This is a genomic window from Marinovum sp. 2_MG-2023 (assembly GCF_030548265.1).
GTDB lineage: Bacteria > Pseudomonadota > Alphaproteobacteria > Rhodobacterales > Rhodobacteraceae > Marinovum.
Genome location: NZ_JAUOSD010000005.1, coordinates 170,940 through 228,321 on the forward strand (window position 1 = coordinate 170,940; position 57,382 = coordinate 228,321).

53 protein-coding genes, 2 tRNA genes and 1 pseudogene (2 of these 56 only partly in view) are annotated in these 57,382 nt (G+C 60.2%); 27 read left to right on the top strand and 29 right to left on the bottom strand.

Annotated elements, in window-relative coordinates:
* The 9 genes from acnA to Q4577_RS08330 form a co-directional block, all read right to left on the bottom strand.
* Window positions 1-262 carry the 5' portion of an aconitate hydratase AcnA gene (gene acnA / locus Q4577_RS08290; protein WP_303469269.1) on the bottom strand. Its footprint begins 2,351 nt before the window's first position, so the window shows 262 of its 2,613 coding nt (coding positions 1-262); the start codon lies at window positions 260-262; its stop codon lies beyond the left edge, outside the window.
* Window positions 259-1,302 (bottom strand): AbrB family transcriptional regulator, encoded by a 1,044-nt coding sequence (locus Q4577_RS08295; protein WP_303469270.1) that lies wholly within the window; start codon window positions 1,300-1,302, stop codon window positions 259-261. Before Q4577_RS08295 ends, acnA begins: the two co-directional genes overlap by 4 nt.
* A gap of 5 nt (window positions 1,303-1,307) precedes the next feature.
* A complete protein-coding gene (gene otnC / locus Q4577_RS08300; protein WP_303469271.1) occupies window positions 1,308-1,949 on the bottom strand; it encodes a 3-oxo-tetronate 4-phosphate decarboxylase in 642 nt (213 codons plus the stop codon).
* Complete coding sequence (otnK, locus tag Q4577_RS08305; RefSeq protein ID WP_303469272.1) at window positions 1,946-3,220, bottom strand: 3-oxo-tetronate kinase; 1,275 nt, start codon at window positions 3,218-3,220, stop codon at window positions 1,946-1,948. The genes otnC and otnK overlap by 4 nt, the downstream gene beginning before the upstream one ends.
* Window positions 3,214-3,894, bottom strand: coding sequence for a hypothetical protein (locus Q4577_RS08310; RefSeq protein ID WP_303469273.1), 681 nt, complete (start codon window positions 3,892-3,894; stop codon window positions 3,214-3,216). Before Q4577_RS08310 ends, otnK begins: the two co-directional genes overlap by 7 nt.
* A 69-nt stretch (window positions 3,895-3,963) precedes the next feature.
* Complete coding sequence (locus Q4577_RS08315) at window positions 3,964-5,046, bottom strand: isocitrate/isopropylmalate dehydrogenase family protein (RefSeq protein WP_244688280.1); 1,083 nt, start codon at window positions 5,044-5,046, stop codon at window positions 3,964-3,966.
* Window positions 5,047-5,145: 99 nt separating this feature from the next.
* Window positions 5,146-6,690 (bottom strand): tripartite tricarboxylate transporter permease, encoded by a 1,545-nt coding sequence (locus Q4577_RS08320; RefSeq protein ID WP_244688282.1) that lies wholly within the window; start codon window positions 6,688-6,690, stop codon window positions 5,146-5,148.
* A gap of 12 nt (window positions 6,691-6,702) precedes the next feature.
* The gene (locus Q4577_RS08325) at window positions 6,703-7,134 is read right to left on the bottom strand and encodes a tripartite tricarboxylate transporter TctB family protein (RefSeq protein ID WP_244688284.1); all 432 of its coding nucleotides are present in this window, start codon (window positions 7,132-7,134) and stop codon (window positions 6,703-6,705) included.
* A 66-nt stretch (window positions 7,135-7,200) separates the two neighbouring features.
* On the bottom strand, window positions 7,201-8,190 hold the full coding sequence (locus Q4577_RS08330; RefSeq protein ID WP_303469274.1) for a tripartite tricarboxylate transporter substrate binding protein: 990 nt from the start codon (window positions 8,188-8,190) through the stop codon (window positions 7,201-7,203).
* A gap of 60 nt (window positions 8,191-8,250) precedes the next feature.
* Here Q4577_RS08330 and Q4577_RS08335 point away from each other — a divergent pair, with 60 nt between their 5' ends.
* On the top strand, window positions 8,251-8,511 hold the full coding sequence (locus tag Q4577_RS08335) for a hypothetical protein (RefSeq protein WP_303469275.1): 261 nt from the start codon (window positions 8,251-8,253) through the stop codon (window positions 8,509-8,511).
* Window positions 8,508-9,431, top strand: coding sequence for a GntR family transcriptional regulator (locus Q4577_RS08340; RefSeq protein WP_244688288.1), 924 nt, complete (start codon window positions 8,508-8,510; stop codon window positions 9,429-9,431). The genes Q4577_RS08335 and Q4577_RS08340 overlap by 4 nt, the downstream gene beginning before the upstream one ends.
* A 66-nt stretch (window positions 9,432-9,497) precedes the next feature.
* Here the strand turns inward: Q4577_RS08340 and Q4577_RS08345 are convergent, their stop codons facing one another.
* Complete coding sequence (locus Q4577_RS08345) at window positions 9,498-10,352, bottom strand: amidohydrolase (protein WP_303469276.1); 855 nt, start codon at window positions 10,350-10,352, stop codon at window positions 9,498-9,500.
* Window positions 10,353-10,544: 192 nt separating this feature from the next.
* Window positions 10,545-11,273 (bottom strand): transporter substrate-binding domain-containing protein, encoded by a 729-nt coding sequence (locus Q4577_RS08350; RefSeq protein ID WP_303469278.1) that lies wholly within the window; start codon window positions 11,271-11,273, stop codon window positions 10,545-10,547.
* A gap of 482 nt (window positions 11,274-11,755) precedes the next feature.
* On the opposite strand from Q4577_RS08350, the gene Q4577_RS08355 reads away from it, so the two are divergent.
* The 16 genes from Q4577_RS08355 (at window position 11,756) to Q4577_RS08430 (ending at window position 29,843) form a co-directional block, all read left to right on the top strand.
* Window positions 11,756-12,835 carry a LacI family DNA-binding transcriptional regulator gene (locus Q4577_RS08355; protein ID WP_303469280.1) on the top strand — a complete coding sequence of 360 codons (1,080 nt, stop codon included), beginning with the start codon at window positions 11,756-11,758 and terminating at the stop codon, window positions 12,833-12,835.
* Window positions 12,832-14,094: an extracellular solute-binding protein gene (locus Q4577_RS08360; RefSeq protein ID WP_303469282.1), complete on the top strand. Its 1,263-nt coding sequence runs from the start codon at window positions 12,832-12,834 to the stop codon at window positions 14,092-14,094. The genes Q4577_RS08355 and Q4577_RS08360 overlap by 4 nt, the downstream gene beginning before the upstream one ends.
* A 54-nt stretch (window positions 14,095-14,148) precedes the next feature.
* Window positions 14,149-15,219, top strand: coding sequence for a carbohydrate ABC transporter permease (locus Q4577_RS08365; RefSeq protein ID WP_303469283.1), 1,071 nt, complete (start codon window positions 14,149-14,151; stop codon window positions 15,217-15,219).
* A complete protein-coding gene (locus tag Q4577_RS08370; RefSeq protein ID WP_303469285.1) occupies window positions 15,219-16,100 on the top strand; it encodes a carbohydrate ABC transporter permease in 882 nt (293 codons plus the stop codon). Before Q4577_RS08365 ends, Q4577_RS08370 begins: the two co-directional genes overlap by 1 nt.
* Before the next feature lie 9 nt (window positions 16,101-16,109).
* The gene (locus Q4577_RS08375; RefSeq protein WP_303469286.1) at window positions 16,110-17,102 is read left to right on the top strand and encodes a levansucrase; all 993 of its coding nucleotides are present in this window, start codon (window positions 16,110-16,112) and stop codon (window positions 17,100-17,102) included.
* A 5-nt stretch (window positions 17,103-17,107) separates the two neighbouring features.
* Complete coding sequence (locus Q4577_RS08380) at window positions 17,108-18,193, top strand: ABC transporter ATP-binding protein (protein WP_303469288.1); 1,086 nt, start codon at window positions 17,108-17,110, stop codon at window positions 18,191-18,193.
* Window positions 18,194-18,404: 211 nt separating this feature from the next.
* Window positions 18,405-19,322, top strand: coding sequence for a LysR family transcriptional regulator (locus Q4577_RS08385; protein WP_303469289.1), 918 nt, complete (start codon window positions 18,405-18,407; stop codon window positions 19,320-19,322).
* Between the two features lie 102 nt (window positions 19,323-19,424).
* Window positions 19,425-21,005 (top strand): ABC transporter substrate-binding protein, encoded by a 1,581-nt coding sequence (locus Q4577_RS08390; RefSeq protein ID WP_303469290.1) that lies wholly within the window; start codon window positions 19,425-19,427, stop codon window positions 21,003-21,005.
* A 63-nt stretch (window positions 21,006-21,068) separates the two neighbouring features.
* Window positions 21,069-22,037, top strand: a complete 969-nt coding sequence (locus tag Q4577_RS08395) for an ABC transporter permease (protein ID WP_303469291.1) — start codon at window positions 21,069-21,071, stop codon at window positions 22,035-22,037.
* A gap of 1 nt (window position 22,038) precedes the next feature.
* Window positions 22,039-22,941, top strand: coding sequence for an ABC transporter permease (locus Q4577_RS08400; protein ID WP_303469292.1), 903 nt, complete (start codon window positions 22,039-22,041; stop codon window positions 22,939-22,941).
* The gene (locus tag Q4577_RS08405; protein ID WP_303469293.1) at window positions 22,938-24,641 is read left to right on the top strand and encodes an ABC transporter ATP-binding protein; all 1,704 of its coding nucleotides are present in this window, start codon (window positions 22,938-22,940) and stop codon (window positions 24,639-24,641) included. The genes Q4577_RS08400 and Q4577_RS08405 overlap by 4 nt, the downstream gene beginning before the upstream one ends.
* Window positions 24,638-25,492, top strand: a complete 855-nt coding sequence (locus Q4577_RS08410; RefSeq protein WP_303469294.1) for an NAD(P)-dependent oxidoreductase — start codon at window positions 24,638-24,640, stop codon at window positions 25,490-25,492. The genes Q4577_RS08405 and Q4577_RS08410 overlap by 4 nt, the downstream gene beginning before the upstream one ends.
* A complete protein-coding gene (locus Q4577_RS08415; protein WP_303469296.1) occupies window positions 25,485-26,993 on the top strand; it encodes an aldehyde dehydrogenase family protein in 1,509 nt (502 codons plus the stop codon). The genes Q4577_RS08410 and Q4577_RS08415 overlap by 8 nt, the downstream gene beginning before the upstream one ends.
* A 58-nt stretch (window positions 26,994-27,051) precedes the next feature.
* Window positions 27,052-28,212, top strand: a complete 1,161-nt coding sequence (locus tag Q4577_RS08420) for a M20 aminoacylase family protein (RefSeq protein WP_303469298.1) — start codon at window positions 27,052-27,054, stop codon at window positions 28,210-28,212.
* Between the two features lie 22 nt (window positions 28,213-28,234).
* On the top strand, window positions 28,235-28,957 hold the full coding sequence (locus tag Q4577_RS08425; protein WP_303469299.1) for a serine O-acetyltransferase: 723 nt from the start codon (window positions 28,235-28,237) through the stop codon (window positions 28,955-28,957).
* A gap of 4 nt (window positions 28,958-28,961) precedes the next feature.
* Complete coding sequence (locus Q4577_RS08430) at window positions 28,962-29,843, top strand: VOC family protein (RefSeq protein WP_303469300.1); 882 nt, start codon at window positions 28,962-28,964, stop codon at window positions 29,841-29,843.
* Between the two features lie 214 nt (window positions 29,844-30,057).
* On the opposite strand, the gene Q4577_RS08435 is transcribed toward Q4577_RS08430, so the two are convergent.
* Window positions 30,058-30,693 (bottom strand): TetR/AcrR family transcriptional regulator, encoded by a 636-nt coding sequence (locus tag Q4577_RS08435; protein ID WP_303469301.1) that lies wholly within the window; start codon window positions 30,691-30,693, stop codon window positions 30,058-30,060.
* A 36-nt stretch (window positions 30,694-30,729) separates the two neighbouring features.
* Between Q4577_RS08435 and Q4577_RS08440 the strand changes: the two genes are divergently transcribed.
* The 4 genes from Q4577_RS08440 (at window position 30,730) to Q4577_RS08455 (ending at window position 34,288) form a co-directional block, all read left to right on the top strand.
* Window positions 30,730-31,410 (top strand): cupin domain-containing protein, encoded by a 681-nt coding sequence (locus tag Q4577_RS08440; protein WP_303469302.1) that lies wholly within the window; start codon window positions 30,730-30,732, stop codon window positions 31,408-31,410.
* A 1-nt stretch (window position 31,411) separates the two neighbouring features.
* Complete coding sequence (locus tag Q4577_RS08445; RefSeq protein WP_303469303.1) at window positions 31,412-32,089, top strand: SDR family NAD(P)-dependent oxidoreductase; 678 nt, start codon at window positions 31,412-31,414, stop codon at window positions 32,087-32,089.
* Complete coding sequence (locus Q4577_RS08450) at window positions 32,089-33,174, top strand: FAD-dependent oxidoreductase (protein WP_303469304.1); 1,086 nt, start codon at window positions 32,089-32,091, stop codon at window positions 33,172-33,174. The genes Q4577_RS08445 and Q4577_RS08450 overlap by 1 nt, the downstream gene beginning before the upstream one ends.
* A 100-nt stretch (window positions 33,175-33,274) precedes the next feature.
* A complete protein-coding gene (locus tag Q4577_RS08455) occupies window positions 33,275-34,288 on the top strand; it encodes an MFS transporter (protein WP_303469305.1) in 1,014 nt (337 codons plus the stop codon).
* Here Q4577_RS08455 and Q4577_RS08460 read toward each other — a convergent pair.
* The 11 genes and pseudogenes from Q4577_RS08460 to Q4577_RS08510 form a co-directional block, all read right to left on the bottom strand.
* Window positions 34,243-34,353: pseudogene (locus Q4577_RS08460) on the bottom strand (IS5/IS1182 family transposase); the annotation flags it as partial. The gene Q4577_RS08455 and the pseudogene Q4577_RS08460 overlap by 46 nt on opposite strands.
* A gap of 372 nt (window positions 34,354-34,725) precedes the next feature.
* Window positions 34,726-34,800 (bottom strand) — tRNA-Phe (locus tag Q4577_RS08465).
* Window positions 34,801-34,903: 103 nt separating this feature from the next.
* Window positions 34,904-35,905: an alginate lyase family protein gene (locus Q4577_RS08470; protein ID WP_303469306.1), complete on the bottom strand. Its 1,002-nt coding sequence runs from the start codon at window positions 35,903-35,905 to the stop codon at window positions 34,904-34,906.
* 14 nt (window positions 35,906-35,919) lie between these two features.
* Window positions 35,920-38,652 (bottom strand): hypothetical protein, encoded by a 2,733-nt coding sequence (locus tag Q4577_RS08475; protein WP_303469307.1) that lies wholly within the window; start codon window positions 38,650-38,652, stop codon window positions 35,920-35,922.
* Window positions 38,640-39,926, bottom strand: coding sequence for a hypothetical protein (locus Q4577_RS08480; RefSeq protein WP_244688306.1), 1,287 nt, complete (start codon window positions 39,924-39,926; stop codon window positions 38,640-38,642). Before Q4577_RS08480 ends, Q4577_RS08475 begins: the two co-directional genes overlap by 13 nt.
* 15 nt (window positions 39,927-39,941) lie before the next feature.
* Window positions 39,942-40,682 (bottom strand): hypothetical protein, encoded by a 741-nt coding sequence (locus Q4577_RS08485; protein WP_244688308.1) that lies wholly within the window; start codon window positions 40,680-40,682, stop codon window positions 39,942-39,944.
* Between the two features lie 28 nt (window positions 40,683-40,710).
* Complete coding sequence (locus tag Q4577_RS08490) at window positions 40,711-42,240, bottom strand: right-handed parallel beta-helix repeat-containing protein (protein WP_303469310.1); 1,530 nt, start codon at window positions 42,238-42,240, stop codon at window positions 40,711-40,713.
* A complete protein-coding gene (locus Q4577_RS08495) occupies window positions 42,230-43,633 on the bottom strand; it encodes a sugar phosphate nucleotidyltransferase (RefSeq protein WP_244688312.1) in 1,404 nt (467 codons plus the stop codon). The genes Q4577_RS08490 and Q4577_RS08495 overlap by 11 nt, the downstream gene beginning before the upstream one ends.
* 2 nt (window positions 43,634-43,635) lie before the next feature.
* Window positions 43,636-44,724, bottom strand: coding sequence for a hypothetical protein (locus Q4577_RS08500; protein WP_303469312.1), 1,089 nt, complete (start codon window positions 44,722-44,724; stop codon window positions 43,636-43,638).
* A 9-nt stretch (window positions 44,725-44,733) separates the two neighbouring features.
* Entirely contained in the window at window positions 44,734-46,212 is a 1,479-nt protein-coding gene (locus Q4577_RS08505) for a glycosyltransferase (RefSeq protein WP_244688317.1), read from the bottom strand.
* Window positions 46,213-46,217: 5 nt separating this feature from the next.
* Window positions 46,218-47,537, bottom strand: a complete 1,320-nt coding sequence (locus tag Q4577_RS08510) for a nucleotide sugar dehydrogenase (RefSeq protein ID WP_244688319.1) — start codon at window positions 47,535-47,537, stop codon at window positions 46,218-46,220.
* A 464-nt stretch (window positions 47,538-48,001) separates the two neighbouring features.
* On the opposite strand from Q4577_RS08510, the gene Q4577_RS08515 reads away from it, so the two are divergent.
* On the top strand, window positions 48,002-48,883 hold the full coding sequence (locus tag Q4577_RS08515; RefSeq protein WP_303469314.1) for an MBL fold metallo-hydrolase: 882 nt from the start codon (window positions 48,002-48,004) through the stop codon (window positions 48,881-48,883).
* A 12-nt stretch (window positions 48,884-48,895) separates the two neighbouring features.
* On the opposite strand, the gene Q4577_RS08520 is transcribed toward Q4577_RS08515, so the two are convergent.
* The 3 genes from Q4577_RS08520 to modA are packed head-to-tail and all read right to left on the bottom strand — an operon-like array spanning window position 48,896 to window position 51,470.
* Window positions 48,896-49,975, bottom strand: coding sequence for a molybdenum ABC transporter ATP-binding protein (locus Q4577_RS08520; protein ID WP_303469315.1), 1,080 nt, complete (start codon window positions 49,973-49,975; stop codon window positions 48,896-48,898).
* A complete protein-coding gene (gene modB, locus Q4577_RS08525; RefSeq protein ID WP_303469317.1) occupies window positions 49,975-50,643 on the bottom strand; it encodes a molybdate ABC transporter permease subunit in 669 nt (222 codons plus the stop codon). Before modB ends, Q4577_RS08520 begins: the two co-directional genes overlap by 1 nt.
* Window positions 50,643-51,470 carry a molybdate ABC transporter substrate-binding protein gene (modA, locus tag Q4577_RS08530; protein WP_303469319.1) on the bottom strand — a complete coding sequence of 276 codons (828 nt, stop codon included), beginning with the start codon at window positions 51,468-51,470 and terminating at the stop codon, window positions 50,643-50,645. Before modA ends, modB begins: the two co-directional genes overlap by 1 nt.
* 129 nt (window positions 51,471-51,599) lie before the next feature.
* On the opposite strand from modA, the gene Q4577_RS08535 reads away from it, so the two are divergent.
* From Q4577_RS08535 to arsJ, 3 genes are all read left to right on the top strand, one after another.
* Complete coding sequence (locus Q4577_RS08535; RefSeq protein ID WP_303469320.1) at window positions 51,600-52,463, top strand: helix-turn-helix domain-containing protein; 864 nt, start codon at window positions 51,600-51,602, stop codon at window positions 52,461-52,463.
* Window positions 52,460-53,458, top strand: a complete 999-nt coding sequence (locus tag Q4577_RS08540) for an ArsJ-associated glyceraldehyde-3-phosphate dehydrogenase (protein ID WP_303469322.1) — start codon at window positions 52,460-52,462, stop codon at window positions 53,456-53,458. Before Q4577_RS08535 ends, Q4577_RS08540 begins: the two co-directional genes overlap by 4 nt.
* Window positions 53,459-53,537: 79 nt before the next feature.
* Complete coding sequence (gene arsJ / locus Q4577_RS08545) at window positions 53,538-54,821, top strand: organoarsenical effux MFS transporter ArsJ (protein WP_303469323.1); 1,284 nt, start codon at window positions 53,538-53,540, stop codon at window positions 54,819-54,821.
* Here arsJ and Q4577_RS08550 read toward each other — a convergent pair.
* The 3 genes from Q4577_RS08550 to Q4577_RS08560 form a co-directional block, all read right to left on the bottom strand.
* Window positions 54,816-55,907, bottom strand: a complete 1,092-nt coding sequence (locus Q4577_RS08550) for a tyrosine-type recombinase/integrase (RefSeq protein WP_303469324.1) — start codon at window positions 55,905-55,907, stop codon at window positions 54,816-54,818. The two genes, arsJ and Q4577_RS08550, sit on opposite strands and share 6 nt — an antisense overlap.
* A gap of 195 nt (window positions 55,908-56,102) precedes the next feature.
* Window positions 56,103-56,178: transfer RNA gene (locus Q4577_RS08555), tRNA-Ala, on the bottom strand.
* 114 nt (window positions 56,179-56,292) lie between these two features.
* Complete coding sequence (locus Q4577_RS08560) at window positions 56,293-56,625, bottom strand: TIGR02300 family protein (protein ID WP_244688338.1); 333 nt, start codon at window positions 56,623-56,625, stop codon at window positions 56,293-56,295.
* Between the two features lie 131 nt (window positions 56,626-56,756).
* Between Q4577_RS08560 and Q4577_RS08565 the strand changes: the two genes are divergently transcribed.
* Window positions 56,757-57,382 carry the 5' portion of a M48 family metallopeptidase gene (locus Q4577_RS08565; protein ID WP_244688340.1) on the top strand. Its footprint extends 70 nt past the window's final position, so the window shows 626 of its 696 coding nt (coding positions 1-626); the start codon lies at window positions 56,757-56,759; its stop codon lies off the right edge, out of view.

Consider the following 57,382-nt stretch of genomic DNA (forward strand, 5'->3'; position numbering starts at 1 on the left):
CGGCAATCGCCGGGGTGCAGGTCGTGTCGTGCATCAAGATGCGGTTGGGGCGAAACGAGAATTCGAAACCTGTGGGCCGCTTCGCAAGCCAGTCGTCGAGGGCGGCGATCAGCGGGGCAGGTGCTTGTGTCTCGCGCAGGTGGTTCTCGCTCAGCAGTCGCAAGACATGTGGCAGCTTTGCCAGCCGCGCGCCGAGGATCGTTTTGAGATCGACAACACGCATGGTTTGATCGTGGTGGTGCACATCGGTGTGAAGTGTCATTGCGACCTCTTGGACAAAAGTGAGACCAGCGTCGGTGCGGCAAAGAGTGCGAACAGCACGCGCAGGATGTGGTGACAGGCGACAAGCGCGACTTCGCGCCCCATGGTTACGGCGATCAATGACATCTCTGCCAAGCCGCCCGGCGCGAAGGCCAGGGTCAAGGCCAGCCCGTCCCAGCCGCCCTGTTTGGCCATGATGACAGCTGCAAGAATGGCGATGCCAATCTGGATTGCGACGACGGCCATCGCGGACAGGGCAAACCCCGCCAGCGTCGACAGTGAGACACCCAGAAACCGCGCGCCGACATTGATGCCGATGGCCACCTGAATGGCGATCGAGACCTCTGACGGGACATGAAACGCCGAGACCTGTGTCAGGTGCAGCGCGGCGCTGACCAGCATCGGGACAAGGATGAGTGCCGCCGGAATGCGTAGCCATCTGTCGGCCGCGACGCCGGCGGCGATACAGGCCAGGAACCAGCCCCAATCGGGCAGGGTCATCTGATGTGATACGGCGTTTGTGGTGCTTTCCACCGAAACGCCAAAGGCCAGCCCGGCAAGCACGGGAATAAGCAGGATAGAGAGCGCGATGCGCAGCGCATGAACAATTGCAACCCGCCGCTGATCCGCGCCGGCATGCTCGCCGATCAGGATCATTTCGGAAATCCCGCCGGGCATGGAGCACAACAGCGCGTCAATTTTCGGGAACCCGAACAGACGCTGGAGACCGTTGTAATTTATCGCACCGCCAATAATCAAAATGGCGAACATCATGGTCAGCGACGGCCACCATGCGACGGCCAGCTCAACGATATTGGACGGGATCGCCGCGCCCAGCATCGTGCCGACAGCAGCCTTTACATAGGGCATCAACAGCGTGGGTTGCACCACGGGCAGCTGAAGCAATGACGCCACCACAATCAAGAGCATCGCGCCAATCAACCACCCAAGCGGCAGCCCCGTCGTCGAAAGCGCCCACCCCGCAGCGATCGCCGCGACAAGGGTGAGCAGAGCGCGGGGGAGGGGCGTCAAACTGGGCAATTGGGTTATATCCTGCCGAAAGTTGTGTTCAGTTCCGCGACGTCCTGGGGCGTCAACACCTGTGTGTTCATGCCGCGCAGCGCCACGATCAGCCGTGCGGTTTCTTCAAGCTCTTCCGCTGCGGCAACGGTCGAGAACAGGTTTTTGCCACTGACCACGGGGCCGTGGTTGGCCAATAGAACCGCCGCATATTTGCCCTGCAAATCGCGGATCATGTCGCCCATGGTTGGATCGCCGGGTTTGACATAGGGCACCCGTTTCACCGTCCCGACGCGCATCACGACATAAGGCGTGAGCGGCGGCACACAATCGTCGGGGTTGATATCTGCAAGGCAGGACAGGGCCGTGGCCCATGTCGAATGCAAATGAACCACCGCACCTGCTTCTGGGCGCGTGTCGTAAAACGCCTGATGCAGGAACACTTCTTTGGTGGGTTTGTCACCGGCGATATGGCGGCCTTCAAAATCCAGCTTCGAGATGCGCTTCGGATCGAGATCACCGAGCCGCACATTGGTGGGGGTCATCAAAATACCATCCGACAGCCGCACGGACACATTGCCGGCGGTGCCAACGGAAAAGCCACGGTCAAAGAGCGAGCGGCACAGATGTGCCATTTCTTCCCGTGCTTTGCCCTCTTCGTCGGTCATGCGCCGGTCTCCATCATGCGCAGCGCCTTTTCAAAGAAGTCGGGGGTGCCGAAATTGCCGGATTTCAGTGCGACCAGAACGGGGGCGTCGCCGAGGCTGAGAATGGGAACACCGGGGTCAATTTCGGGGCCGATGCGCATGGCGTTGACGTCAAGCGTGGTACAGACCGCCTGTGCCACCGCGCCAGAGGTTTCGCCCCCCGCGACCACGATGCGACGATAGCCGCGCTCGACCAGCGCCCGTGCTGTGTCGGCGAACAAGGCGTCGAGCTTGGCGGCGGTGGCCTCGCGGCCATATTCCTGCTGGACCGCGCGCACATCCTCTGGCGTGCCAGAGGAGTAGACCAGCGGCGCGTCGCCCTGATGCGCGACGATGAAGGCCGTAAGGTCGTCGACCGTGACGGTCCCCTGCATGACGCCGGGCACATCAATGGCAAGCGTCGGGTGGCGGGCGGCGTGATAATCTACCTGACCGCGTGTGGCGCCAGAACACGACCCGGCAAGGATCGCTTCGGGGCCGGTGGCGGGGGTGAACGGCACGTCGCCGCCCTGGGCACGCGCGGCGCGAATGAAATTGCGTGGCAATCCAAGCGCAATCCCGGAACCGCCAGTAACCAGCGCCGCGCCATCGACAGCATCCCCGATGGTCAGAAGCGCCTCATCCGAGATCGCATCAACCACGGCAAAGCGTTCGGGCATGGAACACAGGGCGTCGCGCACAGGATCAGCGCCAGCCGCGACAACAGTGTGCGGTATGAGGCCGACACTCTCATCCGTTTGTGCGCGCAAGACACGGCGCAGGTCGGGATCGGTCATCGGCGTCAACGGGTGGTTCTGCATCCCGGATTCATTCAGCAGACGATCAAAAACAAACAGATGCCCCTGAAAGACCGTGCGCCCCGCTGTCGGAAAGGCGGGACAGACGACAACACCGCGACAGTCCAGGGCACGTGCGAGGGCTTCGGAGACCGGGCCGATGTTGCCGTCATTCGTTGAGTCAAAGGTCGAACAGTATTTGAAAACGATCTGCTCGCAGCCTTGCTCACTTAACCATTCCAGCGCCGCCAGAGATTGCGCGACCGCCTGTTCAACCGATGTCGAGCGGCTCTTGAGAGAGATGACGCCTGCCTCGATCTCTGGCGCGGCTTTTTGCGTTGGTACGCCCGCATATTGCGCTGTGATCAATCCACCTTCCGGGGCGACGCCCTTGGCCAGCGTATTTGCAATATCGCTCCCGCCGGTAAAGTCGTCGGCGATCACACCTATCAGCATTCCAAGGTTCCTTTTGCGTTTGCGGGGGCTAAAATCCGCTTCAATTTGTCAATCGCGGCGTCGGGGCTGGTCAGCACGGGAATATCCGTGCAGGCCCGCACCGCGTCGGCGGCGCGGCTCATCGAAAAATGCGCCAGCACTATGGCGTCGGCATTGCGTACATTGGCGGCGGCCTGCGCGATCAGTTGGTCATGTGTCTTGCCATCACCCGCCTTGAGCGCGGCGAGGGCATCGGGGACCGCGACGGAGGTCAGCGTCGCATCTGCGTCGCTGCGTGCCGTCTCTTCGGTGAACTCCAATTCCATTCCCGCCACAGCAGGGGGGAAGGTATAGAGCATGGTGGCATTTCCACCGCTTGCGACGGCCGCTTCGAACATGGCTTCGTTCGGCTTGAGGACCGGAATATCCAGCCGCGCGGCGGCGGTTTCAATGCCCGCCCCAAAGGCAGAACAGGTATAGAGAATGGCGTCGGGCGCGAGATCCATCGCATAATCCGCCAGCACGTTGATGCGGCGATCAAGCTCGGTTGCATCGACACGCCCGGACGCTGCATCGGCCGAGAGACCTTCCTCGAGGATCGAGATGGTTTCGGCATCCGGCCAGAGCCGTTTGAAGGCGTCGTCGATCGGGGCCATTGCGACCCGGGTGGCGTGGATCAATACGATACGTGTCATGTCGAGTTCCCGAATGCAGAGAGGGGGTGACGGGCAGGGGGGAGGTACCTGCCCGTCGAGCGGACCAACCTAGGCCGGAACTTTGCCTGCGACGGCATCGGCGACGAAGGTGCCGAATTGGTCGGTGTTGACCGAACCGCCAAGGTCGCGCGTGCGCTTGGCCGGATCGTCAATGACCGCATCCACGGCCTCGGTGATCGCTGTGCCTGCATCCAGAAGCTTTTGCACGCCGCGTTGCTCGCCGAGCCACGACAGCATCATTGCCGCCGACAAGATCAAAGAGGTCGGGTTGGCGACGTTCTTGCCCTGGATGTCCGGGGCAGAGCCGTGTTGAGCCTGGGCACAGCACAGGCCTGTTTCGGCATTGGCGTTGATCGACCCTGCAAGACCCAGGGACCCCGAAAGCTCGGAGGCGAGATCGGAGAGGATGTCACCGTAGAAGTTGGTCGCGACGACAACGTCATAGATCTCTGGCTGACGCACCAGCAGGGCGGCAAAGGCGTCAACGATCTTGTCGTCTGTCTCGACCTCGGGGAATTCCTTGGCCACTTCGCGGAAGCATTCAAGAAACAGCCCGTCCGTCATGAGAAAGCTGTTCGCCTTGTGAATTGCGACAACCTTCTTGTTGCGCTGCATCGCCAGTTTGAACGCTTCGCGACAGATGCGCATCGAGCCGTGACGGGTGATCTTGCGGACCGACAGGGCCATGTTCGGGTCGGGCATCATTTCACCGACGCCTTTGTACATGTTGCGGTCGGGGTAAAATCCTTCGGTCGCTTCGCGCATGATCACAAGATCCATGCCCGGCGCTTTGTTCGGGATGAAATCGCGGCTCCGTGCGGGGCGCACGTTGGCATAGAGGTCCAGACCGATGCGGAACCCGGCCGAGACATTGCGACCGCCTTCGACAACGGGGGGATAGTCCATGTGCGACTGCGTGCCGAGGATCACGCCGTCAAATTCGGTCCGTGCGCGGTCAAGCACCTCTTCACGCAGGGTGGTGCCGTATTTCTTGAGCGAGTCGAAGCCGGATTCTGCCTTTTCGAACGTCAGACCGAGGTCGAAGCGTTCATTCGCGGCCTCGACCACCTTGAGGGTTTCGGCCGTGATTTCCGGCCCGATACCGTCGCAGGGCAAGTACATGATACGCATTATGGTTCTCCTTGATAATTTCGACGGATTGTTCCGCTGAGAGAGATTGAGAGGGGGGTACGGGGGGCGACGTGGGCGCCCCCCATGTTTGAAAGGGGATCAGTCGCCTGCTGCGATTTCCTCAGAGGGGCGCGCGGCCTCCATGTTCCGTTTGACGCGACGCGACAGGAAGATCGGAAGGACGAAGCCGATGATCGCCACGGCCCACAAGATCAACACCAAGGGGCTGCCGACCAGAATGCCCCAGTCACCGTCAGAGATCGTCAGAGCCCGACGCAGGTTCACTTCCATCTCGTTGCCCAACAGGATGCCAAGGATGATCGGCACCAATGGCACGTCCAACTTGCGCAGCACCCAGCCCAGGATGCCGAAACCAACCATCAGCATGACGTCAAACGTCGATCCGGTGATGGAATAGATCCCGACAAAAGAGACCATCGCGACCACGGGCATCAAGATCCGTGTTGGCACCAGCAAGACGCGGGTGAACAGGCCAACCAATGGGATGTTGAGCGCCAGCAGCATGAAGTTCGCGATGAACAAGGCAGCAATCAGGCCCCAGACCACATCCGGGTTCTTTTGGAACAGCAGCGGGCCGGGGGTGATGTTCAACTGCAAGAGCACCGCCAGAAGCACCGCCGTTGTCCCCGATCCCGGCACGCCGAGGGCGAGCATCGGCACAAGCGCGCCGCCCGATGCGGCATTGTTGCCGACCTCAGGTGCAACCACACCGCGCGGATCGCCCTTGCCGAAGGTCTTGCCTTCGCGGTCCACGGTCTGTTTCTCAAGCGAGTAGCTGAGGAACGAGCCAAGCGATGCACCCGCTCCGGGCAGAACGCCGGAGATGAAGCCAATGACGCTGGAACGTCCCATTGTGGGGATGCAACGTTTGAGCACGGACAGGTTGGGCAGGAGGCGACCAATCTTCATGTCGCCACTGTGACCGACGCTGCCGCCACGGTGTTTCTCAAGGAAGATGAACACCTCGCTCAATGCGAACAGGCCGACGATGGCGATCAGGAAATCAATTCCGTCGAACAGGTGGATTTCGTCAAAGGTAAAGCGCTGCGAACCTGTTTGGCTGTCGCTGCCGATCATCGCAATCCCAAGGCCGAAAGCCGCCGCAAACGCCGACTTTGCCTGATTGGTCGAGGAAATCCCGCCCAAGGTGGCAAAGGCCAAGGTGAACAGCACGAAGTATTCCGCAGGACCGAACAGCAGCGCGATCTTGACCAGTTGCGGCGCCAAAAGCACCAGGCCGCAGGTGGCAAAGAATGCCCCAACAAAGGACGCAATGCCGGACAGGGACAAAGCTTCGCCCGCCTTGCCCTGCTGTGCCATGGGATAGCCGTCGAGACAGGTCATCATCGCAGGCTCGTCGCCCGGAATATTAAGGAGAATGGATGAAATCCGCCCCCCGTACATCGCGCCGTAATAAACCGACGTCAAAAGGATCAGCGAAGGCGTCGGGCCAAGCCCGAGCGAAAAGGCGATCGGTATGAGAATGGCCACGCCATTGGCCGGCCCAAGGCCGGGCAGAGCGCCCATCAACGTGCCGAGAAAGCAGCCCAGCAGCGCAAGCAGCAAGTTTTCGAAGGTCAGGGCGATGGCAAAGCCATCCGCAAGTGAACTCAGAGTTTCCATGATATTTGCTCCTCAGAAACCCAGCGGGCCCTTGGCAAGCGACAAGCCAAGGATCAGATGGAACACGACATAGATACCGACCGATGTCGCAAGACCCGTCACCAGCGAGGCGAGGGGCTTCGTGCCCAGTCGCCATGTCAGGTATGCCGTTGCGAAAATGGTTGAGATCACGAAGCCCAATTCGGGCAGCACCCAGCCGTACAGGAACATCACGGCTGCGGCGAAGGCGATTTCGCTCAACTCACGTACAGCAGGCCATTCAGGCTCGCCCGAGGGGCGAAAGATGAATATCAACGAGCTCAGCGCCATGATGGTGCCAACGATATAGGGGAAGGTGCGCGGGCCGATCACGTCGACCATGAAACTGTTGGGGATTATCGAGGCGGCCCATATGTAGAATGCGGCCAGCGCAAGACCGACCGCACCGAAAATTCGGTCACTCATCTTGGTCTCCAGATTTGCAGGGTTGTACAAGCGGCTGCCCCGAGCGGTCGGGGCAGCCGTGGTGCATCACTTGATGATGCCGATTTCTTTCGACAGCTTGGTCACGTCGTCGATTGTACCTTGCACAAAGGCGTTCATGTCGTCGCCAAAGTTGTTGAAGGGTTCAATCGCAGCGGCCTCGAGTGCGGCTTTGAAATCGTCGCTTTCGGCCATCGTCATGATCGCCTGCTTCCAGAACTCCTTGGCCTCGTCAGACGCGCCCTGTGGCATGTAGAGACCGCGCCAGTTCGCGCCAATCACGTCATAGCCCTGCTCTTTCGCGGTCGCGATGTCCGGGAATTTTTTCAAACGCTCCGGCGCGAGAATGCCGATGATGCGGATGTCGCCGGATTCAACAAAGCCAAGCATTTCCGAGAAGTCACCCGAAACGGCCTGAACCGAGCCGGACAAAAGGCCGGTCATCGCTTCGCCGCCACCGGAATAGGAGACGTATTTAACCTGTGTGACGTCTTCCATCCCTGCGGCCTGAGCCAGCAACATGGGTTTGATGTGGTCATAGCTGCCCACCGAGGAGCCGCCGGCGATGCCCACGGATTTCGGGTTTTCCAAAATCGCATCCATCATGTCGTTGAGCGTTTGGAACTCGGAATCTGCGGCGACGGCAATCGCGCCATATTCCGCGCCGAACGTGGCCAGCCAATGCACATCGTCAAAGCTTGCGCCTTTGTAGATGCCTTGCGCGATCCGGGCGCTGGTGGACATGGAGGCCGCAACAATCAGGTTGTTGTCATCGTTGCGTTCCTTGGTGACATGGGCAAAGGCCACGCCGCCGCCGCCGCCGGTCATGTTTGTGACCTGCATCGTGTCATCCATGACGCCAAGGTCGAACAGGAAGCGCGCGGTGGTGCGGCAGATGAAATCCCAGCCGCCACCGGGGTTGGATGGGGCGATGCACTGTGGGTTTTCAGGCTCAAAGTCCTGGGCCAGGCCCACGCTTGGTGCAAACGAGGCGATGGCCAGAGCCGCTGCTGCGACGAGGTTGTGTTTGAATTGCATTTTTTCCTCCCAAATGCGTTTTCGTTAGGTGCAGTGTAGTCGGGCTTCAGATTGCACTTAATGACCAAAAAAGCCAATAGCCAATTTTTGCGACGCGAAAATTTTGGCGAAGATGGCGGTAATTGCTTGAAAAATAACGAATTGATTGCCAAATGCAGGAGGCCCATTGAAGGGTGTGAGATTGCATTGCGGCAGAATCGGCTCTTGATTTTAGCATTTTGGTCGCCAAAAATGCCTTCTATCGGTGGGGAGGTGCTGCGAATCTGGATCGCGCGCGTCCAAGGGCAAAACGTGATCGACCAACAAGGACCAATAAAATGAGCAGCAGCGACCTCGCGACACGCATCTCCAACCGTCTTGCCAAGGATATTCTTACCGGCACGATTGAGCCGGGGACGCATGTGGCCACGCAGCAGATTGCAGACCGGTATCAGGTGTCCCGCACGCCGGTTCGTGATGCGCTGGTCGCGTTGTCTGACAAGGGGTTGCTGGAGCATCAGGCCAATCGCGGGTATTTCGTGCCCGAAGAAATCCCCGAGGGGCTCGCCCAGGAAATCGCGGCGCAGGATTCTGAGGAATCCGATGTATATCAAACCTTTGCCGAAGATTGGCTCAAAAATCGCCTGACCGAGATTGTCACAGAACAGAGCTTGCGGCAGCGGTATTCCCTTACCAAATCACGGCTCAACGACATGATGGCGCGCGCGGCGCGCGAGGGGTGGGCAGAGCGCAAAGAAGGCTATGGCTGGCGGTTGCTGCCGGTGGCGAAAACCTCAGAGGCCTTCGATCAAATCTATCGGTTCCGCCTCGCGATCGAGCCGGTGGCGTTGCTTGAACCGAGTTTTGAGCTCGACCGCAAGGTGCTCGCAGAGCATCGCCGAATTCAGGAGTGGATGTTGGAAGTCGATGTGGCCAGAACGCCGCCGGAACAGCTGCTCGCCAATGGGGCAGCCTTTCACGAGGCCCTGATCGCAATGTCAAATAATCCGTTTTTTGCCAGTGCCTTGGAGCGTGTGAACCGCATGCGTCGTCTGATGGAATACCGTGCGCGCGTGGATCAGGAGCGGTTGCAAGTGCAATGTAGCGACCACATTGAAATCATCGACCTGTTGGAGCGGGGCGAAGTGGTGGAGGCGTCGTACTTCATGCGTCGGCACCTGTCGGGCGCGCTGCGTCGCAAAAGCCCGATTGCACGGAATTGGTCAGAGGAGATGGAGGCCGAGGCGCATTCCCAGGCGTAATTGTGCCTCAGGATTGAATATTTCCGTCAATTAATCCAAACGACGCGCGGTCCGTTGCCCGCGCGTCTACTGGCCGTCGAACAGGCGCGCGGGATTGTGACACATGATGTTTTGGATCTGTTCGGGCGTCACCCCACAGACCGAAAACAGCTTCGGAATGGCGTGAGAGTCGACATTCCGAAACGGCTCGATCTCGCCAAATGCGCGTGTCTTGCGTTCCGGGCCACCGCTGGTGTGCGGCCAATCTGAGCCCCAAATGATATGGTCGGGCCGCAGAGCGACGCATGTGCGGATCAGGGATTTTGCCTGGGTTTGCGCGCTCTCTGGGGTGGGGCCAAGTTTGTAGTCCGCCGACATTTTTATCCAAACAGGCTCGGAATCACATCTTTGGAGCAGGTCGATCAGGCTGCTTTCGGGGGCCTGTGCGCCGATGCCCGCGAAATGGTCCAGAACGACGGGCACACCCGCGTGTGTGATGAGTTCGACGTGCCGCAGCACGGCGTCGATTGGCGCGTAGATCTGAAGGAACATGCCGCTGCCCGCGAGGGCGGAGGCCATCGCCTGAACCGCGTGCGCGCCCGCATCGGCCTCGGCCCCGCTGACCAGATTGACACGAAAGCCGCGCACGCCGCTGGCGCGCATTTCGGCGATCGTGGCATGGTCGAGGGTCGAAGGGTCGGCTACCGCCACGCCACGCGCACGGTCGCCAAGGGTATCGAGCGCCTTTAACAAACAGGCGTTGTCGCTGCCATAGACGCTTGGTTGCACCACCACGGCGCGATCAATGTTCCCCGCCGCCATGATCCCAAGGAGGTCAGGCACACTGGCGTCGCCGGGCGTGTAGCTTCGCTGGTGCGCGAAGGGGAAGACGCGCGGATAGAACAGGTGAACATGCGTGTCCCAGGTGGCATTTTGCGTCATGTCAGATGTTCCAAAATGTGGGCACGCGCCGCCGTTGGCAGTGACGATCTGCCGAAGGTTTCTTGACCCTGTTGCACCACGGCCTCTGTGCCGCATTTCTGAAGCATGGAAGAAGGCAGGGATTCAAGCTCGCGCGCATAAGATGACAATGGGATGTCCTTGTTTTGGGCCGTGCGGCAAAGGCGCGAAGTCTCAGGCGGGGTCGGGGGCAATTGCGCTGTCGCGGCTGACGCCGTGGGCTTCAAGGATGTCACCGACCCGACCGCTGCGCGCCAATTCGGCGAGGAAATGACGCAGGTGCGCGGCCGCTTTGGGGCGACCTTTCACAATGGCCATCGCCTGTAGAATTTCCATGAATGGCGGTTGCAGCGTGCGTGCCCCCGGGCGCAGTTTGGCCTCGGTCTCCATCACCGCGCCAATGCCTGCAACCGCATGGAGTTCGCCTGCGTCCAGCGCCGCAAGCATGGCGTGAATGTCGGGAAAGGTCACCAGATTCTCGGCGCCGGGTTTGCGCGCAAGGGTGAGCGTATAGGCCGACCCCTCAACCGTGCCGACGGGCGCGCCAGATGTCACCAATGCGTCAGCGGTTTCCGCGGTGCAACCCGCCCCCGCGAGGTAACGCCCCTCGATCCGAATATAGGGATCGGTAAAGTCGATGGTCTGCGCGCGCTTTGGATCGACGGCAAGGAAGCAAACATCCCATAGGTCATCCTCGGCAGAGTTCGAGACGTCAACCGCGCGATCGAATTCGACGAATGTGAGGTCAACGCCGAGGTCGCTGGCCAGTGCTTTTGCAAGGTCGACCGAGATGCCCTTGGGTGTCCCGTCGGTGTTCCGCCCCACGAGGATGCGGTTCCCGTGATTAAGCGCGACGCGCAATGTGCCTGTCGGAGCAAATTCGGCTACGATATCTGTGGTCAATGGCGTCTCCTTGCATGGTACGGATGAAAATCTGGGGCTATTTGGGAGTGATTGGCTTATTTTCCGTTAAAATGCAATGAGTAAGTGATTTTGCGCCTGCATTTTGGACTTTGGTGGTTATCGACCATGTTCGCACGGCGCAATTTGCCCTGATCCGCTTCACCGTTCTCTGCCGTTGTGGGCGTCTGGTTGGGGTCTTCGGTCGCGGCCTCTGGGCGCCGTATGCCTTCCTAGGCTAGGGGCTATCTCGAAACAGGGCTGACCCTCTTTCTCCTCAGTCAGGGATGCAGAATTTCCCCCGCGCGGCATGCGCGATGTGTCTGTGCAAAGCCCTCTGTCCGCGACGATGTCGGTTGCACTGAACCTGTGGTGCCATCGGAGCGAGTTGACATGAGCCGGCGGAATCGCATATGACACCGGTGTCATGACATCGGTGTCATGCGCCAATGTCATATGGTGCATGGCAAGTGGAGGGGAGAGAAATGGCAACCATTTACGATGTTGCAAAACTGGCGGGCGTGTCCCCCAAGACCGTGTCACGCGTTCTTAACGGGGACGCGCCGGTCAACGCCAAGACCAAGGAAGCAGTCACCAAGGCCATCAATGCTCTCGGCTATGTGCCATCGCAGGCGGCGCGGATGATGCGGTCGAGCCGGTCGGGGATTATCGGCCTGATCACCGGTGCGATCTCGCAAGCGCCGGAGCCTGCAACCCCGTCGGGTCTGCCCGATCTGCATATCGTGCAGGGTGTTCAGCGCGAGATGGCGGCCAACGGCAAGATCCTGATGATCGCCGACACCGGCGGTGCGCCGGATGCAGCGCCGATCTTGGCGCGCACCTTTGCGCAGCACCGCGTCGAGGGGCTGATCTATGTGGCGGACCACCATAGCGAGGTGGACGTCGATCTTGGCAATGCCGATTGCCCGGTCGTTCTGTTGAACTGCTACGACAAGGCCGCCACCCCTTGCGTGCTGCCTGATGACGTGACCGGGGGAACCGAACTTGTTGCCCGGCTAATTCAGAGCGGCCACAGACGCATCGGATTTTTGACCCTCGACCCCGAAATGCCTGCGGCGCGGCTGCGTCTGAATGGCTATATGGCCGCACATGTGGCGGCGGGAATTACGCCCGATCCGACGCTTGTGGCACAGGGCTATCAAGGCGGTGCAGACAAGACCGGGGTCATGCTGGCGAAGTCGCTTGAGCGTTTGCTGTCTCTGGATGTGCCGCCAACGGTGATCTGTTGTGGCAACGACGAGATGGCGATGCGGGTGTACGGCCTGCTGCGCAGCCGCGGTCTTCGGGTGCCCGAGGATATCTCGGTCGCGGGCTACGACGATCACCGCTCGATTTCGGAAATGCTGTATCCGCAACTAACCACCGTAGACCTGCCCTACAGAGAGATGGGGCAGAAAGCGGCAAAATACATTCTGGAAATGATCGCGGGGACTGCTCCTGCATCACAGGGTCCGACGCTTGTGCGCGGGCCTGTCGTCTGGCGGTCCTCTGTGACCGATCTCACCACTGTCAAAAACACATCTCATGGGAGGAAACCATCGTGACCCTGACAAGAACCATCCTCGGCGCACTTGCTGCAACCACCGCATTGGCCGGCGCGGCCAACGCACAGAGCGAGCTGACCCTGTGGTATCACGGCGCGGGCAACGACGTCGAAAGCGGACTGCTGAACACCGTCATCGAAGAGTTCAATGCCGCGCAGTCCGATTGGGCTGTCACGGTCGAAAGCTTTCCGCAGCAGAGCTATAACGAGTCTGTCGTGGCCTCGGCGCTGGCCGGAAACCTGCCCTGCATTCTTGATGTCGATGGCCCCGTCATGCCGAACTGGGCCTGGGCCGGATACCTCCAGCCGCTGCCGATCAGCGATGCGGCCATCGACGGCCATCTGGACGCCACCATCGGTCGCTATAATGGCGAAGTGTACTCGGTGGGCCTCTGGGATGCCGCCGTGGCGCTTTATGCCCGCCAGTCGACGCTGGACGCGCTTGGCCTGCGCACGCCGACGCTGGACGAACCATGGAGCCGCGACGAGTTCATGGCGGCGCTCGACGCGGCCAAGGCCTCGGGCAACTACGACTATGCGCTTGATCTTGGCACCGCATGGACCGGCGAGTGGTATCCTTATGCCTTCTCGCCCTTCCTGCAGAGCTTTGGCGGCGATATCGTGGACCGCTCGACCTATGCCAGCGCCGAAGGCGTGCTGAACAGCGACGAAGCAATCGAGTTCGGTGAATGGTGGCAATCGCTGTTCGCGGACGGCTATGCCCCCGGCACCAGCCAGGATCCGGCAGATCGCGATGTCGGCTTCAACGAAGGCAAATATGCGTTTTCCTGGAACGGCAACTGGGCTGCGGCGGCGACGCTGGACGCCGGCGTCGACGATGTGCGCTTTCTGCCTGCGCCTGACTTTGGCAATGGTTCCAAGATCGGCGCCGCCTCGTGGCAGTTCGGTGTTTCCAGTGCCTGCGCGCATCCAGAGGGTGCGGCGGCCTTCGTCGAACATGCGCTGCAAGACAAGTACATGGCGGCCTTCTCTGATGGTATTGGCCTGATCCCCGCCTCCAAGGAAGCGGCGCAGATGACCGAGAAATACGCCGACGGTGGCCCGCTGGCGGTGTTCTTTGATCTGTCCGCAGAGCAGGCGATGGTGCGTCCGGTCACCCCTGGCTATGTGGTCGCCGCCAAGGTCTTTGAAAAAGCGCTGGCCGATATCGCCAATGGCGCCGATGTCGCCGACACCCTTGATGCCGCGGTCGACGAGATCGACAAAGACATCGAGAGCAATCAGGGCTACGGCCACTAAGCGCAGACGGCGGGCCGCCCATCGCGGCGGCCCCCGAATTGCCGAGGAAATCACATGTCCAGTAAATTGACCCGATCCAACCGGGCAGGGTGGCTGTTTGCCCTGCCGGGGTTCTCACTCCTGTTTCTGTTTATCATTGTGCCGTTCTTCTTCGCGTTCTGGTTGTCCCTGACCAACCAGCGGCTGGTTTCGCCCAACGAGGCGGAATTTGTCGGGCTGAAAAACTACAGCGAACTCCTGGGGTTGGCGGTGGTGACGCTTGAGCCGGAACGCGATGACGCCGGCCAGATTCTCCGCGATGCGGAGCGTGAGGTTGAATATCCCCGCGTGCGCACCATCACCCGCAACAAGGACTTTCCGCAGTACAAGGGCATGGGCGAGTGGTTTCGCTGGCAGTGGGGTGACAATGCTAAGGTGGTGATCGCCTCGGATGTGCTATTCATGAAGGCGCTGGTCAATACGCTGATGTTCGCGTTGTTCATCGTGCCGGTGCAGGGGGGCGGGGCGCTGTTGCTGGCGCTGCTGATCAACCAGAAACTACGCGGGATCAATGTCTTCCGGACGGTCTATTTCATGCCGGTGGTGATATCGATCGTGGTGATTTCGCTGCTGTGGCGGTTCATCTATTCCGGCAACGACGGCCTTTTGAACAACATCATTGAGGTGCTGACCTTCGGCGCTTTCACACCGATCGACTGGCTGGGGCGCACCGACACCGCGCTTGGCTCGATCATCGCCATGTCGGCCTGGCAGGGCATGGGCTTTCACATGGTGATCTGGCTCGCCGGGCTGCAGGCGATCTCGCCCACGCTCTACGAGGCCGCCGCGATTGAGGGCGCCAGCAAGTGGCAGACCTTCCGCTACGTGACCTGGCCGGGGCTGCGCAACACCGCTGTGCTGGTGCTGATCGTGATCACCATGCAGAGCTTCGCGGTCTTTGCCCAGGTCGACGTGATGACCAATGGCGGCCCGCTCGACTCGACGCAGACGCTGGTCTTCCAGACCGTCGAACGCGGCTATGGCAAGCAGGATATCTCGGGCGGTGCGACCATCTCGGTCATCCTGTTCCTCATGGTCCTGACCATCTCGGCCGTCCAAGGCTATCTGACACGGGAGCGCAAATAATGGCCGCCGTTACATCCGACAACCGTGGGCTGCGGCTCGCGACGCGCTATGCCGTCCTTGTTCTGGTGGGGTTCGTCTTCCTGTTCCCGCTGGTGTTCATGGTGGTCTCCAGCCTCAAGCCCGACCAGCAACTGCTGGCCGACACCTCGAGCATCCGGGCCTTCCTGCCGGTGGGCGACATCAGCCTCGATAACTACGTCAAGGCGTTCGAGCGCGCGCCCATCGGGCGGTTCATGCTGAACTCGGTCTTCGTCACGGTTGTCACCGTGTCCGCGTCGATCCTGCTCTGCTCGCTGGCTGCTTTCAGCTTCGTGTTCCTTGAGTGGAAAGGCCGGGGCGTGCTGCTCTCGGTGATCGTGGCGACGCTGATCATCCCGTTTGAGACCATCGCGGTGCCGCTCCTGCTCTTCGTCTCAAAACTTCCCTGGATCGGGCTCGAAGGGCTGGAGATCGGCTGGCTCAACACCTATCGGGTGCAGATTATCCCGTGGATGGTGGACGCGCTGACGATTTTCCTCTTCGTGCAGTTCTTCAAAGACCTGCCACGCGAATTGATCGAGGCGGCGCGCGTCGAAGGCGCCAGCTGGTTGCTGGTCTATCGCAAGATCGTCATGCCGCTGTCCGGCCCGGTGATCGCCACCGCCGCGATCCTGAAATCGCTGACCATGTACAACAACCAATATCTCTGGCCGCTGATCGTGGTGCAGGACGAGGCGCACCGTCCGGTGATGGTCGGCCTCGGCTACTTCTTCCAACTGCAAATCGCCTGGGGCGAGGTCATGGCCTATCTGACGCTGATCTCGGTCCCGGTCATTGCCTTCTATCTTGTTCTGCAACGCGCCTTCATCTCGTCGATTGCGTCGACCGGCGTGAAGGGCTGAGGAAACATCATGACACTGAAACTCGAAAACGACTGGATCTGGGACAGCTGGTACGCCCATGACGGAGACCGCTGGCACGGGTATTTCCTGAAAGCGCCGAAAAGCCTCGGTGATCCCGACCTGCGCCACTTTAACGTGACACAGGGCCACGCGGTCAGCGACGACCTGGTGAACTGGGAACATCTGGGCACCTGCCTTGCGCCCGCCGAGGGCCCGGCCTTTGACGATTACACCACTTGGACCGGCTCTGTGGTGCAGGATGATGGCGGCCTCTGGCACCTGTTTTACACCGGCACCTCGCATGCCGAGAAGGGGATGTACCAACGCATCGGCCACGCCACCTCGACCGATATGCACAATTGGGAGCGTGTGGGCGATGGGCTTTGCCTTGATCTCACCGGGCCGACTGCGGACCTTTATGAAAAGGACCACGCAAAGGGGTTTTGGCACGACCGCGCGATGCGCGATCCTTGGGTGATGCGCGACCCGGAGGGCACCGGCTGGCTGATGTATTTTACCGCGCGCGTCCCCGGTGAGGCCGAAGCAAACAACGGCGGCGCAGTCGGCTTTGCGACCTCACCGGATCTGGCCACCTGGACGCTGCAACCGCCGGTGTTTTCTGGCGGATATGGCCAGCTTGAGGTGCCGCAGGTTTTCGAACACGACGGCCAGTGGTATTGCCTGTTCTGCACCGCAGACGAGCATTTCTCCGAGGCGCAGGCCGCGGCCACGCCCGGCGGACCGGTCACCGGCAACCACTACCTGATCGGCGATGGCCCGCGCGGGCCCTGGCGGATCGCGTCCGGCTTCCTTGATGGCGCAAATCCCTGCCTGCGCTACGCCGCGCGGATTGTGCCGACCGACGACGGGCTGGTCATCCTGGGATTCAACCACACCGCACCGGATGGAAGTTTCGGCGGGTTCGTCATGGACCCCGAACCTGTGGTGCAACAGCAAGATGGGCTGCTCAAGGTCGAGCGCCCCTCGCTGGCAGCGGAGTAAGAGCAATGGCGACATTGAAACTGAAAGATGTGCGGAAGTCCTATGGCTCCGTCGATGTGATCAAGGGTGTTGATCTCGACATTGAAGATGGCGAGTTCGTGGTCTTTGTCGGCCCCTCGGGCTGTGGCAAGTCCACGCTTTTGCGGATGATTTCCGGGCTTGAGGACATCACTTCGGGCACGTTGGAGATCGACGGTCAGGTGGTCAATGACCTGCCGCCGAAGGATCGCGGCATCGCCATGGTGTTCCAGTCTTATGCGATCTTTCCCCACATGACCGTGCGCGAGAACGTGGCGTTCGGCCTGACCATTGCAGGTGCGTCGAAGAAGGAGAAGGAAGAGAAGGTGGCCGAGGCCGCGCGGGTGCTGCAGATGGAGCATCTGCTTGATCGCCGCCCCTCGCAGCTTTCGGGCGGCCAGCGCCAGCGCGTCGCCATCGGCCGCGCCATCGTGCGCAAGCCCAAGGTGTTCCTGTTCGATGAACCGCTGTCGAATCTCGACGCGGCGCTGCGCATGGACATGCGGATGGAGATCGGCCGCTTGCACGGCCAGCTTGACGCGACGATGGTCTATGTCACCCACGACCAGGTCGAGGCGATGACGCTGGCGGACAAGATCGTCGTGCTGAAGGACGGCAAGGTGATGCAGGTCGGCACGCCGATGGAATTGTTTCACGAACCCGCCAACCTCTTTGTCGCAGGCTTCCTCGGAGCGCCCTCGATGAATTTCCTCGATGTCGACGTGTCCGACCGCGATGCGGCGCAGGCCAAAGTTGCCAACGCTGCGCTGGATCCGATCACCGTGGCGCACAAAGGCCGCATCGATGGCCCCGGCAAGGCCGTCCTCGGCGTTCGCCCACAACACGTCAGCGCGGTGCCCCCCGACCAGGGAATGCTGCACGGCAAGGTCAACATGGCAGAGCGACTGGGCACCGAGACGGTGGTTAACATGACCCTGAAAGACGGCACAAAGTTCATCGCCGCCTTTGATGAGGACAAGGTGTTTCAGCAGGGCGAAAGCATTGATCTGGTGTTCAAGCCAGAACAGGCGCATCTGTTTCCCCCCGGCGAGATCACCAGAGCCGCCCATTGATCCGGGCCGGGCGGGGCTGTCGCCAAAGCACCGCCCGCGCCAGATCACGCGACATTTTTGGCCGCCTGCATCGGGTTTGGAACTGCGGCAGGCACGGAGCAGGTTCTCGCCAAAGTTAGGTTCGACTTATATAGAAGGTGACACGTATAGAAGGTAACAGCCCAAGATCGGTTGTTGCGTCGGCCCGCTTGGCGGTGGCAAGGAGTCCTGATTGTTCAAGATAGACACTGTCCAGTCTGCTTCATTTCTCGTTGCCTGCGAAGAGGGTTCGATCAGATCTGCATCAGAGCGATTGGGTGTCGAACCTTCGACGATCAGTCGGCAAATCAAGGCTTTGGAAGATTCGCTGGGAACCGCGCTGATTGAGCGGGGGCGCAGAGGCGTCCGCGCGACCGAGGCGGGAATACTATTGCGGACCTATCTGAAACACCAACAAAGCGAGCAAGAGGCGCTGTTGTCGGACTTTGACGCGCTCAAGGGGATGCGGCGCGGGGAATTGGTGATTGCGGTCGGAGATGGCTTTATCAGCGATTTTGTCGGCAATGCGGTGAAGTCTTACAAGGCGGCGTTCCCGGGGTTTACTTATGATTTGTTGAGCGGTTCGACCGAACAGGTTCTGCACGCGGTCAGAACGGACCGCGCGCATCTTGGACTGGCGTATAATGCGCGTACCGAACGGGCGATCCGCAGTGTTGCGCAGGTCAAGCAACCGCTGGACCTGCTGGTCAGCCCCACGTCGGAATGGGCGGATCTGCCAGAGCCTGTTACGATGGCGCAGCTCGAAACCTTGCCGTCGGCATTGTTGAAATCCGGCTTTGGCGTCGGGGATATGATTGCGGTGGCCGAAGGCGCACATGGGGTCAGGCTTCAGGCGCTTGTGCGGTCGAATTCTCTGGCTGTGCTGCGCAATTTCGTGCGTGAGGGGTTGGGTGTCACGGTGCTGCCCGCCTTTGTGGTCACCCGCGAAATTGCGGATGGGACCATCATTACCAAGTCTTTGGATATTCCTGAATTCAGCAAGGGCGAGGCGTCGGTTTTTACCCGGCAGGGACGTCGTTTGCCCGAAGGTGCGACGCGACTGGTCAACCACATCAGCCGATCAATGGTCGCCTTTCGCCACAGCACCTAGCGTTGCGTGAAGCGCAACGATAAGTCACATTTGCTGCAATTCCCGCAGTCTTGTTCTGGCCATAGTCTGTAGAGAATCGATGGATCTCAACAGGGTAAAAAAATGTCAAAAAACTATATCGCTCCTCTTGTCGCCGTCTTGGCCGTTTCGACCGCGTTGGTGGCCCCGGCGCAGGCGGAAACGCTGCGCATTGCCTCGCAGGGCGATGCCACCAGCCTTGACCCCCATAGCCACAATGAGAGCTTCACCAACTATTTTCTCGCCAATGTTTATGAGGGGCTTGTCGCGCGCGACGAGGATTTCGAGATCGCCGGTCAGTTGGCACAAAGCTGGGAGCAGGTGGATGCCACGACGTGGCGCTTCACGCTGCGCGATGGGGTGTCGTTCCATGATGGGTCGGCTTTCGCCGCCGATGACGTCATCTTCAGTATGGACCGTGCCCTTTCGGAAACCTCGAATTTCAAACATGTGCTGGCTTCGGTCGAAAGCTATAGCGCCATTGATGACATGACCGTCGAAGTCGTGACCAAAGCGCCAAATCCGATCCTGTTGAATGATCTTCTCGACCTGATGATCCTTGATAAGCAGTGGGCCGACGCCAACGGTGCCGCCGAGCCGATCAATCTTCAGGCTGAGGAAAAAGCCTATAGCGCCACCAACGCCAACGGCACGGGGCCCTTTCAGGTTGTATCGCGCGCGCAGGGTGAAAAGACCACGCTTGCCGCCTTTGATGGCTATTGGGGCGATGCGGGCAATGTAACCGAAGTTGTCTTTACCCCGATCAACAATGCCGCGACGCTGGTGTCGGCGCTTTTGTCGGGTGAGGTTGATCTGGTGATGCCGCTGCCGTTGCAGGACATTCCGCGCGTAGAAAACGGCGCAGGGGTCAAGGTGGTCTCCAGCGCCGAGGCGCGCACCATGTATATCGGCATGGACCAATGGCGTGACCAGATCATCGAAAGCCCGGTCGAGGGCAATCCGTTCCTTGATCTACGGGTGCGTCAGGCGATTGCCCATGCGGTGGACGCACAGGCGATCATCGACCGGGTGATGCAAGGGCAGGCGACGCTGGCCACGCAATACGTGATGGACAAGGTGAACGGCTATAACCCCGATCTGACCCGGCTGGAATACAGCGTTGATACCGCCAAATCGCTCCTGGCCGAAGCAGGCTATCCCGATGGGTTCGAGGTCACGATGGATTGCTCGACCGACCGTTACGTCAATGACGGTCAGATCTGTCAGGCAACCGTCAGCCTGCTGGCCCGTGTCGGGATCAAGGTGAACCTGATCGCCCAGCCCAAGGCCCAGTTTTTCCCCAAGGTTGTCGCGCCTGATTTCGGCACCTCGTTCTTTTTGCTTAGCTGGACGCCCTCGACCATGGATGCGTTGAACGTGTTCCAGAATGTGCTGGGAACCCGCGATCTGGAAAACGGCAAAGGCGCGTGGAACATCTCTGGCTGCTCGGTTCCAGAAGCCGATGCGCTGGCGGCAGAGGCGGCTGTGACGATGGACGCAACCGCGCGCGAAAAGATGCTGCAAGACGCGATGGCCCTCATGGTCGAAGATGTCTGCCTCGTGCCGCTGCACGTGCAGCAGTTGGTCTGGGGCGCGGCGGAAAACATCGACGTGGTGCAGCACCCGACGTTTGAGTTCCCGCTGGAATATTTCAACGTCAACTGATCGCGCCTGTGCGGCCCGCCTTTGTTGGGCCGCACCCCATCGCCCCCTACATGGAAACCTGATATGTATTTTTTGCTGGCCCGATTGCTTCAGGCCACGATTGTGATGCTGTGCGTTGCCCTTGTTGGCTTCCTGGTATTTCAATTTGTAGGCGACCCGGTTCTGTCCCTTGTCGGACAGGAAACATCCGTCGAAGACCGCGAAGCGCTCCGCGAGAGCCTTGGCCTGAACGATCCGATCCTCGTGCAATATGCCCGCTATGTTGTGAACGCCGTGCAGGGCGATTTCGGCATCTCCTACAGCTTTAACCGTGATGTCAGCGAAATGATCGCAGACCGGCTTCCGGCGACGATAGAGCTGGTGATGCTGTCCGGTGTTCTGTCGCTGTTGCTGGCCATTCCGGCAGGCATTTACACCGGCATCCGGCGCAAGGGCGGCATTGCCCAGACGATCATGGCGCTTTCGGTCATCGGGGTCTCTATCCCATCCTTCCTGTTGGGTATCTTGTTGATTTTGGTATTCTCGGTCTGGCTGAACTGGTTGCCTTCATTCGGGCGCGGCGACGTGGCGGTGATGCTTGGGGTCCGATCCAGCCTGTTTACCTGGGACGGGCTTAGCCATGCCTTGATGCCCGCCGCCGTACTCTGTCTGTTTCAATTGGGCGTCATCCTGCGCCTGATCCGGGCCGAGATGCTGGAGGTGCTGCGCACCGATTACATCCGCTTTGCCTGGGCGCGTGGATTGCCGGGCGGGCGGGTCTATTTCCGCCATGCGCTGAAAAACACACTGGTGCCGGTGGTTACGGCGATTGGCCTGCAACTCAGCTCTCTGTTTGCCTTTTCGATCATCACCGAGCGGGTGTTTCAATGGCCGGGCATGGGGTCGTTGTTGCTGCATGCCATTGGCCAAAGCGACATCCCGCTGCTGGCCGCCTATCTGATCTTTGTCGGGCTGGTGTTCACGATCTCCAACCTTGTGGTGGATGCGATCTATGTGCTGATCGACCCCCGCATTCGCCACGGAGCGCTTTGATATGTTGGAACGAATTCGCTCTGATTTCTGGTACGAACTGCTTAATTCGCCGGTCACGGTCGTTTCGGCCGTCATCATTGCTTTGATGATCATCGGTTGCACCTTTGCCCCGGTCTTTGCGCCGCATACGCCGTTTGATCCAGCGACGATTTCGATCATGGACAACAATATGCCCCCTGCCTGGGCGGATGGCGCCGATCCCCGGTTCCTTTTGGGGACGGACCTGCAAGGGCGCGATGTCCTGTCGGCGATGCTCTATGGTGGGCGGATTTCGCTGCTGGTTGGCATTGGCGCGGTGGCGCTGTCTGTGGTGATCGGTATGATCGTCGGTCTGGTTGCCGGATACTTCGGCGGGATGACCGATGCAGTGCTGATGCGGGTTGCAGAAATCCAGTTCGCCTTTCCCCCGATCCTGATCGCGCTGTTGTTCAACGGCATTCTCAAGGCGTCTTTGCCTGCGGATGTCTTTGCCGGGGCCGCCGTGCCAATCATGATCCTTGCCATCGGTTTGGCCGGATGGGTCCAGTTTGCCCGCATCGTGCGTGCCTCTGCGATGGTGCAGCGCGGTCAGGATTACGTCACCGCTTGCCACGCGATCGGCTTGCCGACGGTCACGATCATCCTGCGCCACATCACGCCAAACATCCTTGGGCCGGTGCTTGTGCTTGCCATGTTGCAAATCGCCGTGGCCATCGTGACCGAGGCAACGCTGTCCTTCCTTGGGCTGGGCACGCCTTTGACCGAACCGTCGCTTGGCGCCTTGATCCAGATCGGCAGCCAATACCTGTTTTCCGGCATTTGGTGGGTCGTGATCTTTCCCGGCATCATGCTTTTGGTGATGGTGGTTGCCTTCAATCTCGTGGCCGACTGGGTCCGCGACTATCTGAATCCGAGGTTGAGATGACCGATATTCTTTGCAAAACCCAAGACCTGAAAATCACGTTCCCACACCGGCTGGGTGATTTCACCGCCGTCCATGGCTTTGATATGGAGGTTCGGCGCGGCGAGATTGTCGGGCTGATCGGCGAAAGTGGTGCGGGTAAATCGACCATTGGCAACGCCATCATGGGCCTGTTGTCGCATCCTGGCGTGGTGTCGGGCGGGCGGATCGAGCTTGAGGGTGAAAACCTGGTCGATTTATCCGATGCGGCGATGGCGCGGCTGCGCGGCCGGCGGATTGGCATGATCTTTCAGGATCCGATGACGTCGCTGAACCCGTTGATGACGGTCGGCGATCAGCTGGCGGAATCCATCGCGATATTGCAGGATTTGCCACTGGCGCAGGCGCGCAAGCTGGCTGTTGATCGGTTGGACGGTGTCGGCATTCCCGACGCGGCCAACCGCATGGGGCAATATCCGCACGAATTCTCTGGCGGGATGCGGCAACGTGTGGTCATCGCCCTTGCCATGGCCGGTGATCCCGACCTTCTGATTGCGGATGAACCGACCACAGCGCTGGATGTATCTGTGCAAAAACAGGTGCTTGATCTGATCCGCAGCATTTGTGTTGAACGCTCTCTTGGGGTGATTTTGGTCACCCATGACATGGGGGTGATCGCCGAAACCGCCGACAGGGTCTATGTGATGCGCTACGGCAAACTGGTGGAAACCGGCCCAACGGCACAGGTGATCCACCAGCCCACCCAGCAATATACTCAAGATTTGATTGCCGCGATCCCCAGCATCGACCGCCGCGAAGACAGGTTCCGCAATCCCGCGAAAAAGACCGGCGAGATTGATCAATGGCTGTTGCAGGGGCACAAGGGCGAAGGATCTGGCGATTATGTCACCGCAAGCGCGCTGACCAAGGATTTTGCCACCAAAAAGAAGTCTTTCTGGGGAAAGGCGGGCAGCTTCCGCGCTGTGGATATTCCCGGCCTCAGCATCAAACGCGGCGAGGTTCTGGGGCTTGTCGGGGAAAGCGGGTCCGGCAAATCGACCCTTGGCCGGATGATGACCGGTCTGATCCCGCCCAGTTCCGGCAGTGTGCGGTATGGTGATCATGGGCTTATGACCGATGTACGCACGCGGGCCGCCCGCAAGGCGCTGCGCCGTGATGTGCAGGTGGTCTTTCAGGATCCCTATTCGTCGCTCAACAGCCGGATGCGCGTTGATCACATTCTGGCCGAACCAATCCGGTTTCACGGTCTGGCCGAACGCGAGGAAACCCCGCGTCTGGTTGGGGCTTTGCTGGAGCGCGTCGGCCTGCCTGCGGATTCCGGGCGCAAATTTCCGCATCAATTTTCGGGTGGTCAACGCCAGCGTATCTGCATCGCGCGCGCGCTTTCGGTCCGGCCCCGGTTTTTGCTTTGTGACGAGCCGACCTCGGCGTTGGATGTGTCGATCCAGGCCGACATGTTGGCGCTGTTGATGGAGCTGCGCCGCTCGCTCGGGCTGACCATGCTGTTTGTCAGCCATGATCTGGCGGTGGTGCGGCAGGTTTCAGACCGGGTGGCAGTGATGAAGCAGGGCCAGATCGTCGAATGCCGCGCGGCAGAGGCTTTGTATGATGCACCAGAGAATGAATACACCCGAATGCTGCTGGAAACGGCACCGCGCGCCACGGGACATGAGAATACACAAAATATGAGGAGAGCAACATGATAGGCATAGTGGGATGCGGCGCGATGGGCGGCGCGATGATTGCGCGGCTTGTTGAAAAGGGCCATCAGGTGCTCTGCTATGACGCGATGCCAGAGGCGCGTGCGCGCGCCGTGGCGAATGGCGCCACTGCATGCGAGAGTTTGGGCGCCTTGGCGCAAAGCTGCGATCAGATCATCCTGTCGCTGCCCAAAGCCGAGGTTGTGACCAGCGTCATGGCCGATCTCGTGCCGCATGTACAGGCGGGAACCATCATTCTGGACACGTCGACATCAGAGCCGGACACAACCAAATCTCTGGCCGCCGCGGCAGACGGCTACATCTTTCTTGATGGTCCGGTCAGCGGCGGGCCGGGCGGCGCACGCGCGGGCACGATGACCATGGTTCTGGGCGGCCCGGCTGCGGCCATCGACGCGCTGCGCCCGGTTCTGGATGATCTGACGGCCAAGACCGTGCATGTCGGCCCCGCGGGATCGGGCCATGCAGCGAAAATTGCCAACAATCTGCTCTGTGCTGCGAATTTGGTGTTGGTCAGTGAAATGGCCCGTCTGGCGCAAAGCTGTGACATCCCGCTTGATAGCCTGTTGCAAGGGGTCAACGCTGGATCTGGGCGCAGCGGGGTCAGCGAAGTGAACTTCCCGAAATGGATTTTGAATGGTGCCTATGATTCCGGGTTTACCATGGGGCTGATGCGCAAGGATGTGGGGCTTGCCACCAAATTGGCGGGGCAGGGCGGGCTTGACCTTCCGGCCACTGCTGCGATTGCCGCGATCTGGGAAAACAGCCGCGATACATTGGCCGACAGCGCCGATTTCAACGAGATTTTCAAATATGGAGCCACCGACAATGTCTGACCGCAAAGACCTTTTGCTTTCGCTGATGCGTGACCTTGGCCTTGGCACAGAGGTTCAAAGCCTGATCGGCGGCCAGTTGCGCGACGGCGCAGGTGATGCCGTGGTGCTCGAAGATCCCTATGCGCAGATCGAACTGGCCCGCTATGCCGATTGCGGCGCGACGCTGGCGGCGGCGGCCTGCGATGCCGCGGCAGAGGCGCAAAAGGCCTGGGCCGGTGGTTATTCCGCCGCCGCGCGCGGCGATGTCATGCAGGACATCGCGCGGGCGGTTCTGGACCACCACGAAACGCTGGCGCGGCTCGAAGCGCTGGTTGCGGGTAAACCCGTCCGCGATTGCCGGGTGGAGGTGGCCAAGGTCGCCGAGATGTTCCGCTATTACGCCGGTTGGGCAGACAAACTGCACGGTGAAGTGATCCCGGTGCCAAGCGGGCACCTGAATTATACCCTGCGCGAACCCCTGGGCGTGGTCTTCCAAATCACGCCGTGGAACGCGCCGATCTTTACCGCAGGCTGGCAAATCGCGCCGGCCATCGCCACCGGCAATGGCGTTGTGATCAAGCCCAGTGAATTGACCCCGCTGACAACCGTCGCACTGTTGAAGATCGCCGAAGACGCGGGACTGCCCAAAGGGTTGGTCAACGTGCTCTGCGGGCTGGGGCCAACAACTGGACAAGCCGCGATTGAACATGACGCGGTACGCAAGGTGATCTTTGTCGGCTCGCCCGAAACCGGGCGTCGCGTTGCGGTCGCGGCGGCGCAATCGCTGAAACCTGCGGTGCTGGAGCTGGGCGGCAAATCAGCCAATATCGTTTTTGGCGATGCCAATCTGAAACATGCCGCCCTTGGCGCGCAGGCGGCGATTTTTTCCGGCGCGGGGCAAAGCTGTGTCGCGGGGTCGCGGCTACTGGTGCATCAATCGGTTCATGCCGAGCTGACCGATATGATCGCTGCGGGCATGGACGGTATCCGCTTGGGGGATCCGCTGGATGAGGCCACCGAGGTTGGCCCGATCAGCAATGGCCGCCAGTTTGCCCATGTCACGGGCATGATCCAGGGCGCGCGTGACGCGGGGGGCATTGTGCGCACCCGCGACACAACACCAGACACCGGATATTTCGTGCCGCCAACCCTGCTGTCCGGGCTGGGTAATCACGCCGCCGCCGCCCAGACCGAGATTTTTGGCCCCGTCGCCACCGCCATCGCCTTTGCGGATGAGGAAGAGGCCATCGCCATTGCCAATGACACGATGTTCGGGCTGGCTGGCGCGGTTTGGACCTCGGATGTTGGCTGTGCACATCGGGTGTCATCGGCCGTGCGCGCCGGGACATTCTGGATCAACAGCTACAAGGCGATCCATGTGTCGTCGCCCTTTGGAGGGTCGCTCAACTCCGGCTTTGGCCGGTCCAGTGGTAGCGATGCGTTGATGGAGTATACAAGTCCGAAATCGGTCTGGCTCGACAATGGTAAAACGCCCAAAATCGCGTTTGGATATGTGTCCTGATGGATGGATCGGGGTGGGGGCCGCTGTGCCCTCTCCCCCTTTGATGGAAAGCAACAAAATGTCGCCCCCTGACTTTTTCACAGCGCAGCACCCGACCTGGACAGACTGGCGCCACGATCTGCACAAGCACCCGGAACTGGCCTATCAAGAGCACAGGACATCCGAATTCGTCGCCGAACGGCTGACGCAGATGGGGATAACGGTGCATCGCGGGTATGGCGGCACCGGCGTTGTCGGCGTGCTCAGGAACGGAGATGGCCCCAATATCGGGCTGCGCGCGGACATGGATGCGTTGCCGATTTCCGAAGAAAGCCAACAGCCCTACAGGTCCGTCCACGAGGGCATCATGCACGCCTGTGGCCATGACGGCCATACAACCATGCTGCTTGCCGCGGCAGAGTATCTGGCGAAGACAAAGCGCTTTTCCGGCACCGTCACATTCATTTTCCAACCCGCCGAGGAATGCGAAGCCGGTGCGCGCCGCATGATCGAAGACGGGCTGTTCAACGATCATCAGGTGGATGAGGTTTACGCCCTGCACAATTGGCCGGGCCTGACGCCGGGCGCGTTTTCCGTGCGGCCGGGCGCGCAGATGGCGGGGTTTGATACCTTTGATATTACCGTGACCGGGCGCGGGGGCCATGCGGCCATGCCGCATGATTGCAACGACAGTATCGTGGCCGCCGGACAGTTGATCGGCGCGTTTCAATCCGTTGTATCGCGCAGCCTTGACCCGCAATCGCCTGCGGTGCTGAGCGTCACACAGATCCACGCGGGTGACGCCTATAACGTCCTTCCCGAAGCTGTGCGGCTGGCGGGCTGCACCCGTTATTTCGACAAGGCCGTGAAACACCAGGTAGAGACCCGGATGACCGAGATTTGTGTCGGCGTTGCGGCGCAAAACGCCGTTGAAATTAACCTTGATTACAAAGCGGTCTATCCGCCGACGATCAACGATATCGCCAGTCAGCAAAAGGCACAGGCGGCGGCATCGACGGTTGCGGGTCGGGATGCTGTCCATAGCGATCAGAACCCCTCCATGGCATCCGAGGATTTTGCCTTCATGCTAGAACAGGTGCCGGGGGCCTATGTCTGGTTGGGGAATGGCCCCGTGTCAGAGTTTGGCGCTTTGCATTCGCCCCGTTATGATTTCAACGACGCGATCCTGCCCATCGGTGCGCGGTTTTTCTCATCACTGGTTGAGGGCGCGCGGCAATGAAGGCAGGACAGGATGTTGCACGATGACTTTGGTCGCCGACACCGAAGCGCTGTTGAACGACAACCCGGACACTGCCGCGCTGCTTGGCATCCAGCCGCGACGGTTTGCGGGGTTCGCTGACCTTGCCGGCACGCTTCTGGCCTCTTTCGCTGGGGTGCCGGGGGATGTGGTCCGGCGGGTCTATGCCGCCAACCCCGGTCTGGTCGACCTCAGCAGCCACGACATTGCGGAAACTGCGCGGCGTAATTTTGAGCCGGGCGGCGCGGTGGCCTCGCTATTGTTTGCACGCGGGGTGCATGCCGTCATGGCCCACCGTGTGGCGCATCAACTGTGGCAAGAAGGCGAACACACGCTTGCTTTGGCGGTCAAATCGGCCTTTGGGCGGGCCTTTTCCACCGATATCCATCCCGGCGCGCAGATTGGGCCGGGCTTCTGGCTGGATCACGGTTTGGGGTTTGTTGCTGGCGAAACCTGTGTGATCGGAGAGGATGTATCGATCTGGCATAACGTGACCCTGGGAAGCACGCTGTCGGACAGCGGTGCGCAGCGCCATCCAACACTCCGGGACGGCGCGGTCATCGGTGCTGGCGCGATCATCCTTGGCAATGTCACCGTCGGTGCCGGGGCCAATGTCGCGGCGGGTGCGATCGTGATCACCGATGTTGCGCCCGCGACGGTCGTTGTCGGAGCCAAGTCCAGACAGGTTGGTCCCGCAAAAGTGTCCTTTGCAAAGCCCAGGGAGTAACGCCATGAACGATGCATTCGGAATCGATCACCCATTGATCGCGGTACACGACATCAATGCCTTGCGTGAACGGCTGATCGACATCGGGTTCAACATGACATCCATCGGCAAACACCCTTGGGGGACCAGCACCAGCCTGGCGATGTTCCAGGGCTGTTTGCTGGAAATCATGGGCATCTATGACCAGACCCTGATTGATGAGGTGCCTGCCGGGGATTTCCATTTCGGGCGCCATGTCCATGAACACCTTCAAAAACGGGAAGGCGTTGCGCTTACAGCGTTGCACAGTACCAATGCTGTCGCAGACGCTGCTTTTGCCGAACAGGCCGGATTTACGGTCAGTGGCCACCTGGAATTCGGCCGTGATGTGACACTGCCGAACGGCCGCTTGGGGCGTACCAAGACAACGCTCGCCCTGTTGCCAGACACAGCGCGCCCGCGCCTTTCTTTTTTTCTGTGCCAGCAACACCGCCCCGAATTCATCTATGTGCCCGCATGGTTGGTTCATCCGAATTCGGTTTGTGGCTATGCAGGCGCCTCTGTGTTGGCACGTGATGCGGACATGAGCGCGATGGAAACCAAATTCGCGGGCCTTTATGGCGCACCTCGTCCATGCGACGGTGGCGTCGTCTTCGATACCGCGAATGGGAAAATGCGATTGTTGACCCGCGCGGCGATAGAGGCCCGCAATGGCCCCCTGCCGATTGATGTCCTGACCGAGGACGCGCCGGGCATCGTGGCCCTGGACCTTGCCTATTCAGATGGCAAAAAGCTTGAGGCCTGTTTGCGAAACTCTGGTGTGATATACAGCAGGCATGAAAGCGAGTTTCGCCTTTCCGATCCGCAGTTATTCGGAAATACGTTTCTCAACTTCGTGCCAAGTTGACGTTTTTGAATGGCGGTCGCACGGCAGGCTTATCGGAGTAAGGCGCTTCGCCTTCTACACGAGATCGCGCCAAACGTGATTAAAATGACAGGCTATGTCGCGCCCTATATTCGCCTGAAATTGTCATGACATGCAAAGGGGCCTTGCTGCCAGAGGCCTGCGTGATCAGTACAAACGCAGTTAACGGCAGTCGAGAGCGCTCTTTTTATTAACGTCAGATCGTGGCGATACTTCGGATCGCGGCCTTGGCGATCTGGTCGAACATCGCACGATCGTCGGAGGAAGAAGCAACGATCATGCCGCCTTCCAGCGCCGCGACGATGAGGCAGGATGTGTCTTCGGGGTTTTGGACGCCATTGCGTTGGAACAGATCAAGCAGCCACATCCTGTTCATTTTGAAAAATGCCTTTGTTTTCTGGTTTACATTCTTGGGAAGCCCGATCGCCTCGGCTCCCATGATTGCGCAAAGACAGATGGTTTCGTCCAAAACAAGCGCTTGAGAGTAGAGCGCGACATAGCTGTCCAACGCCGTTTGCAAGCTTGTCGTGTCGATCTGTTCAAGTTGCTCTTTGAACTGGCTGGTGTAGCGATCAACCAAAGCTTCGCCCAAATCGGGTTTGGTCGGAAAGTGATAGTGAACGCTTGCGCTTTTGATGCCGACATCGCTTGCCAGATCGCGAAAGCTCATCGCTGAGAAACCCGCACCGCGGACACGCTTTTCAGCGGCGTCGAGGATTTTGTCTTTCATTGTCGGTGGCATGCGGGGCTCCTGTCTATCATGTGGTAGATAGGTGTTGACAGTGGGGAGGGCAATATCTAATTGAAAGCCTATCAACTGATAGATAGCCATGCGGCGCCCCCTGGCGTTGAACCGGAAGGATGTACCATGGACCTAAACGCAAATTTTGATGAACGTGCTGCTGTGCATTCGGACAGGGAACCGTGGGTGGCATCCCCGATGAAGGGCGTGGACCGGCGGATGCTGGACCGGATCGGGGATGAGGTCGCGCGGGCGACGACCATTGTCCGCTATGCGCCGGGCAGCGCGTTTTCGGCGCACACCCATACGGGCGGCGAAGAATTTCTGGTGCTTGAGGGCGTCTTTCAGGACGAGCACGGTGACTTTCCGGTTGGCACCTATGTGCGCAACCCGCCGACCTCTGCGCATACGCCAAGCTCTGCATCGGGGGCGACGATCTTCGTCAAACTGTGGCAGTTTGACATGGATGACCGTCAGCAGATCACCATAGACACCACCACCCAGACCCCGCAGCCAGTGCAAGAAGGTGTTTCAGAAATCTCGCTGTTCGAGGATGCGCGGGAACGGGTGCGGATCGAGCTTTGGGAGGCCAATGTGGCAGTGACGCAGGCGGGCCACAACGGGTTCGAAGCCCTTGTGATCGAAGGCAGCCTTCGCGAAGGCGATGAGGAATTCGGGGTCAATTCCTGGCTGCGCCTGCCGCCCCACACGCCGTTGAACGCTGTTTCCGGGCCTGATGGGGCGCGGCTTTGGGTCAAATCCGGCCATCTTGCGGAAACGCCGACAGCCCCCAATGCCGGAGGCTGAGATGTCAGATCCACTTGCGATCGTTGGCGGGGCGGGGGCCGGTCTTGGGCAGAGTTTGGTGCGCACCTTTGCTCAGAACGGCTATACTTCCATCGGCCTCAACCGCTCGGTTCCCGATGGGGCGGCGGGCACGACACATGCCGTTGACCTGTCCGACCCTGATCAAACAGGCCAAACTGTGTCGGATCTGATCCAAACCCATGGGGCACCAAAACTGGTGGTTCACAACGCGGCGAAGCTGGTGATCGCGGGGTTTGAGGATACCACGACGACAGATTTTGAGGCGACATGGCGTGCGATGGTGCTTTCAGCGGTCAATCTGGCCCGAAGCGTGTTGCCCGCGATGGTGGAAGGCGGCGGTGGCACCTTCATCGTCTCCGGCGCGACAGCGAGCCTTCGTGGTGGCAAGAATTTCGCTGCCTTTGCCTCGGCCAAGGCGGGGTTGCGGGCGTTGACCCAATCGCTGGCGCGTGAACATGGGCCGCAGGGTATCCACGTCGTGCATGTGGTTCTTGACGGGATTGTCGACACGGATGCCAGCCGCGCCTTGCACAGTATGGACCCTGCACGGATGATGAAACCTGAGGATATTGCCCGCACCTATCTGACGCTGGCGGATCAACCACGATCCACCTGGACGCATGAGCTGGACCTCAGACCGATGGGAGAGGCGTTCTGATGCAGACCGATGTTCTGATTGTGGGCGGTGGTTTGTCGGGTCTTGCGCTTGCCGACCATCTGGCCCGGCAGGGCCGCGATTTCTTGCTGGTTGAAGCGCGGGACCGCCTTGGCGGGCGTATCCTGACCAAAGAGTTTTCGGGCGGGGCGTTTGACCTTGGGCCTGCGTGGTTCTGGCCGGGCCAGCCGCGCATGGCGGCCCTTGCCGAACGTTTTCAGATCCCTGTGTTCGAGCAGTTCTCAACAGGTGACTTGGTCTATCAAGAGCAAAACGGTGCTGTGCAGCGCGGGCGCGGTTATGCCTCTATGACGGGGTCGTACCGCTTGGCAGGTGGGATCGGCCGTGTGGTGCATGCCTTGGCCAAAGGGTTGGATCCGGCGATGATCATGACCAGCACGCGGCTGACGTCGATCGACCATTCGGCGGACAACATCACGGCGCGGGTCGATCAAGACGGCAGCGCACAGATCATCAAGGCCAACAGGATCGTGATGGCCGTGCCGCCCCGGGTCATCGCCGATACCGTTTCCTTTGACCCCGCCCTGGATGCAGCCCAAACGCAGGCTTTGCAAAACGTGCCGACCTGGATGGCCGGTCAGGCCAAGATCGTCGCGCTTTACGACCAGCCTCATTGGCGAAATGCCGGGCTGTCCGGCGACGCCATGAGCCAGCAAGGGCCGATGGTTGAAATCCATGATGCTTCGCCAAGGCAGGGCGGTCCCTATGCGCTCTTCGGTTTTGTCGGGGTCCCTGCGGATGCGCGTGCCCAGCACAAAGATGAGATGATGCGCCTTGCGGTGATGCAGCTGACGGCGATGTTCGGTCCGAAAATGGCCAACCCAATTCACCTTGTTTTGCAGGACTGGGCGACCATTCCAGACATCGCGCGCCCACGGGATCGACAACCGGTCCGAAGCCACCCCCGCTATGGTTTGCCGACCAACCTGCGTGTCCTTTCAGCACGCGGGATGATATTTGCGTCGACCGAAACCGCCCCGGAATTCGGAGGCTTTCTTGAGGGCGCATTAGAGGCGGCAGAACATGCGGCCAACACACTGGCGCTGCACGAACCCATGCAGACCTGATCACCGACCGCCCGCATGGTCTTGGGCATCCATTGGACAAATTAGAGCACGCCGCGCCAAGCCCATCCAAGGGGCATGGTGGCCATACGGGTGAAATATGATGACACCGACCATAGACACGACTGAAACCGCCGGGTTTCGGCGCAACCTTACGGTGCTGATCCTTGCCCAATCTTTTTTTTGGGGGGGGGCTGCCAGTGGACCGATTGTAATCTCGCTGGGGGGATTGGTTGGCCAGGATCTTGCGACTGACCCTGCTTTGGCGACGCTGCCGGTCAGCATTTACAATCTTGGGCTTGCCCTTGGAACGGTGCCTGCCGCTTCGATCATGCGACACTATGGGCGGCGCAACGGTTATCTTCTAGGGGCGATGATCGGCGTGTTGTCCGGATTGATCGCCGCTGGCGCGATATCATTTGGGGCGTTCATATTCTTCTGTTTGGGAACGTTTCTGGCGGGGCTCTATGCGTCTTATGTCCAGTCTTACCGTTTCGCAGCTGCCGACGGGCGCGAAGGGGCAGACAGGGGGCGGGCCATTTCATGGGTCATGGTTGGCGGGCTGGTCGCGGCCATTATCGGCCCGCAACTGGTCATTGCCACGCGCGACGCTGTGCCGGGGGTGCCCTTTGCGGGTAGTTTCCTGAGCCAAGCGGCGCTGGCGCTCATCGCATTTTTTGTTCTGATCCGATTAAGGGGCCGCCACCCCGCAGCCACAGCCCAAACGCCGTCCGATGACGGGGGGCGCAACGTGTTCCAACTTCTGGCTTCGCCTAAATACATGCTTGGGGTTGCTGCTGGCGTGGTGTCTTACGGGCTCATGTCATTTGTCATGACGGCTGCACCGCTGGCGATGGTCGGATGCGGGCATTCGATTGACCACGCAGCTTGGGGTATTCAATGGCATGTGCTGGCGATGTTCGCGCCCAGCCTTGTTACGGGCAAGCTGATCGCCGGGTTCGGCAAGGAAAAGGTCACCGCCGTTGGCCTGATCCTCATCGGCATTTCCGGTGCTGTTGCGCTGACCGGTTTGGATCTGAGGCATTTCTTCATCTCTCTCATCCTTCTTGGGATCCCTTTGTCTTGCAACGCTTCTCTGAACCAGTCTGCGTCATAGCCGCGATCTCCGAGCAACCAGTCGGCGTTTGGCAAACCACTGAGCAGCACCGGCGCGCCTATATGGGGCTCGGCGTTCCAACCTTGCAGCATGGCCGTCAGTCGCACCCGCTGTTTGGCAGGGGAAAGGCCGGTGACGCCGTTCTTTGCCAGTGCCAGCATGTGTTCGATCTGCTGATGGAAAGGGCCGTATGCAATCAACGCCTCAGCGGTCGTGCGACCCAGCGTTTTGATGAACTCTGTTTTGCCGACACTCGACGCCAGCGCCTTTGGGACGCGCCTCCGGTAGATCAGGTTTCCATTTCGGGGGTCAGGTTTGACATACTTCACGGCTATCATTCGCACAGCTACATCCGCCTTGTGGATACGGATGTGGATACAGACGCGCAAGTGCCATCTGAATTATCCAATTAAAACAGATATATATTACAGTTTTAATGGTGCCCGGGGGCGGAATCGAACCACCGACACGAGGATTTTCAATCCACTGCTCTACCCCTGAGCTACCCGGGCATGGGTGAACGGACAACCGTTCGGGTGGACGCGTTCTAGGTTAGGGTTGCGGGAGTGTCCAGTGGGTTTTTGCAAAATTTCCCATGTAATTTTGCATTGCGGGTCATTGGGTCTCCGATTGCCAGATCAGGCTTTGGTCGCCGCCCAGTTTGGAACTGCCGAGCGGGGCGAAAGATGCAGCCAAATCAGTGAGTTCCGCGGAAGGTGACAGGGTCAGATAGGCCGGGAGCCAAGCAAGGTTGTAGCCGGTGATCTCGCGGCTGCCGTCGAAATAATTTTGCGCTTCGCCGGTGATTTCCATTGTGCGCGCCCCGCCGTCCATCTCGGCGATGGTAAAGTTGACCACACGTTCCAGTGCATCTTCGCAGCGTGCGCCAGGGTGGTAGCCCTGATCGCGCAGCAGCTTGCTGGCCACCACCAGCGGCGCGACGGCATGCATCTGGTAATGATAGGCCAGCCGCCCGCGCGACATCTCTTGTGGCAGGCTGCCGTCGGGGTTGGCGGTGCACAGCACATAGTCCACCGACCAGCCCGCCCAGCCGCGCAGCACAGGGTCGTTGGTCAGATCCGCAATGCCAGCCCCCCCAAGCGCCGCCCAGGCACGCAGATTGCCGCGTTTGGCGCCCTTGGGCGCGGCTTCTTCCCAGAACAGCATCTGATCTTGCGCCAGACCCGCCAACCATGGGCGAATGGCGTTCAGGTCGTCCTCTGTGCCGCCATGCGGCACCACCTGGCGCAGCGCAAGCGCGAACCCGGCCAACCGGGATCCAATGGTCAGCCGTGTGGTGTCGGAATCCAGATTGGCCAGCGCCCCGGCACGGGCCCATTCAGCGACCTGATGCACGACGCAATCGGCGATTTCCTCATGCGGGGCATCCGGGGCAAAAATCTGGTTTGCCTGATCGGTCAGGGAGACAATGAAATTGTCCAGCGGCTTCAGATCGGCAATGGCGGCCGCCTCGGCCTCCTTGTCGATCTCTGACCGGGTTTCACTGTCATCGGTATATCGGCTTTCGATGGCCAGAGACAGCACGGGCGCGGGCGCAAGTGGGCAATTCAGCTCTTGTGCCCGAACGGCGGTGCTGGTTCCCAGCTCCAGACTCAACGCAGATCCCAGTGTCAGCGCAATCGCAATTGCCGCGCCAGTTCGCCCGCCTCTTGGTTTCCACCTGCGGCAGCTTTGTCGAGCCATTCAAGGGCCTCCGTAACTTCTCGATTGGTGCCAGTGCCATACAGTTTGGCCCGGCCAAATTCAGCCATTGCCGCCACGGAACCGGCTTCTGCGGCCTGTCGGACGGCTGCGGTCGCTGCGGCCATGGTCTGCACATTTCGTGCCTCCGATTGCAGCAGACGTGCGTGCCGCCACAGGGCCTCGGGTTCGCCGGATGCCGTGGCACGCGCCAACAGTTGACGGAAATTCATCGACTGGTCAATGGCGCGTCTCACTTCTGGCGGAGCGGCGAAATACCGCTCGAATGCGCGCGGAATATTGTCGGGTTGCGACACCAGCCCAGCGAAATGCCCGGCGGCGGCCTGGGCGTCAAAGCCAGACAGATCCGGTCGCGCCGTCAGGTCAAACAACCGCCAGCGTGCCGCAATGTCGTCGCCACGGTCACGGGCCACCACGTCGACCGGTGTCGGTGCGGCGCCGGTATCGAACACTTCCATTTGGGTGTCTGTGAACCGCAGTTTCGCCAACACATGTCCGCCATGCAGCACCAGCCCGATCCGACGCCAGTGATAGGCCATGTCGGGATTGTCCAGGATGGCATGGGCTTCGCCCAGCTCGCTGGTGTCCTTGGTCGAACAGGCCATCAGGCTGACCGCCCGGTCAAAGTAATCGTCGTACTGGCTGGGCGCGACATGGGGCAGGGCGAACATCAAGGCCAGGAAATCACCGCGTTCCTCGATGATTTGGGCAAATTCGGTGAACACAGCCGTTTCGGCCTCGGGGGTTTTGCCCAGACGTGCCAGCAGCCGGATTGCGGCACCTTCGCCGCGATAGCTGGCCTGACGCAGCAAGCGGCGCACTTCGGTGGCCACGGCGGGGTCGGTGCCGTTGTCGTTGATCATCGCCACGGCCACATCCAGCGCCGAGGTCACGCCGTTGTTCAGATAGACCCGGCGAAAGAATTCCAGCGCCAGCGCGCGTTCCGCCGGGTTGGTCGCCAGTTCAAACTCCAGCTTGGCGAATTCCTCAAGTCCCTTGTCGGAATTGTCGAGCCGATCAGCCCAGATCCGTTGCCGGGTTTCGGTGGCAATCGGGTCGATGTTGACCAATTCCAGATAGTTCGCCAGCGAGGTTGTGCGCCCAGCCAGCGCCTGACGTTGCAGATGCGCCAGGCTCCAGGGGTCTTTGTAGGGGTCCAGCGAAATCAGGTTTGTCGCGCTGACCTGCACGGTTTCATGTGCTGTCGCGCGAAAGGCGCGGGCCCAGGGCTCGGCCTGGTCCAAATGCGGCGCGGTGGGGATCTGACAGCGAAACAGTTTGTCCAGATCATCCATCGCATCGGCGTCGCTGTGGCGCGTTGCCGCCAGCGTCAAAAGATCGACGGCCCGGTCCAATTGTGCCGGGGTGTCGCGATAGCGCAGCAGACGCTCGGCCAAAAGCCGCATCCCCTCGGCGTCATCGCGCGCAACCGCGATTTCCAACTGGGCAATCATCTGCGCTTCGCCGCCCCAGCGGCCAAGCCGGACCGCAATTTCCTTGGCCAGATCGGTGTAAATCGCTCCGGGGGCCGATGGAATCTGCGTAACCTCACGCAGGTAGGTCAGATAGGGGCTGGAGGGGCTGTTTTCCAAGGCGTCGATATTGACATCAAGTTGCAACAGCGGCGTCAGGGTCGGGCGTCGGCGGCCGCGATCCTCGGCCTGATTGAAGGCCAGTATTTCGCGCAACATGTCCAGGTCGACCCCGGCACTCTGCAGCTGGCCTTCGGCGCTGTCGTCAATTGCGATACCGCGTTCGACCGCACGCTGAAGATAGGCCAGCATTTCGTCGTTGTCCTGCTCGATCACGCCGGCAGCCAGATGGTGTTCCACCACCCGCCATGCCGCCCGTGCCGATCCAAGATCGGCGGCAAACCGGTCCCAGGCCAAAGCGATGTCAGTGTTGCGATGAACAATGATGCCTTTGCGGTATTCTTGCGCGATGCGTTCGGCGCGGATGCAGATCTGGCTGTCCATCTGGCCTAGCAATCCGCCAAAGGCCATGGTTGCGGTCAGGTTGGCGGGTGCCTCCCAACCGGGCAGAGGGCGGCCCTCGGCCATGCGGCGCGCGATGAACAGCAATGCATCGGCATTGCCGCCAAAACCAGCGTCGCGGATCAGATCAAGCGCCTGTTCCTCGTCGCGTTGCACGCCGATGCCGTTCAGAAAGAACTGCGCCAGTTTCATGCTTTGGGTATAGTTCAGCTCTGCGCGGCGCTCGTTCAGTTGCTGTACCAGCCCGGCCTGCATCAATTCCCGCAGCCGACCGGCGTCGATATGCAATCCGATCAGATCAAGCGTTTCATCCATGCCGCCAAACCGCGCATCAGCCTGCGACAGCCGTTTGCGCAGCGCGACGATGAAATCAAAATAGCGGTTCGGATCTTCGGCCTGATATCGGCGAATGTCGCGTTGCAGGAACCGAACCCGTTCAATGGTGGTCAGTTCGCCGTCAGATCCCGGTCCGGGCGCGTCAGAGATCAGCTCTTCGGGACCGTCGCCGCCACAGAGGTTCTGTTGTTCGACCGGCGGCGGCAAAAAGGCAAAGTCCAGCGGCGCGGCCGTGGCTGCGGCAGGAAGGTTCAGGGCCAGGACCGCCGTAGCGACCAGGGCGTGCGGGATTTGACGTTTTATCGCGAACATAGGCGCATCTCGGTGTTGTCTCCCAATGTCGCGTCCAGCGTGACAGTGACGTTGCGGGCCCCTTCGGGCCAAAGCCCGGACATCGGTACATAAAACCGCCCGGTGGGCAGCTGTGCCGGGTGGCGGGTGATTTCGCGGCTGCGGCTGCGGCCCTGATTGTCGTGCCAGGTGAACACCGCGCGGCGGGCCTGGGCGCCGTCGGCGTCGATGAACAGGATCTTGTCATGTTGGTCGCTGACCGACGACAGATCGGCGTTGACCCGGTCGCGGCTGCCGCCTTCGCGGCTGACGGTCAGGCCAAGATCACAACTGCCACGCGCTGCGGCAATCAATTCCAGCATTCTTTGGTCGTCGCTCAGACCGGGCGCTTCGGCCAGGGGCAGTTCCCAGACGATGATACTGGGGCGGGCCTGTTGAAATTCGGCCGAGGTCAGATAGGTCGAAATCGCAGCAAAGGCGCCACCACCGGGCACGGAATACTGGATCACCTGAATGCCGGTCTCTTCCGCCAGGAAACCGGCGAAATTGGCTTCGGGCGTGTCGGAATGGGCGCTGCCCACCAATGCAATCACGCCCTGTGGGCCATCGCCGGTCGAGGCGCGTGTGGTTGCAAATGTCTCGGTTGTGGCCTCGGGCAGAGGTTCGGCGCAATATTGCTGCCGCACCAGCCGGCTGTGCGATTCGACATTGGCGCTGCCGGTGGGGCGGGTTTGAAACCGGTTCCGGGCCAGTGCCTCGATGCCGGGGACCGCCGCGATCGCCCGGGCAATGGCCCGCGCCGCGAGCTGTGCCCCCGCGGCGTTCAACCGGGGATCGGCGCGAAAGAACGACAAGGGCGCATTCGCCGGGGCCATTTCCGCCCGCAGATCAACCGCGCGCACGCCGGCCTCGTGCAATTTTCCAAGGTCATCAAGATAGACCGTGGTGGCCAGCGAGTAATCAAAGCCGAAATCCATCGCCTCGGGGGACAGATACCGGGGCAGGGCCAGCGGCTTGGTCGGCACCGGCGCATAGATCAATGCCGTGCCCTTGGCCGCCAATGCCTGGCTCAATTCAGCCAGATCAGCCACAGTTTCCGGGGTCATCGGGTGCATATTGGAAAGATCGGGCGAAATGCGGAAAAACACTCCGTCGCGCCCTTCGACCGATGCCAGATATTGCGACCCCGCGAGATCGCGGCAGCCATATTGTGATTGTGCCGCTGCCGGACCAACCAAAGTGCCGGTCAGGGCCACACCGATCAGCGCCGCACCAAACCGTTCAAGAAGTCTCATCTGCCGTGCCATCCCTTAATTCACCGCAAGCGCGTTGCGCCGTGCTTTGGCCTGTTCGGCAAGGCTGAACGCCATTGCCCGTATCGCCAGATCTCCCCGCCGGTCTGCGATTTCCAGATATCCCAATACCCGGTTCAGCTCAGCTCTGTTCAGATCGGTCCGGCCCATGTCCTTCATCGCGAGGGACAGGACCATGCGGCCGTTCCCGGTGCTGCTTAGCGCGACAATGCGGTCGCGCGTGGCGTCCGACATCGGGCCAAACAACTGGTCCGGGCCGTTCAACGCCACCATTGCATCCTGTGCCTGGGTATTTCCGGCCCAGGCATGGGCGTAAAGCACCCGAATATATTGCGAAATCCGGCTGCTGGGCTCTGTGGCGGGCGACAGGAAATACAGCGCGCCGATCATGTCATCCAACATGCCCTTGCGCCCGGCCCCTGCTGCGATGCTGGCATAATAGGCCAGATCGGACGCATTTTGCGCCACGCCGCGTTGGCGCAGGATCTTGGTCAGCTTCAGCGCGGCAAGCCCGTCTTTCTGATTGGCCAAAGCGCGCAGATCGTCTTCGGCCATTGGGGCGCCCGACACCATTTCCTTGCGCAATTGACGCAAGGCCGTGGTGGGCAATTGCCGCGTGCTGGTGATGCCACGATCCACCACAACCGAAATCCGGCGCGATTCCGCGCTGGAGGGCAGGGTCAGGGATTGGGCCGCAACATCGCTCAGCGGCACCAGCCCGGCCAAAACGATGGCCAATGATTTGGTCCAGCCCCTCACCATGGCCCTAGCTCGCGCTTTCGCAGTTGCGCACCAGGTCGGTGATCGGAACCGGTCCGGCCGCATCCAGTGCAATTGGCGTCTCACCCGTCACATCCGCAGCCACAAACCGGGCCTGTGGTGACAGATCGCCAGAGAAGAATTTCGGAAATTGCGCCGAAAAGTCGTTGCCTTCCAGAAGGACCGCCGCCGCAGTCGCGGTGGCAATGCCGGAACCGTTGGAATCCAGTACGTTGCCTTCAATGCGGGTGACGGCGCGTTTCGGTTGGCCAGAGACCCAGATCCCGGCGCTCTTGTTGTCCACCAGATAGTTTCCGGCCAGATATGCATCCAGGCTGCGGCGGACTTCGATGCCTTTTTGGCGGTTGGAAATCAGGAAGTTTCCAATCACCTCGGTGCAACTTGCGCGGTCGACCTTGATGCCACCGCCGCCCCGTGCCCAGACAATATTGTCTTTGACCAGGGTGTTGTCGGCGGCCTGTTTGATCAGGATGCCGGCACGGTCGCCTTTGAGGATCGCATTGCCCGCCAGCACCGTGCCCACCGCGCCATCCAGAACCCGGATCGCATTGGTGTTGGATTTGCCGGTGATGATATTGGCGGAAATGGTGGTGTTGCGGCTGTGTTGCACGACCAAAGCGGCGCTGCCGGCGTCGATGATGCGGTTGTTGTCGATGGTCAGATTGCTGGCCGCCTGGATCGAAATCCGCTGCACCCGTTCGATCACGCTGTCGATGATGAAAGAGGCGGCTGCGGGCCGGTCCAGCGCGGAACGCGCCACGGACAGGCCGGAAAACTTCACCGAGCCGCCAAAGCCAAGATCGGAGATCTGCGCATTGCGCATCTGCATCGTACCCGGGCCGGATGTGGTGATGAAGGGTGCGAATTCTTCGTTATAGGGGCTTTGCGTGCCGACACCGTGAATCCCGGCGCCATCCACGATCAACCGACCGAAATTCAGGATAAACGCCCCATGGCGGCGCGACAGTTGCAGCACCTCATTCGCGTTCAAATGCAATTCCGCATCATGCCAAAGGATCAGCGGTGCATGAAGTTCGACCACGTTGCCCTGGGCGACTGCGCCTGTACCCATGATCCGGGTCAGATCCGCCAATCCCAGACTGCCACGTTCGACAATGACGGCATGCACGCCGTTTTCTTCCTGGGCATCGAGCACGGCACTGTTGTCATCATGGCCAAATGCCTGGGCCAGCAGGCCCAGTGCAATCCGCAGGTCAAACCGGTCGGTGGCAAGGGCCGCTTCGCCGCGCGGTGCCAGCGGCACAAGGCCGGGTACGGCGGGCAGGGGGAACCCGGCAGAGCCAAGCATTTCACGTGCCCGGCGGTGGGCCCGGCCGTCAGCTTCGGTTGCGATCGCCAGCCGTTCGACGGCAATGCGGCGCAATTGGCCCGGGCTGTCCGGTGCGGCGGCCAGCGGTGATGTCACTGCCAGCATCGCTGTCAGTAACGCCCCAAGCGCCGCCAGCCGTCTGGCTGGCGACGTCCGGGTCACCGATATGGCGGTTTCACGATGCATAACGGGCGCTGCTTGCCAGATCCTGCAGTTGCGACTGCGCGGCGATCGTGATGACCATGACCTCGATCATGCCATCGGTCGGATTGGACAGCGTGGTTGGCGTGGTTTCACAAAGCTCGCGACGGTCGCCTTCGCCCATCCGCGCCTGTGTGCGGCCATTGGTCAGCAACACTTCGCCGGTGGTGATGATTGCTTCGCGGCCCGGCGCAGGGTCAAGCCGCATGGTCGCGCCCGGTTTCACGCTGACGGTGCACATCGTCATGTGATCACGTTCCATGATCTGACAGATGTGGCCCCATTCGAAATCGCTGCGCTGGTGCTTTTCGGCTTCGACGCGCGAGGTGGATTTCAGGTGCTGCGCCACTTTCTTGACCGATTGGCAATGCCCGACCTTGGTGACCAGCAACGCATCGGCGGTGTCGACCACAATGATGTCTTCCAGTCCCACACAGGTCACAAGCCGGGTTTCCGACCGCACCATGCAGTTTTTGGTTTCCACCTGGATCACATCGCCCTGAATGACGTTGCCCTGGGCATCGGCATTGGAAATGCCATACATCGCCGTCCAGCTGCCGACATCGCTCCAATCCACATCCAGTGGGCACAGCGCGATCTTGCGGGTGCGTTCGAATACGGCCGTTTCGGTCGGCTCGTCATCGGCAAGCGCAAAGGCGTCGGCGTCAAGCAACAGCCCTTCGGGCGTTTCCTTGCCACCGGCAACGGCCTTTTTCACATGCTCAAGCGTTTCGGGGTCGTATTGGGCATATTCCTCGATGATGGTCGAGGCCTTGAACAGGCTGATGCCCGAGGCCCAGTAAGCGATGTCGCTTTCAACCAGCAGACGCGCCTTGCGGGTGGGCGGCTTTTCGACAAAGCGTTCGACCTCGCGCAGGGCAGGGTGGGCAAAGATCGGGCCGCCATCGGTGATGTAGCCAAACCCGGTTTCAGCATAACGCGGTTTGATACCAAAGGTGATGATATAGCCGTCTTCTGCCGCCGCGCGCACCGCAAGGATGGCGCTGTTGATGTCGCCTTCGATCACGTGATCGGCGGGCACAACCAGCATAAGCGCATCGGGGTCTTTTTCCATCTGACGCAGGGCCGCCGACAGAACCGCAGGACCGGTGTTGCGACCCATCGGTTCCAGGATGACATCCGCGCCGCGCCCAATTTGCTGCAATTGACGGTGCAACATCAGCGTGTGTTTGGCCGAAGAGACAACCAGTGGCGTGCCGAACCCCTCAGAGGAATGGCGGTCGATCGCTGTCTGAAAGAAGGTCAGAGAAGCGGCGTCGCCAACACGCTGGAATTGTTTCGGGCTTTGCGTGCGGGAGATGGGCCAAAGCCGTGTCCCGTTTCCACCGCAGATGATCAGAGGTGTGATCTCTTTCATTGTCAGTTGTTCCCGTTGTCAAATGGCTTGGCAAAAATTGCCTTGGAAAGCCGCACCCGCGCGGATTTCCCGATGTCATTGGCGGTGAGGGCGCCGGGTATTGGCTCCATGCGCACGGGCAGGAAAATGTCGCCGTTTTCCGCTGCGGCGCTGGTGGCCGAAGTCAGGATGACACGCGCGGGAATGGCCCGCCCGTCATCCATGATCAGATGGACGTTCTCGCCGCTCATCGCGCGCGACAGACCTTCTGTGCTCATTTGTGTTTGAACGCTGACTTTGTCGTCCTGGCCGTAAAGTGTCAGGATGCTGTCACCGGGCAGGACAGTGGCGCCTTCGAACATGCCGTCGGTCACAGCCACCTCACAGTCGCAAGGGGACTGGAAGTTCAGCACATCGCCGGTGGTGGCAGACAGCGAATAAAGCACTTCGCCTTGCTTGGCCTCACTGTTGAGGTACAGCACCTGACCGCCGCCGGTGGCGCGCATTTCATTGCCCGCGCGCATGATGAACACCGGGCGCAGCTCGTAGTTGGTGGTATAGCGCGAATAGAGCGAATAAAGCGCAACCAGGATCAGCCCGGCCGACAGGGTCGCTGCGGCAATGCTTTTGATCCGGCGGCGCAGGTCGGCTTTGGCACCGCCCTTGGCGGCGGGTTCTTTGGGCTGGGTCGGGCCGGTATAGGCCATCATCGAGCCCAGCGAAACGACGTCGCCGGCAATATAGGTGTTCAGAATATAGCGCAGCTGCGGCAAATGCGGCCCGGTCGGGTCGATGAATTGCAGCATCAAATCGCCGTCCGCACCATTGGCAATCACCCGTGCTTCGGGAAACAGCGTGATGGTGAAGCCACCGAAGTCAAACCGAAGTCGCACGGCCTGGCGGCTGCCAAACAATGTGGTCGAGATTGGCCCTGTAGCTTCGACATAAGCGGCGGTGACGGAAATGCCATTGCCACTGAAACGGGCATCGCCAATCTGCGCGGTAAAGGGAACCGGCAGAATAGGATGCTCATTGTCGAACCCGAATTCACTGGGAATATGGGGCGGTGGCGGGGTGCCGTTCGAATTATTATTATTGGTTCTGTCGAGCATGATGTTGCCTCAGACCTTGGTGAAAAACAGGATGGCGACGGTGAGCCATGTAATCGCTATGGCGTGGTGCGCGGTGGATTCAGATGCTTTGAGCTTGTCGCGGAAGGCCACGACCTTGCGGACCGTGCCGCTGCCCTGACGCGTCCACTTTTGTTTGTCCATGCGGAAGCTGACATAGGTTTTCAGTGCCGCACCGACGACCTGGCTGAAATAAAGGATCGGTGGATGCGTGATCGGGAACCAGGTCCCCCGGAACAACGCAATAATGACGCAGAAAATGTAACGGGTGGTCAAAACCCAGGCGATATAGAGCGGGATCACCGATGGGGTGACCATCAGGGCCGCAAGTGCGACGGTGATTGGACCCACAAGGGTGGTCCACATCGACACACGTTGGTCGATGATCGACCACCATGTGAACGGCCCGATCAGCCGCGGCGAAAGCCGCATCGCGCGCCCGTTCGTGCGGATCATGTTGCCGAACCAGCGCACCATCAGCGTCTTGGAGCTGTCAAAGAAGGTCGGGCGCGGCTGTGTCTCATAGCTGATCGAGGCAACATCCGGAAGATAATGCATCTCATAGCCGTTTTTCAGCAACCAGAACCAAGTCGATTTGTCGTCACCGGTCAGGAACTTGACCCGACCCAGACGCCAGTGATCGAGGAAGTCATAGTTGATGCCTTCGATGAAATCCGGCCGTGTGGCCAGATCGGCCCGAAACACGCTCATCCGGCCCGTCAGGGTCAGCACATGTTTCGACAGACCCATCGAACACATCATCACCTGCCGTTGGTTGAACCGCAGCACAAACCAGTCTTTGAACAGGTTTTCCTTATCGATTCTAATACCTTCGTCGGTGGTCAGCGCGCCGACCTTGGGGTCGGTGAACACCGGGGCACTTTCGTACCAGATGTCTTCCGGCACCATGGTATCACCATCGACAAACACCAGAATGTCGCGGTGTGTCGGGCTTTGCGCGCCAAGAATACGCAGGGTCTTGGCCAGGGCGTCGCGTTTGCCGTTGGCCTTGATCCGGTCAATGATCAGTTGGACATTGCTCATGTCCTCTGTCTGGCTTTCAAAGATGGAGCGGATCAGGCGTTCGTCTGCCCCATCCACCACCGAAGCCACAATCGTTGCCCCGTCCCGCGCCCGGGAAGCGGCGCGAAAGACACTGCGATAGACGGGCAGGGTGACATGCGGTTCCACCATATAGGAGGTGACCAGCATATACATGTGCGATTTGCCGACCAATGCGGCAAACCGCTTGCGGTTTTTGCGCTTTCGCTTGGGATGGACAATCCGGCGGAAGATAATAGCGCGGGTAAAGTTGACTGCCGCCCAACTGTACCGCCAGGTGCCCAGAAACCCCATGATGAAAATCGTGTTGGTCGCATAGGAAATCTCCCCTAGTGCCGTTTTCGGCACCAGGGTGACCAGCAGGATTACCACTGAGAAGTAGGCCAAATGCGAAAGCGCAAGGATCATGGCGATTACCAGCAGATGCCTTCGTATGTGCCGTCAGAGACCTTGTCGCGGTTCATCCGCGTCAGATCCAGCACAGGACGGCTCTTGGAGGCAGCTTCAAGTGTTTCCACTGTCTCGCGATAGAAGTTGCCAACCAGAATGGCGCCCGCATCGTTGATCATCGCGTCCAGATCCGGATTCATCCGGTCCTTCAGGTCAGGGATCACGTCGTTGCCGCGGCCCGCGGTCGAGTTTTCGTTGGCATAGGCTTCGTGCACATAGGGGTCATAGATGTCGACCTGTACGCCGTTCTTGATCAAACGCGCGGCCAGTTCGGCCAGCGGGCTTTCGCGAAGATCGTCGGTGCCGGGTTTGAAGGAGATGCCGACAAAGCCCACCTTCTTGGCGCCTGTGCGTTCGACCATTTCCTCGGCGCGACGAATTTGTGCTTCGTTGGCTTCCAGAACGGCGTTCAGCAGATGCGCAGGTGTGCCCTGGGTTGCCGCCAGATGGCGCAGCGCGCGCACGTCTTTGGGCAGGCAGGAGCCGCCAAAGGCAAAACCGGGACGCATGAAGTAGGACGAGATGTTAACCTTGGTGTCGGAACACAAGATTTCCATCACGGTCTGGCCGTCGAGGCCGGACGATTTGGCGATATTGCCGATTTCGTTGGCAAAGGTCACTTTGACCGCGCGCCATGTGTTCGAGGTGTATTTCACCATTTCCGCGGTGCGGACATCGACAACTTTGATGTCGCAAGGCAGATCTTGGTTGATCTCGGTCAGGATGTCGGCGGTGCCTTTGTCCTGGGCGCCGAAAACGATCAGGCCGGGATCATAGTAATCTTCGATCGCTGTGCTTTCGCGCAGGAATTCAGGATAGTATCCGACGCCGAAATCCTTGCCGGATTTCTTGCCGCTGGCCTCTTCGAGGGTCGGGATACATGTGCCTTCGGTCGAACCGGGGACAATTGTCGACCGGATGACAACCGCATGGTAGGCATCTTTGTTTTTCAATGCGTTGCCGATATTGCGGCAAACGATTTCAACATATTTAAGACCAACCGACCCATCCGGGGCGCTGGGGGTGCCGACCGCAATAAAGCTGGCGTCGGTATTGTCGATGGCGTGTTGCACATCATCTGTTGCGGTGAGCTTACCAGCTTTCACCACGTCTGCGATCAATTCATCCAGACCGTTTTCCACAATGGGGGAAAGTCCTGCGTTGATCGCATCAATTTTGCCGGGATCGACGTCCACTGCGATAACTTGGTGACCATCTCGGGCCAAGCAGGCCGCGGAAACCACGCCTACATACCCAATGCCAAAGACACTGATTCTTGCCATATCTGCCTCTCAATTCACTCTTTGTGAGTGATTATGATTGAAGTGTTTGCTCGTCTTTTTTCGATAAAACTTAGGTAGATGCATGTCGTAGGTAAAGTAAAATGTTAACAATGATTACCAAAACGCGCATGGTGACATTTCTGCTACAGCGAAGTGACCTGCGCAGAATGCAAGCATGAAGTGTGCTGACTGGCGGGTTTTCGCTGATCTTTTCATTAAAATTTGGCCGATCTTCGCCGGACCGCTGCGTCGCGGGGAATTGGCGCTCTTTCCCGGCAAACCCCATAAATCATTGGGGTAACAATTTTGGTCGACCCGTCCGGAACTATGGCCGGGGACAGGGGGTTTTGATCGTGAAATCAAGTATTCAATTTTTTCTATGTATGGGCATGCGGGGCTGTGTTAGGGTGATTTGAACGGGCCATTCGTCTGGTCCGCCCCATTCGGTCAGGAGACAGATCACCATGGATTTTCCTGTGCAAATGCAAATCAAACCCGATGTTTCGGCGTTCTTTGATTCGGCAACAAATACGATTTCATATCTCGTCAAGGATCCCGCGACCGCCGCTTGCGCCATTATCGACAGTGTAATGGACATGGATTACGCCGCCGGGCGAATCACGCATGACCATGCGGACCAGATAATTGCCGAGGTTAAAAAGCGCGACCTCAGCCTCGAATGGATTATTGAAACCCATGTCCATGCCGATCATCTTTCGGCGGCGCCTTATATTCAGGCACAATTGGGGGGAAAGATCGGGATCGGTTCCGGGATTCTGATGGTCCAGGATACCTTTGGCAAGGTGTTCAACGAGGGCACTGAATTTCAGCGCGATGGCAGCCAGTTCGATCAATTGTTCGAGGATGGCGATATATATCATGTCGGGGAGATGCCGGTTCATGCGCTTTATACCCCCGGTCACACGCCCGCCTGCATGACCTATGTGATGGGCAATGCCGCTTTTGTCGGGGATACGCTGTTCATGCCGGACGGTGGTTCGGCGCGGGCGGATTTCCCCGGCGGCGATGCCGGCACGCTTTACGACTCGATCCAGAGGGTGCTGGCACTGCCCGACGACATGCGTCTGTTCATGTGCCACGATTACGGTCCCAATGGCCGCGATATTCAGTGGGAAACCACTGTCGGCGCTGAAAAGGCACATAATATACATGTTGGTGGTGGCAAATCGCGGGCGGACTTTATTGCGTTTCGCACCGAACGCGATGCGCAGTTGGGCATGCCGAAACTGATTATCCCATCGTTGCAGGTGAATATGCGGGCCGGCGAGGTGCCCAAGGACAAGGATGGTTTCCCGATGCTGAAGGTGCCGGTGAACGGGCTGTAACCGGTCTGAGGGTCAAGACGCGCTGTCGCGACCGATCTGATGCGGCGCGACGGCCATCGACTTGACCAGCGCAAAGCAGCTCTGACCCGGCGCCAACCCCATGGTCTGGACCGAACGTTGGGTGATCCGGGCCAGCAGCAGCTCTGAACCAACCTGAAGCGTGACAATTGCACCGGGGCCGTCGCCCGGCACGATGGTGTCGATCACGCCCGGAATGATGTTCAGGGCAGACACATCCACCGGGGCGTTGCGTGACAGGATCACGTCATGCGCCATGATCTGCACCCGCACCACATCGCCGACAGCGCCGCTGATCCGGGGGAGCCAGAGCGGACCTGACGCCGCCTGCAACCGTGTCAGCCCGTCGGCTTCCTGGGCCTCAAGTCGCGCGGTCAGGGTTGCGCCCGCGCCGCGCAGTCCGATGCCACGCAGGGCGACGGGGTCAAACAGGATGTCCTGCGTCGGTCCCTGGCGCAGAACCTGCCCGTTGTCGATCACCGCAATCTGATCGGCCAGGCGCCGGGCCTCCTCCAGGTCATGGGTCACCAGGACCACCGGCATGGCCAGATGGGTGCGCAGGCGTTCGATCTCGGCATAAAGCCCCTGTCGGGTTGCGTGATCCACCGCCGAAAACGGCTCATCCAGCAAAAGGACCTCAGGATCACGTGCCAAGGCCCGTGCCACGGCCACCCGCTGTTGCTGGCCTCCGGACAATTCCGCCGGGCGGCGCGCCTCAAGCCCGGCAAGGCGGACAAGGGTCAGCAACTCTTGTGCGCGTGCGCGGTTGGCCCCCGCCGCCATGACATTGGTCAGCGCCGACATCTGCGGAAACAGCGCATAGGATTGAAAGACCATGCCGACGCGCCGGCGAAAGGCGGGGGTGTCCAGTGACGTGGCACTGTCGAACCAGACCGCGTTTCCAACCGCGACCCGGCCTGTGTCCGGCGTCCATAACCCGGCAATGCCGCGCAGGATGGTGGATTTCCCGGCACCCGACGGGCCAACCAGCGCCAGCACCTCGCCGGCTTTGGCCGAAAGCGCGACATTCATCTGGATTGGTGCCGTGGCGCGCAGGGTGACCGTCAGCGCCATCAGGACAACCTCCGCCCGGTGCGCGTCGACAGCCAGAATGTCATCGCGATCGTGCTTAACGATATCGCCAGCAAAACGGCCGACATCTGGGCGGCCCCAGCCATGTCAAAGGATTGCACCCGGTCATAAATCGCAATCGCAATGGTGCGGGTTTCGCCGGGGATTGCACCGCCGACCATCAGGACAATGCCGAATTCGCCCAGGGTATGGGCAAAGGTCAGCACCATTCCGGTCAGCACACCCGGCCAGGCCAAGGGCAATTCGACCCGGCGCAGGGCCTGCATCGGTGACATCCCGCAACAGGCTGCGGCCTCGCGCACCTCGACCGGCACCGCTTCGAAACCGCGCTGGGCCGGTTGGATGGCAAAGGGCAGGTTGAACAGCACCGATGCCGCCACCAGACCAGAGAAGCTGAACACCAACGGGCCGTCAAACAGCATCTGCCAAACCTTGCCAACCGGGCTGGCCGCGCCAAAGGCCACCAAGAGGTAAAACCCCAACACAGTAGGCGGCAGGACCAGCGGCAGGATGACCAGCGCCTCGACCGCGCCTTTGCCGCGAAACTGTTGAAAGGCCAGGAACCGGCCAAAGAAGATCGCCACCGGCAGCAGCACCACCACCGTCCAGGCGGCCAGACGCAGCGACAGGAACAGGGCCTGCCAATCCATCACGCCCCCCCCGGCAGGGCAAAACCGTGGTTGGTGAATATGGCCTGTGCTTCCTTGTCCTGGAGAAAGGCAAAAAATGCCTGTGCAACCGGTCCGGCCCCTGCGGTCAGCGCCATGCGTTGGTTCAACGGGCTGTGCCAGTCTTCGGGGATCAGCGCCGACCGGCCCTGCGCGGCCACCGGCCCGGCATTGGCGAGCGACGCCGCAATCAGCCCGCCGTCGGCATTGCCCGATACAGCAAATTGCGCGGCCTGGGCGACGTTTTCACCCAGCACCAAATGCGGCTGCAACGCCTGCCACAAGTCACGATGCTGCAAGGCCTCGCGCGCGCGAATGCCATAGGGCGCATGTGCCGGGTTGGCGATGGCAAAGCGATGTAATGTGCCGCTGCCCAACATGGCGGCAAGCCCGGCCAAATCACTGTCGACATCCAGCGGGCCCCACTTTGGGGCGATCAGGGCCAATCGGCCTTTGGCATAGATCACGCCGTCGGTGGGCAAGACGCCATCCGCGGCCAGCGCACGGATATAGGTCTCGTCAGCCGACAAAAAGATTTCGAACGGGGCGCCGTGGCGCATTTGCTGGGCCAGGGTGCCAGAAGCGCCAAATGAGACCCGCACAGTGTCACCGGTCCTGTCCAGAAAGGCCGCCAGCAAATCCGCCATCACAAAGCGCAACGAAGCGGCGGCGGCAATCACGGGCGCGGGCGCAGCCATCACCGGGGCAGCCATCACCGGAGCAGCGGCAAAGGCGGCCGCGCTGGTGATCAGCGTTCGACGCGACAGAGCCAGCGATACAGGGCGGGGCGGGGGCACAGCGAGGGGCACGGCGGCAATTTCCAAGTTTCGCAGGAACCTTACCGGGCCAGTGCAGGGGTTCCAACCCCGACCTCTGTACGACGCCACAGACCGCTGTTTCCGGTTGTCGAATCGTGATTGTTTGGTTATTCATGAATTATGGAAATAAATATTGCAGATAAACTCGCCGTTCTTAGCCACCCACAGCGTCTCGCGGTGTTTCGCTTGCTGGTGCGCAGATGTCCCGATGCGCTGCCTGCCGGTGAAATTGCCGGGATTTTGGGGCTCAAGGCCTCGACCGCGTCGGTCTATCTGTCGGCCTTGACCCGCGCCGACATGATTACTCAGGAGCGGCGGGGAACGTCGCTGCTGTATTCCATGAATCCGACAGCAGCCCAGGCGCTGATCAGTGATCTGTTTCTCGATTGCTGCCGTGGCCGCCCCGATCTTTGCCCGCCTTTGTTCAATGGGCCCGCCTTCGATCAAAACGATCCTCAGTCCGACAGGAGACACACCATGTCAGATCGCAAATACAACGTGCTTTTCATCTGTACCGGCAATTCCGCACGGTCGATTTTTGCCGAGGCCATTCTGCGTAAACTGGGCGGCACCCGGTTCAATGCGTTTTCGGCAGGCACCAAGCATTACTCCGAGCTGAACCCATTTGCGGTGGAAATGCTGAAATCCAAGGATATTGCGACCGACGATCTTCGATCCAAGAACGTCGATGAATTCCAGGGCGAAGATGCCCCAAAGATGGATTTCGTGTTCACCGTGTGTGACCGCGCCGCGAATGAGGAATGCCCGGCCTGGCAGGGCCAGCCGATCAGCGCCCATTGGGGGTTGCCGGATCCGGTGCGCGCAACCGGGACAGAAGCGGAAAAGCGGCTCGCGTTTCAACAAACTTACGCAATGATGCGTCATCGTATCATGGCGTTTGCCGCTCTGCCATTTGATGCGCTGGATCGGGTCTCGCTGCAAAACAAGGTCGACGACATCGGTCGCGTAAAGGAAGACACATGACGACATATGCATTGAACGGCTTGGGACGTATGGGCAAATTGGCCCTGCGTCCGCTGCTGGAACGCGGCGCTGACATCGCTTTTATCAATGACGCGGTGGGGGATCCGGCGATGCATGCGCATCTGTTGGAATTTGATACGGTTCATGGCCGCTGGAAGGCTGATTTTGCCGCAGATAGCGACAGCATCACCATCGACGGCACCCGCATCCCCTGTCACCAGAGCCGCGATCTGGCGGATCTTCCGCTGGATGGGGTGGATGTAGTGATCGACTGTACCGGGGTGTTCAAGACAGAGGCCAAGATCCAGCCCTATTTTGACGCCGGCGTGAAAAAGGTTGTGGTCTCGGCCCCGGTCAAGGATGGCAATGCGGCCAATATCGTGATGGGCGTGAATGACGACATCTATGATGCGGCGACCCACCGGATTGTCACGGCGGCCAGCTGTACGACCAATTGTCTGGCGCCCGTGGTCAAGGTAATTCACGAAAATCTGGGCATCAAACATGGGTCGATCACCACGATCCATGATGTGACCAACACCCAGACCATTGTCGACCGCCCGGCCAAGGATCTGCGGCGGGCGCGGTCTGCGCTGAACTCATTGATCCCGACCACCACAGGATCGGCCACCGCGATCACGCTGATTTACCCGGATCTCAAGGGCAAGTTGAACGGCCATGCCGTGCGCGTGCCGCTGCTGAATGCTTCGCTGACCGATTGCGTCTTTGAGGTAGAGCGCGACACCACGGCGGAAGAGGTCAACGCGCTGTTCAAAGCCGCAGCCGAAGGTCCGTTGCAGGGCATTCTGGGCTATGAAACCCGCCCCTTGGTGTCGACCGATTACACCAATGATCCCCGGTCTTCGATTGTCGATGCGCCGTCGACCATGGTGGTGAATGGCACCCAGGTCAAAATCTATGCCTGGTATGACAATGAATGGGGCTACGCCAACCGGTTGGTGGATGTGGCTTTGATGGTAGGCAACAGCCTTTGATCCCCTGTGCTTGAATTTTTACCGCCTCCGGTTCTTTGGGCTGGTGGCGGCTTTCCTCTTTCAGAACTGGCCCTGACCAATGACCGCACAAAGCACTGAAACACCAAACGGCTTTGCCGCCTATGTTGCCGTGACGGCGGCCTATTGGGCCTTCATGCTGACCGATGGCGCCTTGCGCATGTTGGTGCTGTTGCACTTTCACACGCTCGGCTTTTCGCCGGTGCAATTGGCCTATCTGTTTGTGCTGTATGAAATTGCCGGCGTGGTCACCAACCTGTCGGCGGGGTGGATCGCGGCGCGGTTCGGCCTGACCTCAACACTATATGCCGGGTTGGGTTTGCAGGTTGTCGCGTTGTTGGCGCTGGCGCAGCTGGACCCAAGCTGGTCCATCGGGCTGTCGGTGGCCTTTGTCATGCTGGTGCAGGGCGCGTCGGGGGTGGCCAAGGATTTGGCCAAGATGTCATCGAAATCTGCGGTCAAGGTTTTGGCCCCGAAGGATGGCGGCGGGTTGTTCCGCTGGGTGGCGCTGCTGACCGGGTCGAAAAACGCGGTCAAGGGCGTCGGGTTCCTGCTTGGGGCGGCGGCGCTGGGGCTGTTTGGTTTTGTGGCCTCGGTGCTGTTCATGGCGGCGGTGCTGGCGGTGATCCTTGTGGCGATTGCCTTGCGCATGCCTTCGGGTCTGCCCGCCGGACGCAAGGATGCAAAATTCAATGAAGTCTGGTCAAAGAACCGCAACATCAATTGGCTGAGCGCGGCGCGGGTGTTTCTGTTCGGCGCGCGCGACGTGTGGTTCGTGGTGGGCATCCCGATCTATTTCTACGCGGTCCTGTCGGATGGCACAGAAGAGGGCAACCGCGCCGCGTTTTTCCTGATCGGCAGCTTCATGGCGGTCTGGATCATCCTTTATGGCGCGGTCCAGGCCAGCGCACCCAGGCTCTTGCGGGCCAAGTCCCGCAGCGATGACGAGATCACCGCATTGGCCCGCCACTGGGTTGCGGCGCTGTTTGTGGTGCCAGCGGCATTGGCGGTGCTGGTGGCGCTTGCCGGCGCGCCGACCACTTGGCTGACGGTGACATTGGTGATCGGCCTGCTGGCGTTCGGGGCGCTGTTTGCGGTCAATTCTTCGCTGCATTCCTATCTGATCCTTGCTTTCACCAGCGAGGAACGTGTGACGATGGATGTCGGATTCTATTACATGGCCAACGCCGCCGGGCGGCTGTTGGGCACGGTGCTATCTGGCCTGTCGTATCAGATCGGCGGCGTGGCGCTGTGTCTGGCGACGGCGGCGGCGATGATCGCGCTTAGCTGGCTTGCGACCCTGAAACTGGCCCCGGCCGAAGCAGACACCGCAGCGGCATCATAGCCCGGCTGCTTTGGTCAGGTTGACCCGGAAACGGTCGCGGCGGCGTTGATAGCGGCGGGTCATTTCGGCGCTGGCATGGCCCAGGTGTTTCTGGACATAGCGTTCATCAACCTCGGCGCTGCTGGCCAGCCCGGCGCGCAGGGAATGACCGGAAAACAGCGCCAAACGCTCTTTCTCTGGCAGGTCGGCGCGAATCCCGGCGGCCAAGACGGTCTGTTTGATCAACCGGGCCACATGTTTGTCGCTTAGCCGGGCGGCAAGCGCGCGTTTGCCATCCCGCGAGCTGCGCACAAAGATCGGGCCAAAGTCGATTTTGGCAAAGTGCAGCCATTGTTCCAGCGCGTGAACCGGGCAGGTCGCATCAGAGGAGCCTCGGCCAATCTCAACCTCGCGCCAGCCGGTTTTGGCGTTCAGGGTCAAAATCACCCCTTCATCAAGACGTTCGATCCAACCGCCCGATTCCGGCGTGTCGTCCTTGTTGACGTCCAGGCTGACAATCTCGGTGCGGCGCAACCCACCGGCGTAGCCCAACAGCAGGATCGCGCGATCCCGCAATCCCCGCAGATCATAGGGCAGGCTGGCCACCATCGCCAAAATGTCATCCCGCAGGATGGCCTCTTTTTGTACGGGCGGGCGGGCGTGTTTGCGTTTTATACCCGCCAGAACGCTTGCGATATGGCGATTCCTGCGATCAAGCGTGAAACCGCGCTGAGCGTAGTTCCAGCCAAGCCCCGACAAGCGCCGTTCAATTGTGGACACCAACAGGGCCGTGCCCTGTGTGGGGGCGGCCAGATCCGCAAGGTAAAGCCCGATCAGCTCTGGCGAGGGCGGCAGCGGCTCTGCGCCCTTCATCCGGCACCAGCGGGCAAAATGCGCCCAATCACGGCTATATGCCTTGAGCGTATTGTCCGATGCGGCCTGGTTCGCAAAAGCGCGTGCGGTGTCGACAAGCCGGTCGAGGGTGCCTGACCCCGCCACATCTGCGGGCAGGGCTATGTCACGGCCAGTGTCTGGCGTGGTGGGATCTGACGCAGCGGGATCAATCTCTGGCGTTTCGTCGGGGGATTTGCGTGGCGTGTCTTGCATATAGCGATCATAAGACGACAGCTGTGCCAATGCAATTATCGGACGCAAGGGCACCCAAAGCAACCCGACCTTGCAGTCGGAGAAGGCCCGAAGGGGCACGGGCGCAAATATGCGGAATCCCTCGGCGTATCTGTGAAACGACGATTGTCCGGATGTAATGTCGAAAGGATGAAACACATTCCCCAAGGAAGTGTTTGGTGGAGCCTAGGAGGATCGAACTCCTGACCTCTACAATGCCATTGTAGCGCTCTCCCAGCTGAGCTAAGGCCCCGAACCAGAGGACGTCTTGTTGTCCCCGTGACGCGCGTCATATGCAAAGGCGGGGAGAGGTTCAAGCAGAAATCTTCCCCCCGCGCCGTTTTTTCCTGTGGCGTCTTATTTCGCCTCAGGAGTCGTCGTCGTCCGATGCAACATCGGCAATCTCGTCAAGCGAGACATTGTCCTCGTCGTCGTCATCTTCGAGGATGTCATCCCCCAGATCCACGTCAACGGCATCGGCGTCATCATCATCCAGCACCACTTCTTCTTCTTCGTCCTTCGAAGCGGCTTTGGCAGATGCGGCATCCGCGGCGTCTGCCTGGATCATGCGCGATTTGGTGCTGTCGAATTCCAGAATCTCACCCGTGTAGGGGCTGACGATCGGATTTGCGTTCAGGTCATAAAAGCGCTTGCCGGTGGCGGGGCAAAGGCGCTTTGTTCCCCATTCTTCCTTGGGCATCTCGGTCTCTCTCAGTTTTTCGGTCTGGCGGGCATTCAGTCTTGCGGGCAATCGTGTTCCACTGCCATAAGACCAATGCCGTGTCAAAGCCTTTGGCGAAAGGCGCGCAAAAGCCTGCATAAGGACCCCATATGGGCCAACATTCGCTTCCCGGCAACCCCCCGGTGCCGCTTCTGCTTCGGTCGTCTGCCCGAGCGCGTCGGATTACCCTGCGGATCTCGTCTCTGGATGGCACCGTGACGCTGACCCGTCCGCGCGGCGTGTCCGAAGCCCAGGCGTTGGAATTTGCCCGCGAAAAAGAAGATTGGCTGCGGCAGCATCTGGCTGGACAGTCCGATTGGCTGGAGGTGCGCGTCGGGGTGGATCTTCCGGTTGAGGGTCGGTTGCGGCGGGTGGGCATCGGATCCGGGCGCCGGGTTCAGATGTCGGATGACCATATTTTGGTGCCGGGGACGGAGGATCGCGCAGCGGCGCGGCTGCTGGGCTTTTTGAAAACCCGTGCGCGGGCGCGGCTTGCGGCGGCGTCGGATGAATACGCCGCGGCGTTGGGGCGGCCCTATAACCGCCTGACGCTGCGCGATACCCGCTCTCGTTGGGGCAGTTGCACTGCGGATGGCGGTTTGATGTATTCCTGGCGGCTTATCCTCGCCCCGCCGGCGGTGCTGGATTATGTTGCCGCGCATGAGGTGGCGCATCTGGCAGAGATGAACCATTCACCTGCCTTCTGGGCGGTGGTTGAGCGGCTCTATGGTGCGTA

Bases quoted from the DNA above. Each gene is read 5' to 3' on its own strand.
- otnC (WP_303469271.1), bottom strand. From the start codon at position 1,949: ATGACCGACGAAGAGGGCAAAGCACGGGAAGAAATGGCACATCTGTGC.
- otnK (WP_303469272.1), bottom strand. From the start codon at position 3,220: ATGCTGATAGGTGTGATCGCCGACGACTTTACCGGCGGGAGCGATATT.
- Q4577_RS08310 (WP_303469273.1), bottom strand. From the start codon at position 3,894: ATGACACGTATCGTATTGATCCACGCCACCCGGGTCGCAATGGCCCCG.
- Q4577_RS08315 (WP_244688280.1), bottom strand. From the start codon at position 5,046: ATGCGTATCATGTACTTGCCCTGCGACGGTATCGGGCCGGAAATCACG.
- Q4577_RS08320 (WP_244688282.1), bottom strand. From the start codon at position 6,690: ATGGAAACTCTGAGTTCACTTGCGGATGGCTTTGCCATCGCCCTGACC.
- Q4577_RS08325 (WP_244688284.1), bottom strand. From the start codon at position 7,134: ATGAGTGACCGAATTTTCGGTGCGGTCGGTCTTGCGCTGGCCGCATTC.
- Q4577_RS08330 (WP_303469274.1), bottom strand. From the start codon at position 8,190: ATGCAATTCAAACACAACCTCGTCGCAGCAGCGGCTCTGGCCATCGCC.
- Q4577_RS08335 (WP_303469275.1), top strand. From the start codon at position 8,251: ATGACCAAAAAAGCCAATAGCCAATTTTTGCGACGCGAAAATTTTGGC.
- Q4577_RS08340 (WP_244688288.1), top strand. From the start codon at position 8,508: ATGAGCAGCAGCGACCTCGCGACACGCATCTCCAACCGTCTTGCCAAG.
- Q4577_RS08345 (WP_303469276.1), bottom strand. From the start codon at position 10,352: ATGACGCAAAATGCCACCTGGGACACGCATGTTCACCTGTTCTATCCG.
- Q4577_RS08355 (WP_303469280.1), top strand. From the start codon at position 11,756: ATGGCAACCATTTACGATGTTGCAAAACTGGCGGGCGTGTCCCCCAAG.
- Q4577_RS08365 (WP_303469283.1), top strand. From the start codon at position 14,149: ATGTCCAGTAAATTGACCCGATCCAACCGGGCAGGGTGGCTGTTTGCC.
- Q4577_RS08370 (WP_303469285.1), top strand. From the start codon at position 15,219: ATGGCCGCCGTTACATCCGACAACCGTGGGCTGCGGCTCGCGACGCGC.
- Q4577_RS08375 (WP_303469286.1), top strand. From the start codon at position 16,110: ATGACACTGAAACTCGAAAACGACTGGATCTGGGACAGCTGGTACGCC.
- Q4577_RS08380 (WP_303469288.1), top strand. From the start codon at position 17,108: ATGGCGACATTGAAACTGAAAGATGTGCGGAAGTCCTATGGCTCCGTC.
- Q4577_RS08390 (WP_303469290.1), top strand. From the start codon at position 19,425: ATGTCAAAAAACTATATCGCTCCTCTTGTCGCCGTCTTGGCCGTTTCG.
- Q4577_RS08395 (WP_303469291.1), top strand. From the start codon at position 21,069: ATGTATTTTTTGCTGGCCCGATTGCTTCAGGCCACGATTGTGATGCTG.
- Q4577_RS08400 (WP_303469292.1), top strand. From the start codon at position 22,039: ATGTTGGAACGAATTCGCTCTGATTTCTGGTACGAACTGCTTAATTCG.
- Q4577_RS08405 (WP_303469293.1), top strand. From the start codon at position 22,938: ATGACCGATATTCTTTGCAAAACCCAAGACCTGAAAATCACGTTCCCA.
- Q4577_RS08410 (WP_303469294.1), top strand. From the start codon at position 24,638: ATGATAGGCATAGTGGGATGCGGCGCGATGGGCGGCGCGATGATTGCG.
- Q4577_RS08415 (WP_303469296.1), top strand. From the start codon at position 25,485: ATGTCTGACCGCAAAGACCTTTTGCTTTCGCTGATGCGTGACCTTGGC.
- Q4577_RS08420 (WP_303469298.1), top strand. From the start codon at position 27,052: ATGTCGCCCCCTGACTTTTTCACAGCGCAGCACCCGACCTGGACAGAC.
- Q4577_RS08425 (WP_303469299.1), top strand. From the start codon at position 28,235: ATGACTTTGGTCGCCGACACCGAAGCGCTGTTGAACGACAACCCGGAC.
- Q4577_RS08430 (WP_303469300.1), top strand. From the start codon at position 28,962: ATGAACGATGCATTCGGAATCGATCACCCATTGATCGCGGTACACGAC.
- Q4577_RS08435 (WP_303469301.1), bottom strand. From the start codon at position 30,693: ATGGCTATCTATCAGTTGATAGGCTTTCAATTAGATATTGCCCTCCCC.
- Q4577_RS08440 (WP_303469302.1), top strand. From the start codon at position 30,730: ATGGACCTAAACGCAAATTTTGATGAACGTGCTGCTGTGCATTCGGAC.
- Q4577_RS08445 (WP_303469303.1), top strand. From the start codon at position 31,412: ATGTCAGATCCACTTGCGATCGTTGGCGGGGCGGGGGCCGGTCTTGGG.
- Q4577_RS08450 (WP_303469304.1), top strand. From the start codon at position 32,089: ATGCAGACCGATGTTCTGATTGTGGGCGGTGGTTTGTCGGGTCTTGCG.
- Q4577_RS08455 (WP_303469305.1), top strand. From the start codon at position 33,275: ATGACACCGACCATAGACACGACTGAAACCGCCGGGTTTCGGCGCAAC.
- Q4577_RS08475 (WP_303469307.1), bottom strand. From the start codon at position 38,652: ATGTTCGCGATAAAACGTCAAATCCCGCACGCCCTGGTCGCTACGGCG.
- Q4577_RS08480 (WP_244688306.1), bottom strand. From the start codon at position 39,926: ATGAGACTTCTTGAACGGTTTGGTGCGGCGCTGATCGGTGTGGCCCTG.
- Q4577_RS08490 (WP_303469310.1), bottom strand. From the start codon at position 42,240: ATGCATCGTGAAACCGCCATATCGGTGACCCGGACGTCGCCAGCCAGA.
- Q4577_RS08495 (WP_244688312.1), bottom strand. From the start codon at position 43,633: ATGAAAGAGATCACACCTCTGATCATCTGCGGTGGAAACGGGACACGG.
- Q4577_RS08500 (WP_303469312.1), bottom strand. From the start codon at position 44,724: ATGCTCGACAGAACCAATAATAATAATTCGAACGGCACCCCGCCACCG.
- Q4577_RS08505 (WP_244688317.1), bottom strand. From the start codon at position 46,212: ATGATCCTTGCGCTTTCGCATTTGGCCTACTTCTCAGTGGTAATCCTG.
- Q4577_RS08510 (WP_244688319.1), bottom strand. From the start codon at position 47,537: ATGGCAAGAATCAGTGTCTTTGGCATTGGGTATGTAGGCGTGGTTTCC.
- Q4577_RS08515 (WP_303469314.1), top strand. From the start codon at position 48,002: ATGGATTTTCCTGTGCAAATGCAAATCAAACCCGATGTTTCGGCGTTC.
- Q4577_RS08520 (WP_303469315.1), bottom strand. From the start codon at position 49,975: ATGGCGCTGACGGTCACCCTGCGCGCCACGGCACCAATCCAGATGAAT.
- modB (WP_303469317.1), bottom strand. From the start codon at position 50,643: ATGGATTGGCAGGCCCTGTTCCTGTCGCTGCGTCTGGCCGCCTGGACG.
- Q4577_RS08535 (WP_303469320.1), top strand. From the start codon at position 51,600: ATGGAAATAAATATTGCAGATAAACTCGCCGTTCTTAGCCACCCACAG.
- Q4577_RS08540 (WP_303469322.1), top strand. From the start codon at position 52,460: ATGACGACATATGCATTGAACGGCTTGGGACGTATGGGCAAATTGGCC.
- arsJ (WP_303469323.1), top strand. From the start codon at position 53,538: ATGACCGCACAAAGCACTGAAACACCAAACGGCTTTGCCGCCTATGTT.
- Q4577_RS08550 (WP_303469324.1), bottom strand. From the start codon at position 55,907: ATGCAAGACACGCCACGCAAATCCCCCGACGAAACGCCAGAGATTGAT.
- Q4577_RS08560 (WP_244688338.1), bottom strand. From the start codon at position 56,625: ATGCCCAAGGAAGAATGGGGAACAAAGCGCCTTTGCCCCGCCACCGGC.